This window comes from Pseudoalteromonas sp. NZS11_1, assembly GCF_015864275.1.
In the GTDB taxonomy this organism is placed as follows: Bacteria; Pseudomonadota; Gammaproteobacteria; order Enterobacterales; family Alteromonadaceae; genus Pseudoalteromonas; species Pseudoalteromonas arctica.
This window is the reverse complement of record NZ_JADYXK010000003.1, coordinates 173,014-216,138: the sequence shown is the minus strand read 5'-3', so window position 1 is coordinate 216,138 and position 43,125 is coordinate 173,014. Positions and strand designations below refer to the sequence as shown.

The 43,125-nt window shown below is 38.0% G+C and carries 42 protein-coding genes and 1 tRNA gene (1 of these 43 only partly in view); 24 read left to right on the top strand and 19 right to left on the bottom strand.

Annotated elements, in window-relative coordinates; genetic code table 11:
* Positions 1-252: 252 nt before the first annotated feature.
* Positions 253-555 (bottom strand): DUF6170 family protein, encoded by a 303-nt coding sequence (locus I6F44_RS04790; RefSeq protein ID WP_010553884.1) that lies wholly within the window; start codon positions 553-555, stop codon positions 253-255.
* A 1-nt stretch (position 556) separates the two neighbouring features.
* Positions 557-1,075, bottom strand: a complete 519-nt coding sequence (dsbB, locus tag I6F44_RS04785; protein ID WP_007584117.1) for a disulfide bond formation protein DsbB — start codon at positions 1,073-1,075, stop codon at positions 557-559.
* Between the two features lie 542 nt (positions 1,076-1,617).
* Between dsbB and fadR the strand changes: the two genes are divergently transcribed.
* Together fadR and I6F44_RS04775 are read left to right on the top strand one after the other, a co-directional pair.
* Positions 1,618-2,331 carry a fatty acid metabolism transcriptional regulator FadR gene (gene fadR, locus I6F44_RS04780; RefSeq protein ID WP_004335692.1) on the top strand — a complete coding sequence of 238 codons (714 nt, stop codon included), beginning with the start codon at positions 1,618-1,620 and terminating at the stop codon, positions 2,329-2,331.
* A gap of 364 nt (positions 2,332-2,695) precedes the next feature.
* On the top strand, positions 2,696-3,301 hold the full coding sequence (locus tag I6F44_RS04775) for a peroxiredoxin (protein ID WP_007378637.1): 606 nt from the start codon (positions 2,696-2,698) through the stop codon (positions 3,299-3,301).
* Positions 3,302-3,387: 86 nt separating this feature from the next.
* On the opposite strand, the gene I6F44_RS04770 is transcribed toward I6F44_RS04775, so the two are convergent.
* Positions 3,388-5,952, bottom strand: a complete 2,565-nt coding sequence (locus tag I6F44_RS04770) for a TonB-dependent receptor (RefSeq protein WP_197173361.1) — start codon at positions 5,950-5,952, stop codon at positions 3,388-3,390.
* 747 nt (positions 5,953-6,699) lie between these two features.
* Positions 6,700-7,179: an SsrA-binding protein SmpB gene (gene smpB, locus I6F44_RS04765; protein ID WP_010553883.1), complete on the bottom strand. Its 480-nt coding sequence runs from the start codon at positions 7,177-7,179 to the stop codon at positions 6,700-6,702.
* Positions 7,180-7,326: 147 nt separating this feature from the next.
* Here smpB and I6F44_RS04760 point away from each other — a divergent pair, with 147 nt between their 5' ends.
* Entirely contained in the window at positions 7,327-7,767 is a 441-nt protein-coding gene (locus tag I6F44_RS04760; RefSeq protein ID WP_007584120.1) for a type II toxin-antitoxin system RatA family toxin, read from the top strand.
* Positions 7,764-8,087, top strand: a complete 324-nt coding sequence (locus tag I6F44_RS04755) for an RnfH family protein (protein ID WP_007584122.1) — start codon at positions 7,764-7,766, stop codon at positions 8,085-8,087. The genes I6F44_RS04760 and I6F44_RS04755 overlap by 4 nt, the downstream gene beginning before the upstream one ends.
* 133 nt (positions 8,088-8,220) lie before the next feature.
* On the opposite strand, the gene I6F44_RS04750 is transcribed toward I6F44_RS04755, so the two are convergent.
* Positions 8,221-8,580, bottom strand: coding sequence for an outer membrane protein assembly factor BamE (locus I6F44_RS04750; RefSeq protein ID WP_004335706.1), 360 nt, complete (start codon positions 8,578-8,580; stop codon positions 8,221-8,223).
* A gap of 107 nt (positions 8,581-8,687) precedes the next feature.
* Between I6F44_RS04750 and I6F44_RS04745 the strand changes: the two genes are divergently transcribed.
* Positions 8,688-9,017: a GIY-YIG nuclease family protein gene (locus tag I6F44_RS04745; protein ID WP_165736189.1), complete on the top strand. Its 330-nt coding sequence runs from the start codon at positions 8,688-8,690 to the stop codon at positions 9,015-9,017.
* Positions 9,018-9,105: 88 nt separating this feature from the next.
* Here I6F44_RS04745 and I6F44_RS04740 read toward each other — a convergent pair whose 3' ends face one another.
* Positions 9,106-11,025: a methyl-accepting chemotaxis protein gene (locus I6F44_RS04740; protein WP_024589916.1), complete on the bottom strand. Its 1,920-nt coding sequence runs from the start codon at positions 11,023-11,025 to the stop codon at positions 9,106-9,108.
* 192 nt (positions 11,026-11,217) lie between these two features.
* Complete coding sequence (gene ilvC, locus I6F44_RS04735) at positions 11,218-12,690, bottom strand: ketol-acid reductoisomerase (protein ID WP_197173360.1); 1,473 nt, start codon at positions 12,688-12,690, stop codon at positions 11,218-11,220.
* A gap of 138 nt (positions 12,691-12,828) precedes the next feature.
* Here ilvC and ilvY point away from each other — a divergent pair, with 138 nt between their 5' ends.
* The 6 genes from ilvY (at position 12,829) to I6F44_RS04705 (ending at position 18,519) form a co-directional block, all read left to right on the top strand.
* Complete coding sequence (gene ilvY / locus I6F44_RS04730) at positions 12,829-13,734, top strand: HTH-type transcriptional activator IlvY (protein WP_007584128.1); 906 nt, start codon at positions 12,829-12,831, stop codon at positions 13,732-13,734.
* Positions 13,735-13,850: 116 nt separating this feature from the next.
* Positions 13,851-14,897: a GGDEF domain-containing protein gene (locus I6F44_RS04725; RefSeq protein ID WP_197173359.1), complete on the top strand. Its 1,047-nt coding sequence runs from the start codon at positions 13,851-13,853 to the stop codon at positions 14,895-14,897.
* 447 nt (positions 14,898-15,344) lie between these two features.
* Positions 15,345-16,157 carry a MipA/OmpV family protein gene (locus tag I6F44_RS04720; protein ID WP_024608151.1) on the top strand — a complete coding sequence of 271 codons (813 nt, stop codon included), beginning with the start codon at positions 15,345-15,347 and terminating at the stop codon, positions 16,155-16,157.
* A gap of 1 nt (position 16,158) precedes the next feature.
* Positions 16,159-16,539, top strand: coding sequence for a DUF3019 domain-containing protein (locus I6F44_RS04715; protein WP_180961420.1), 381 nt, complete (start codon positions 16,159-16,161; stop codon positions 16,537-16,539).
* Positions 16,540-16,553: 14 nt separating this feature from the next.
* Positions 16,554-17,246, top strand: coding sequence for a response regulator (locus tag I6F44_RS04710; protein WP_007584133.1), 693 nt, complete (start codon positions 16,554-16,556; stop codon positions 17,244-17,246).
* Between the two features lie 25 nt (positions 17,247-17,271).
* Positions 17,272-18,519, top strand: a complete 1,248-nt coding sequence (locus I6F44_RS04705; protein WP_121955328.1) for an ATP-binding protein — start codon at positions 17,272-17,274, stop codon at positions 18,517-18,519.
* A gap of 88 nt (positions 18,520-18,607) precedes the next feature.
* Here the strand turns inward: I6F44_RS04705 and I6F44_RS04700 are convergent, their stop codons facing one another.
* Together I6F44_RS04700 and I6F44_RS04695 are read right to left on the bottom strand one after the other, a co-directional pair.
* A complete protein-coding gene (locus I6F44_RS04700) occupies positions 18,608-18,832 on the bottom strand; it encodes a DUF3820 family protein (protein ID WP_101216204.1) in 225 nt (74 codons plus the stop codon).
* A 350-nt stretch (positions 18,833-19,182) separates the two neighbouring features.
* The gene (locus I6F44_RS04695) at positions 19,183-20,757 is read right to left on the bottom strand and encodes a cation:proton antiporter family protein (RefSeq protein WP_197173358.1); all 1,575 of its coding nucleotides are present in this window, start codon (positions 20,755-20,757) and stop codon (positions 19,183-19,185) included.
* A gap of 265 nt (positions 20,758-21,022) precedes the next feature.
* On the opposite strand from I6F44_RS04695, the gene I6F44_RS04690 reads away from it, so the two are divergent.
* Together I6F44_RS04690 and I6F44_RS04685 are read left to right on the top strand one after the other, a co-directional pair.
* On the top strand, positions 21,023-21,766 hold the full coding sequence (locus I6F44_RS04690) for a sporulation protein (RefSeq protein ID WP_007586609.1): 744 nt from the start codon (positions 21,023-21,025) through the stop codon (positions 21,764-21,766).
* Between the two features lie 74 nt (positions 21,767-21,840).
* Positions 21,841-22,290, top strand: coding sequence for a GNAT family N-acetyltransferase (locus I6F44_RS04685; RefSeq protein WP_197110989.1), 450 nt, complete (start codon positions 21,841-21,843; stop codon positions 22,288-22,290).
* Between the two features lie 79 nt (positions 22,291-22,369).
* Here I6F44_RS04685 and I6F44_RS04680 read toward each other — a convergent pair whose 3' ends face one another.
* The 6 genes from I6F44_RS04680 to I6F44_RS04655 form a co-directional block, all read right to left on the bottom strand.
* Entirely contained in the window at positions 22,370-23,725 is a 1,356-nt protein-coding gene (locus tag I6F44_RS04680; protein ID WP_197100934.1) for a sodium-dependent transporter, read from the bottom strand.
* 204 nt (positions 23,726-23,929) lie between these two features.
* A complete protein-coding gene (locus I6F44_RS04675) occupies positions 23,930-25,222 on the bottom strand; it encodes a sensor histidine kinase (protein WP_007586613.1) in 1,293 nt (430 codons plus the stop codon).
* A gap of 19 nt (positions 25,223-25,241) precedes the next feature.
* Positions 25,242-25,946: a response regulator transcription factor gene (locus tag I6F44_RS04670; protein ID WP_101216200.1), complete on the bottom strand. Its 705-nt coding sequence runs from the start codon at positions 25,944-25,946 to the stop codon at positions 25,242-25,244.
* A gap of 25 nt (positions 25,947-25,971) precedes the next feature.
* Complete coding sequence (locus tag I6F44_RS04665) at positions 25,972-26,355, bottom strand: DUF3019 domain-containing protein (protein ID WP_007586617.1); 384 nt, start codon at positions 26,353-26,355, stop codon at positions 25,972-25,974.
* Positions 26,345-27,127, bottom strand: coding sequence for a MipA/OmpV family protein (locus tag I6F44_RS04660; RefSeq protein WP_007586620.1), 783 nt, complete (start codon positions 27,125-27,127; stop codon positions 26,345-26,347). The genes I6F44_RS04665 and I6F44_RS04660 overlap by 11 nt, the downstream gene beginning before the upstream one ends.
* Positions 27,128-27,556: 429 nt before the next feature.
* Positions 27,557-28,360: a hypothetical protein gene (locus I6F44_RS04655; RefSeq protein ID WP_007586622.1), complete on the bottom strand. Its 804-nt coding sequence runs from the start codon at positions 28,358-28,360 to the stop codon at positions 27,557-27,559.
* Positions 28,361-28,473: 113 nt separating this feature from the next.
* On the opposite strand from I6F44_RS04655, the gene I6F44_RS04650 reads away from it, so the two are divergent.
* Both I6F44_RS04650 and I6F44_RS04645 read left to right on the top strand, forming a co-directional pair.
* Entirely contained in the window at positions 28,474-29,631 is a 1,158-nt protein-coding gene (locus I6F44_RS04650) for a serine hydrolase domain-containing protein (protein ID WP_197173357.1), read from the top strand.
* A complete protein-coding gene (locus I6F44_RS04645; protein ID WP_197173356.1) occupies positions 29,624-30,127 on the top strand; it encodes a SixA phosphatase family protein in 504 nt (167 codons plus the stop codon). Before I6F44_RS04650 ends, I6F44_RS04645 begins: the two co-directional genes overlap by 8 nt.
* Before the next feature lie 80 nt (positions 30,128-30,207).
* On the opposite strand, the gene yhbY is transcribed toward I6F44_RS04645, so the two are convergent.
* Positions 30,208-30,504 carry a ribosome assembly RNA-binding protein YhbY gene (gene yhbY, locus I6F44_RS04640; protein WP_002963153.1) on the bottom strand — a complete coding sequence of 99 codons (297 nt, stop codon included), beginning with the start codon at positions 30,502-30,504 and terminating at the stop codon, positions 30,208-30,210.
* Positions 30,505-30,592: 88 nt separating this feature from the next.
* Between yhbY and rlmE the strand changes: the two genes are divergently transcribed.
* The 8 genes from rlmE to I6F44_RS04600 all read left to right on the top strand — a co-directional run bounded on the left by rlmE (position 30,593) and on the right by I6F44_RS04600 (position 38,671).
* A complete protein-coding gene (gene rlmE, locus I6F44_RS04635; RefSeq protein WP_007586629.1) occupies positions 30,593-31,222 on the top strand; it encodes a 23S rRNA (uridine(2552)-2'-O)-methyltransferase RlmE in 630 nt (209 codons plus the stop codon).
* A 66-nt stretch (positions 31,223-31,288) separates the two neighbouring features.
* On the top strand, positions 31,289-33,232 hold the full coding sequence (gene ftsH, locus I6F44_RS04630; RefSeq protein ID WP_032827068.1) for an ATP-dependent zinc metalloprotease FtsH: 1,944 nt from the start codon (positions 31,289-31,291) through the stop codon (positions 33,230-33,232).
* 78 nt (positions 33,233-33,310) lie between these two features.
* Positions 33,311-34,159, top strand: a complete 849-nt coding sequence (folP, locus tag I6F44_RS04625; RefSeq protein WP_010553862.1) for a dihydropteroate synthase — start codon at positions 33,311-33,313, stop codon at positions 34,157-34,159.
* Positions 34,156-35,505 (top strand): phosphoglucosamine mutase, encoded by a 1,350-nt coding sequence (gene glmM / locus I6F44_RS04620; protein WP_007586638.1) that lies wholly within the window; start codon positions 34,156-34,158, stop codon positions 35,503-35,505. The genes folP and glmM overlap by 4 nt, the downstream gene beginning before the upstream one ends.
* A gap of 71 nt (positions 35,506-35,576) precedes the next feature.
* The gene (gene tpiA, locus I6F44_RS04615; protein ID WP_007586641.1) at positions 35,577-36,326 is read left to right on the top strand and encodes a triose-phosphate isomerase; all 750 of its coding nucleotides are present in this window, start codon (positions 35,577-35,579) and stop codon (positions 36,324-36,326) included.
* Between the two features lies 1 nt (position 36,327).
* Positions 36,328-36,681 (top strand): preprotein translocase subunit SecG, encoded by a 354-nt coding sequence (secG, locus tag I6F44_RS04610; protein ID WP_002962769.1) that lies wholly within the window; start codon positions 36,328-36,330, stop codon positions 36,679-36,681.
* A gap of 81 nt (positions 36,682-36,762) precedes the next feature.
* Positions 36,763-36,847 (top strand) — tRNA-Leu (locus tag I6F44_RS04605).
* A gap of 198 nt (positions 36,848-37,045) precedes the next feature.
* Entirely contained in the window at positions 37,046-38,671 is a 1,626-nt protein-coding gene (locus I6F44_RS04600) for a methyl-accepting chemotaxis protein (RefSeq protein WP_024590962.1), read from the top strand.
* Positions 38,672-39,113: 442 nt separating this feature from the next.
* Here I6F44_RS04600 and I6F44_RS04595 read toward each other — a convergent pair whose 3' ends face one another.
* From I6F44_RS04595 to I6F44_RS04585, 3 genes are all read right to left on the bottom strand, one after another.
* Positions 39,114-39,521 (bottom strand): phosphate ABC transporter substrate-binding protein, encoded by a 408-nt coding sequence (locus tag I6F44_RS04595; protein ID WP_165721602.1) that lies wholly within the window; start codon positions 39,519-39,521, stop codon positions 39,114-39,116.
* Between the two features lie 12 nt (positions 39,522-39,533).
* Positions 39,534-40,664: a porin gene (locus tag I6F44_RS04590; protein ID WP_076924484.1), complete on the bottom strand. Its 1,131-nt coding sequence runs from the start codon at positions 40,662-40,664 to the stop codon at positions 39,534-39,536.
* A gap of 1,020 nt (positions 40,665-41,684) precedes the next feature.
* Entirely contained in the window at positions 41,685-42,275 is a 591-nt protein-coding gene (locus I6F44_RS04585; RefSeq protein WP_165721603.1) for a LuxR C-terminal-related transcriptional regulator, read from the bottom strand.
* 408 nt (positions 42,276-42,683) lie between these two features.
* Between I6F44_RS04585 and I6F44_RS04580 the strand changes: the two genes are divergently transcribed.
* Positions 42,684-43,125: the 5' portion of a TonB-dependent receptor gene (locus I6F44_RS04580; RefSeq protein WP_197173355.1), read on the top strand. It continues 1,781 nt past the right edge of the window; 442 of the gene's 2,223 nt are visible here — the first part of the coding sequence; its start codon is at positions 42,684-42,686; its stop codon lies beyond the right edge, outside the window.

Sequence of the window (43,125 nt, the reverse complement as noted above, 5' to 3'; positions counted from 1 at the left end):
TGACGGCTAAGAATATGATATCAAATAGTTTATGAACCACTTTACCTTGTTGGCGAGGATCATCGATTGATTCGAAATATTTAAATAGCTGAGTATCAAGCATGAGAACGCTCCTTGAAAAAAGGAGTATAAGATCATACTTTTAAGTCAAGGTAAAGTTCGTGATCTTGCCCTGAAGGAATTGGTAAAAAACTATTAACCAAATTAGAAGGGAAAATATCCCTTTAATAGCAGTAGATAACAATCAGGGCGCTATGCGCCCTGATTAAATTGTTTTAATGCATCGCTTAAGTGTTTTTTAGCAAAGTTGATTTCAATAGGTGTTGTTAAAAGTGGGTAGCAAAGTCCGCCGAGTATCAAAAACGGGATTAATATCCAACCTTTAAATACCGTGAATATTAAAAATAGTGGACTTAGTAATATTAATTTAATAATACGCAGTAACACTTTATCAGTTGGCGATAACATACTTAACGAAAGTGCTATCACGTCTTGGCGCTTGCGTACTTTTAGATGTTTAAGCTCATCTAATTGGCTTGAAAAAAATGTAAACATATCAAATCGACTTTTTAATTAATAAACGGCCAATAACTATAATAAATAGTGTTAGTGAGAAAATCCCAAATATAATTTCCATCCAAGCAGGCATGCTCAAACCAACAAACTGCCAATCTATATTTCCACAATCCCCGGTCGCCTGAAAAAAGCTAGGTATCCATTCATGTAACGGCATAAACGACGGGAAGTTTGGTTCAAACTCACAGCTAAATGCAAAAGGGTCTGTGGTGGTTTGCATATCAATATGCTCGCGAGCAATTAAATATCCCCAAACACTCGATACACCCCAAATTACATACGCTAATATACGAACTGCTTTGCTCTGTGGTTTAGTCGAACCTACAATTCCTGCGCCTAATAGACCCAGTACGGCTGTACGTTGATATATGCACATTATGCAAGGCGCCAATCCCATTTGGTATTGAAAGAAAAGGGCGGTCACTTCAAGTAAAAAAACGATAGCTGTAAATAAAAGCCACGGGGTACGTTGGGTGGGTAATTGCGCAAGCCAGTTCATAAAAATTCCGCGTTTAAATAAGACGTTAGATTATGACCTAGGATAATGTATGCGGCAACAAAAAGGAAAAAAAAGCTACCGAAGTCGCTTTTTATAAGATGAAATTATTGACCACTCAATGCAGCCTCAGCAGAGGCTACATGACGCTCTACTTAGTTCCCATTGATACATAAGCTTAGTTATATCGCTTACTTATACAACATTGGTACATTGCCTAATCAATTCTTTAAAGTTGCGGTTAGAACACTCTGTTGCATAGGTGTTCCTTTTTAATGTACTTATGTGTTTTAAGTTGATTCAGTTAGGTATGGTGTAAATAAAATATCAATAATTACAATGTACCTACAATGAATATTGCTCTGTATATTTATACATTGTAGCGATATTAGAGAAACCTAAATTTTATTATTTATTAATCTTTAATTTCTACTCATTTGCTTATTAATATACCTGACTTTACTTGTTAGTTATGCTTCGTCTGGTACAATCAGTCAGTTATTCGTGTAAAACGATGAGTGTTGATTAATTCGAGTGGGAACTGGATGAGAATTTTTAAAGCGAAAAGCCCAGCAGGATTTGCTGAAGAATATATAGTTGAATCTATTTGGAACGGCGATTTCCCTCCAGGTTCAATTCTACCTGCCGAGCGAGAACTTTCAGAGTTAATTGGTGTAACAAGAACGACCTTGAGAGAAGTATTACAGCGTTTAGCACGTGATGGTTGGTTAACAATTCAGCATGGTAAACCAACAAAAGTAAATAACTTTTGGGAGACGTCTGGCTTAAATATTCTTGAAACACTAGCGCGCTTAGATGAAGACAAGATGCCAGAGCTGACAGATCAGCTTTTATCTGCACGTACTAATATTAGTGCTATTTATACACGTGCTGCAATTAAGTTAAATCCTGAACGTGTAATTGAAATTTTATCACAAAGTCATGAGCTAGAAGATACTGCGCAGGCATTTGCTGACTACGATTACAAAGTTCATCACGAATTAGCCGTTGCGGGTAATAACCGTATTTATGTATTAATACTCAACGGTTTTAGAGGTTTTTATTCAAAGATTGGTTGTCATTACTTCTCTGATGCCGGAACTCGTGAACTTGCTCGTCAGTTTTATAAAGATTTAACAATCTTGGCAGAAAATAAAGAGCACGATGGTGCTATTTCGATGATGCGTAAATACGGTCATCAAACAGGTGAGATTTGGCAAAAAATTCGAGGCGATATGCCCTCAGATATAATGGATTAAATTTAAACGAGAAACCTGCATTTGCAGGTTTTTTTGTAGCTGTAAAAATTAATACCGCATTATATGAATTTTTAAACAATTTAATGTATTAAGCTTTCTTCAGTAACGTCAAAAGTTCTATCTAATTACAACGCAATTTACACTTCAAAATAGACCTATTATTCAAGCAGATTAGTGCAAGTTGTAAGTGTTCGTTATTTTCGATTGCTCACATCGTTAAATGCGATTGTTCTTTTGTAGTGAATAACTTTAGAATGCCAATTAATTATATGTGTGCGCTATTGGTTTTTAATTTTTAGCGCCCATATAAGTACCAGCATTGCGAAAGCAATTGAAAACAAACTCAAAATATTTGGAGAATAAAATGGGTGTATTAGTAGGCCGCCAGGCACCAGACTTTACCGCTGCAGCTGTTCTTGGTAACGGTGAAATTGTAGATAGCTATAACCTTCATGAAACAATTAAAGGTAAAAAAGCAGTTATCTTCTTTTACCCACTAGATTTCACGTTTGTATGCCCTTCTGAACTTATTGCATTTGATAAGCGTTTTGAAGAGTTTCAAAAGCGTGGCGTAGAAGTAATTGGTGTTTCTATCGATTCACAATTCTCACATAACGCATGGCGTAACACTGCTGTTGCAGACGGCGGTATTGGTAAAGTTCAATACGCACTAGTTGCAGATGTTAAACACGAAATTTGTAAAGCGTATGACGTTGAGCATCCAGAAGCAGGTGTTGCATTTCGTGGTTCATTCTTAATCGACGAAGAAGGCAATGTACGTCACCAAGTAGTGAACGATTTACCACTAGGTCGTAACATCGACGAAATGCTTCGCATGGTTGACGCGCTAGCGTTCCACACTGAACACGGTGAAGTATGTCCTGCTGGTTGGACTGAAGGCAAAAAAGGTATGGACGCAAGCCCTGAAGGCGTTGCTAAGTTCTTATCTGAAAACGAAGGCGAGCTATAATTTAGCCCTTAGTTTTAAATAAAAAAACCGCCAATTGGCGGTTTTTTTGTGTCTTTTATTTAGAAAGAAAAGCTTACTTTAGTGTACTAGTAGCGGCCACGAGGATTATGCACAGCTGATGCATAACCGTATAAATCGCCATCGCCATCACCAATTGCAAATGGTGGCTCTTCATCAAATAAGTTATTAACACCTAAAGATATTTTAGCTGATTCAGTAATACGGTACGACGTTTGTAAATCAACAAGCGTTTGCGAGTCAATCATACGTGAAGTATTGCTATCAAAGTCTAAATTGCCATCAAAGTCGATATCAGGCGTATCTTCAAATTCACCTACATAACTGATATTTACATTGGTGTTAAACTCACCAATTTCCCAGTTGGTTGAGAAAATAAAGCGATGCTCTGGGTAGCCATATTCACCCGTGTAATCACGACCATCTTTTTCAAACTTATCTTGATATGCCCACTCTAAATTAAATTTAAGTAAACCTAAGTCATCAAGAGAGTGGTTATAGTTTGCTGAAACATCAACACCAGACACTTCTTGCGATGATAAATTTTTAAATGTGCTGTGTATTTTTTGTATTGTGCCTAAGCTTGCTCCGCCTGTAGGGGCTAAACGAACACATACGGTACTATTTTGGTTACCACATTCTGCAGCATAAATAGGACCAAATTCTTCTTCATCGATTTTGTTATCTTGAGTAATGCTCCATACATCAACACTTAAACCAAACTCAGCTGTAGGTGCCCAGATAACGCCCACGTTCCATGATTCTGACTCTTCTGCTTGTAAATCAGGGTTACCAGAGAACTCAATATTGTAATCAAGTGCTTGGCAATCTAATCCTGTTTGTTCACAGCGCTGTGTATCAACAAAAAATTGGCTTTTTTGTGATGGACCTAAGCCTATTTGCGCTAATGAAGGCGCTCTAAAGCCTTGCGCCCAAGAACCACGAACCGTTACTTCATCAGTCGGTGCCCAGCGCAGAGCTATTTTTGGATTTGTAGTTGTACCAAAGTCGCTATAATCATCGTAACGACCGGCTAATTGTAGTTCGAGGTTTTCAGCAAGTGGGATTGAGAACTCAACATATGCAGCGTATTGTTCACGATCAGCAGAAGCTGATACTGATTCAGTACCAAATATTAAGCCACGTTGAAATTGATCATCAGGGATATCATTTACATCTTCTTCACGGTGCTCAATACCGGCGGCCATCATTACAGCTTCGCCACCAAAACTAAACGCTTCACCTGTAATGTTAGCGTCAAAAGAGGTCATATGAGACTCACCGCGACGCACTAAGCTGGTTGTGATTCTGTCAATTACAGCTGGGTCGTTATATGTGCCACCGAATGGATTATAGTTACCGGCATCAATTTCTTGTTGTAAGAAATCGGTGCGTACCCAGCCTTGTGTACGATCGCCTGTTTGTAGTGATTTGCTGCGACCTTTTTGTACCGCTGTCTCCCAGCTCCAATCGTTTATTTCGCCTTTTAACCCTGCAACAAAGCGTAAGGTGTCTGACTCAATGTCCCATTGGCGAGCGCCTGCATCTACTGTACGGTAACGACCAATTTGAATGTCTTCACCAAATGGATTGTTTGGGTGATTAGCGGGTACCGTAAGGCCTGCATCTTCATCAAGTGGTGTTGGTGCACCTGCAGCGACAGAGCTGTTATGTTGAACAGCCATTTCTAAAAAGCCAGTAATGCCGTTATCAAAGCGGTATTCAAATTGTGAAATAGCGCCTACACGCTCAGATGCTGGGGCAACATATCCATATGGGCCGTAATCAAATAAACAGCTACCACTTGAAGTTGCATTTTCAGCAGGACAGGCAGGGTCGATTGTTTTAACGCCATCCACATAAAAGTAGCCTGGGAAACCACGAGATGAACGGAAATCTTCACCACCATAAGGTGCTTGGTTTGCAGTGCCAAGGCTGCCCATTTCATCAGAAGAAAGAGAGGTGTTTTTAAAGTAATCGATAATAACAGATGCACTACTTTTTTCGCTTGTTGTACCCCAAACTAGGCTTGCTGTTGTTTCTTCATAATTTGGACCATCTGTACCACCATAGCCTAGATTAATCTCAACACCATCAATATCTTTCTTTAAGATAACGTTAACTACACCCGCTACTGCATCTGAGCCATAGATAGCTGAAGCGCCATCTTTTAGTATGTCGATACGCTCAATAGCAGAAACAGGAATACTGTTAATATCTACAAATGAGTTGGTGATACCTTCAGCAAAGGCACTAATTGATACACGGCGACCATTAATTAATACCAGTGTTGCATCGGCTCCTAAGCCACGTAAGCTTACTGCAGCTGAACCGTTAGCGGTTGAATCTTGGTTGTTACCACGAGTAGAGAAAGTACCGCTACCTGCTACAGGCATTCTTTCTAGAAGTTGCTGTAAATTATCGTAACCCATGTTTTCGATTTCAGCTCTACCGATTGATTGTACCGGAGAAGGTCCTTCAATATCAGTTCGCTTAATACGAGAACCAGTAACCTGAATTCGCTCTACTTTTTTGGCTTCTTCTGCTGCGTAGGCTGTTGTTGTAAAACCTGCTGATAATGCGAGTGTTGCGCCCACAATAATGCTTGGTGTAAATGCAGTTGATTGCTTCATCCTTAAGTCCTTGTTGATATATTATAAAATTATTTGCTTAACAAGCGCAGGTATTAATATCATGTAACTTAAGTGTTATAAATTAGCTTAATTTGTGATTTAAGTATTAGTTTCAATGCCTTTTTGTGGGTTTTATGACCTTATTTATACTTTGTTTTCTAGGTGAAACTAAGCGTGAATAGGATATAGGGTTAATAATTGTTATATAGCTAGATGAAGCCATGTGTGGAATAGCTAATGATTAAAATAATTTGTAATAATTTATTTCTATAAATTAAAACTTATGTTTGTTTTTCTGCTTTTAATTTATTCAATTATGTAATACCAATTTGCGATAATACTTAATCAATTTGAGGGGGTTAAAGCTGATGCTAAAGGCATTGAAATTTTTTGATTTACGACTGCTAGATACAGGAGGTGGGGTAATGCAGGAGTAATTGCTGATAATGGCTAAGTAATACCAACCTGCATAAATCTTTGATCAATTTAACGAATTAAATTGCACTATAACGTCGTTAAAAATTTTTTATTTAGAACAACTAGATATAAAAATTTTTGCCTAGTTCTAGCGTAATTTTCTTAACGTTAAATAGACCCCATATATAAGCAGATTGGTATAACAAGTTTTGTCTTGTTATCGACACTATTTTCTTATCTCATAATAGATTACTTAGTTAAGAGAATTGGTATTATTTGAGCTTTTATATAGGTGAAATTAAAAACGCCTAATAAATTAGGCGTTTTTATTTATGCTTTATGCTTCATTAAGCGTTCTTTTTCACGCGACCAGTCTTTATCTTTACCGTCTTCGCGTTTGTCGTGTAATTTCTTACCTTTTGCCAAATGAAACTCAAGTTTTACCCAGCATTTTTTCCAGTACATCGCTGTAGCTATTAAAGAATAGCCATCGCGCTCTGTTGCACCGAATAAACGGTCAAGTTCGCGTCTGCTTAATAGCAATTTACGATAACGTAGCGGGTCGCAAATTACATGGGTCGATGCACTTATAAGTGGCTGAATTTGACTGCCAAGTAAAAATGCTTCGCCATTTTTAAGATGAATATAAGTTTCTGTGATATTTACTTTACCAGCTCGGATACTTTTAACTTCCCAGCCTTGTAGTTCAACACCCGCTTCAAACTTATCGTGTAAAAAATACTCATGTCGCGCTTTTTTGTTTAGCGCGATGGTATTACTTGTCGATTTTGATGAATTTTTCTTAGCCATAGTGCCCTATAATATACGTAATGTGAGATGTTTTACATCGATTTTTTTAATAATGCTTTTAAAAATTTAGCTTTAATTTAAGCAGCATGAAAATTTGGGGAAACGCGCAAAGCTTGCTAAAATTCGCCCACACAGTTGGGAGTGAGTATGCCACAAATAGAAAAAAGTGCGCTGGTTATGTACAGCACTAAAGAGATGTTTGATCTAGTTAATGATGTAGAAGCTTATTCACAGTTTTTACCAAATTGCTCAGACTCAAAAATTGTTTCACAGCACGATAATAACATGACCGCGAGTTTAGAAATATCTAAGGCGGGTATAAAAAAGTGGTTTACCACCGAAAACACCTTTGTTGATGAACAAACCGTGTTACTGCGCCTTGTTGATGGTCCGTTTAAGACGTTAAAAGGGCGCTGGCATTTTCAAGAGCTTGACGCTAAAGCATGTAAGGTTCATTTGCACCTAGAGTTTGAATTTTCAAGTAAGTTAATAGAGCTTGCCTTTGGAAAGATTTTTAACGATGTAGCAAAAAATATGGTGAGTGCATTTACTCAACGTGCAAAACAGGTTTATGGAGCGCGAGTATGATTAATGTTGAAGTGGTCTTTGCATTACCGACCACGGCCACGTGTTTATCAATTGAAGTGCCACAAGGGACTACAGTCGAGCAAGCTGTTATTCAGTCAGGTATTATAGAAAAGTGCCCAGAAATAGATGCCACATCGCTAACGTTAGGTGTGTGGAATCGAACTGTAAAAGCTAACTATGAATTAAAAGACGGTGACCGTATAGAAATATACCGTCCATTAATTGCAGATCCTAAAGATGCCCGCAGAAAACGTGCAGAAAAAGCAAAAGAAGAGGGGCGTGCAAATAAAATAACGGGTGGTCGCCCACTCGAAAAGTAATACCAATCGGCATAAACTTCGAACAATTTAACAGATTAAATCACACGTTAACGTCGTTTAAAATGGTAAAAGCTTTTTAAGTAAACCAATAAAAAAGGTGAGCCATGCTCACCTTTTTTACTACCTGAGACGTTTATTGCTCTAGCGGTGTAGTAAAGTTTTCAGGTTGGTCATAATCACCTGAGATTGAAACTAACTTTTCATTTTCAAAGTTAATTACTAACTCTTTATTTTGTTCGTTTTTACGGCCTTTATTAAAGCTGTAAATATAGCGCCAAGTATTGTTATCAAAGGCGTCCTCGGCAATAGGTCTACCTAATACATAAACAACTTGCTCTCGGGTCATATTTACACGAAGTTTTTCAACATCCGATTGCTCTAAAAAGTTGCCTTGTGGGATGTTAATTCGGTATACCCAGCTAGAGCAACCTGCTGCTGAGCTAAGTGTTAAAGCGACGATAAGCCAAAGAGAAAAAGTTTTTAACGACTGCATTGTTAGTTGTGATCCTTATTTTTTATAATCTGCATGATACCGATTAGTCACTGAAGGTAAAACCCTTTTAAGCAATTGTTTTATGTTAAGGGCGTTAAGGTAATGTTTTGACCACTGATAATGGAAAAAGTTTACAGCATATTGAAACGAATATTTTAAAAACTGAGTCTACTTGGTTTTTATATATAGTTGAAACACGATTTGGTCATTGGTACACAGGGATCACGACTAATGTTGAAAAACGCTTTGCAACTCATCAAGCTGGTAAAGGGGCTAAAAACCTTAGAGGAAAAGGGCCTCTTTTACTTATCCATCAACAACAAGTAGGTAATAAAAGTGAAGCAAGTAAGCTTGAGTATCAATTAAAAAAGCTCCCTAGAGCTAAAAAGGAAGCGTACGTTTCAGCGTTTAATAGCGGCGATAGTGAAAACACTTAGCTTGTTCAAATTAAGTATATTAGTTGTGAGCAAAAACTATCTTCGAATATAGTTTTTGCTCATAGCTGGCGTGTAATATTAGAGTCGCTTAGCGATGCTTTTCAAAGGTAGCTACAAGCGCATCAAGTGTTTGTGCACTGTTGGCTAAGTCGCGAATCGCTTGCTCTGTATTGATTTGTTCGCTCATTGCTTTATCGCTAATTTCGCTAATTTGCTCAATATTACGACTTACATCGGCAACCACATTACTTTGCTGCTCAGTTGCAGTCGCTATAAGCGTAGCCATATCGTTTATTTGATTTGCTGTTTCGGTTATCGTATCAAGTAATTCAACAGAGCTTTGCATTGCACCAACGCTTTGCTGAGCTTTATCTTTCGATTGGCTAATATCATTAACTACATCATCAGATATTTTTGTAAGCTCTTCAATCATAGATTGAATTTCGGTGGTTGATTGCGATGTACGGTTTGCCAGTGCACGTACTTCATCAGCAACAACAGCAAAGCCGCGTCCGTGTTCACCTGCGCGTGCAGATTCAATTGCAGCATTTAAAGCGAGTAGATTAGTTTGATCCGATATGCCTCTAATTGAGTCAACAATACTTGCAATATCAACCGTTTTTTTAGAAAGCAAAGTAACTTGCTCTGTTATGCCATCAATATCGCTGGCAAGGGCTGATATAGTTGCTTGACTTTGTAATACTTGTTTGTGACTTTGAATGGTGTTTTCGCGGCTGTTATCGGTTAACTTAGCTGTATTTGCTGCGCTTTGCGCTATTTCTTGTACTGTAGCGCCCATTTCGTTGATTGCTGCTGCGACAGATATTGTTTGCTCTTTTTGGTTGTCTATTGCTTGGGAGTTCCGTTTTGCTTGTTCAAATACATGATCAGAGCTTTTCCTAATATCGTGACTTTCGCTGGCAACTTGAGTAATCGCTGTTTCTATTTTATTTATAAACTGGTTAAAGCCGTTACTTAGATTGTTAAGCTCTGGTTGGCTCGATTCTGGTAAGCGGTACGCTAAATTTGCATCGCCTGAGCCTAGGCGTGAAAATAACTCAGCCATTTTAGAAAGTGGAGATGAAAGTGAGCGAGCAAGCAAATAACTGATTAAACTCGCAACCAATGCTGTAATTACCGTAAAAGTAAATATTTGCCATTGCAGGGTGTTTACGCTTGCGAAAACTTCACTTTTTGGCACTTGGGCTACAACATATAAATCGGTGTTTTTAATAGGCATAGCAGCTACAAGTGTCGGTTCGCCATTTAAATTAATTTCTTCTAGTGCAAAGCCATTACTATTAAATAGTTGGCTGTGAATATTTGCAGTATATAAATCATCAATGTTTGCTTTAGCTACTTTACTTGCATCTTTATGAAGCTGAATCAATCCACTTTTATCTGCAATGAATACAAAGCCTGTTTGCTCAATTTTAAATTGCTGTAATAGCTTTTGCATATCAGTGATGCTTTTTGCAAGACCTGCTAAACCAGTCCCATTAGCCTGCTGATGATTTACAAACATTTTCACATCATTGGCTGACTCTTGATAAATACTGATAGAGTAAGGTTGTTTTGATTGCTTAAAAGCAAAGAACCAGCCATCGGCTGCATCGTTTTTTAACACACGCAAAAACCCATTCTGGTTCCAGTACTGTGCAGTGTCTCTATTTGCCCAAGATGCTGTGGCTAAATCGTATTGCTGGGCAACGCGATTTAATTCTTTTAATAGTAATGTATCGTCTTGGTTGTTTGATTGAGCCCATTGTAAAATAAATTCGTTTGATGATAGTTGCTGAGCAGCACCGAGTAACTCGTTGATTTCACCGCCTATGTGATTGCTGATTGTTTGCAGTTTACTAGGGAGCTCTGACTCAATCATACGTCGCTCAATAATATCCTCTGAGCTGTGTAGGGAAGTCAAACCAATCAGTGCGGCTACGCATATAGCAATAACACTGCCTAAAGCTGTGATTTTTTGAGTTATCGAAAGATTTTGTATCGTCATGATATTAATTAATTTTACAACTAAATAGAAAAACATATTAGCACATTATTTATTTGGAACTAAATATTGGCTAAGCAGAATAGGCAAAGATACACCAGATTGATTAAAGTTTTATTAACAGGCATAAAAAAGCCCACATGCAAAAAGCATACGGGCTTGGTTTCTAACAAGCGAAACATTTATTGTTTAGGGTTAAACAATCTTTTTCATTGCTGACATGTAGCCACGTAATTTAGCACCAACTTTCTCAACTGGGTGTTCGCGCAATGCAGCGTTAATTTGAATTAATGTTTGGTTATCAACTTGGTTACTGTGCTCGCCAAGACCTTTACCGATAATGTCTGTATCAACGTTTTTCATAAAATCAGCAAGTAATGGTAAACATGCATGGTTATATAAATAACAGCCGTATTCTGCAGTATCAGAGATAGTACGGTTCATTTCAAAAAGCTTTTTACGCGCAATAGTATTGGCGATTAATGGCGTTTCGTGTAATGACTCGTAGTAAGCTGACTCTTCGATAATGCCTGCTGCTGTCATGGTTTCAAATGCAAGTTCAACACCTGCCTTAACCATTGCTACCATTAAAATACCGTTATCAAAAAATTCTTGTTCAGAGATTTCTACATCGCCAGCAGGGGTCTTTTCAAAGTTAGTTTCTGCTGTTTCTGCGCGCCATTTAAGTAAGTTTACGTCATCGTTATTCCAGTCTTCCATCATAGTGCGTGAGAAAGTGCCGTCGATGATGTCATCTTGATGCTTATTATAAAGCGGGCGCATAATTAGTTTTAGCTCTTCACTTAGTTCAAACGCTTTTACTTTTGCTGGGTTTGAAAGGCGGTCAAGCATGTTAGTAACGCCGCCGTACTTAAGTGCTTCGGTAATTACTTCCCAGCCGTATTGAATTAGTTTTGATGCATAACCCGCATCAACGCCTTTTTCTATCATTTTATCAAAACATAAAATAGAGCCAGTTTGTAACATGCCACATAAAATGGTTTGCTCGCCCATTAGGTCAGACTTAACCTCAGCAATAAATGATGATTTAAGTACACCTGCGCGATGTCCGCCAGTACCCGCTGCATACGCTTTAGCTTCTGCTAAACCAAGACCTTGAGGGTCATTTTCTGGGTGAACTGCGATCAGAGTTGGTACACCAAAACCGCGTTTGTATTCTTCACGTACTTCAGAACCAGGACACTTAGGCGCAACCATGATTACAGTAATGTCTTCACGTACTTGCATGCCTTCTTCAACAATATTAAAGCCATGAGAGTAAGCAAGGGTAGAGTCTTTTTTCATAAGTGGCATAATTGCACTTACTACAGCGGTATGTTGTTTATCTGGCGTTAAGTTAAGTACTACGTCAGCTGTAGGAATTAATTCTTCATAAGTACCAACAGTAAAACCGTTTTCAGATGCATTTAAAAATGATTGGCGACGCTCAGAAATAGCTGAAGCACGTAATGTGTAAGAAACATCTAAACCAGAGTCACGTAAGTTTAAGCCTTGGTTTAAACCTTGTGCGCCACAGCCTACAATAACTAGTTTTTTACCTTTAAGTGCGTCAACGCCATCGGCAAATTCGCCTGCGTCCATAAATTCACATTGCGCTAATTGCGCTAATTGCTCGCGTAAAGGTAAGGTATTGAAATAATTCGCCATTGTTAGTGTCCTATAAAGTCATGTTTGTTAGATGCGCAAGGTTTGTTGCGCTTACAAACACCATATGTAAAATCGTTGCTTGCGTAAAATGATATATTTGAATTAAAGTGTTTCATAATATGAAATACTGGGTTTGGCATGGATCATAAACATTTAAACTACTTTTTAGCACTGGCTAAAACACTTCATTTTGGACGCGCAAGCGAGCTTTGTCATATAAGCGCACCCACTTTGAGCCGCAATATAAAACACTTAGAAGAAGAGGTAGGTGTTGCATTATTTGTACGCGATAACCGCAGTGTTAAATTAACGCGTGAGGGTGAGTCGTTTATTGATTACGCCACAGCAACGCTTGCTAATTGGCAGCGTTTTAAAACGAATGTGAAAGACCCACAACAACATATTTACGGCAAAGTAAGTATCTATTGCTCGGTTACTGCATCTTATAGTTTTTTACATCAAATATTAGAGCAACTTCGTGCGCAGCATCAGTATATAGAAATAACATTAAATACAGGCGACCCTGCACTTGCTATAAACCGTGTGTTAGATGGGCATGAATTAATGGCTATTGCAGCTAAGCCAAATAAGTTACCGGCGCAAATTGCTTTTGTAGATATAGGGCATTCTCCACTTTTATTAATTGGACCAAAAATTCAATGCCCGATCACACAAAAACTAACGCAGAATGGTGATGACATTAATTGGTCTGATTTAGAATTTATTGTGCCAGAACAAGGTTTTTCTCGCCAAAGGTTAGAACACTGGTGGCGCAAAAATAATATTCACGGGAAAATTTACGCACAAGTTGCTGGGCACGAAGCAATGGTATCCATGGTGAGCTTAGGATTAGGTGTCGCAATGGTCCCTAAAATAGTGCTAGATAACAGCCCGCTGCAAGATAAAGTACAAATACTAACACCAAAAATGCAAGCGCCTGATGGGTTTGATATTGGTTTGGCAGTATTAAGGAAAGAGTTAAATGACCCTGCAATCAGTGCTTTGTGGAATATTGCGCAAACTTTAGATGCAAAAGCGATTTAATGCGCGCAGAGAATAAGCAAGTTAGTTAAATAGTATGAATATAGGTTGCGTATAAGTTTACTATTACTTAACATTGAGCGCTAATAACAAAAACAATGACGCTTGAGAGTTTATTTATGAACCACGCCGTATCACTTGCTCATTCTGCTCAATGCCTAAAAAAGGCGATTCCTTTGATGGTAAAATACCGAATGCCGGTTACACCCATCAACTATGCAATTTGGTACTGTTATATTCAAGGAAACAAACCTTCATTAAATGCTGAGTTAGACCATGTTATTGCTCTGCAACAAACATGTTCACAAGACAAAGCAAAAGAAATTTTTGATAAACATTTAACGCAAGACGATCTCGTTTTTTTTCAAGAAGTGACTGAAAAATTTCATACAACTATGGAGCAAGTTCAGCAAGATATAAGCACAACGCTTGATCACTCTAAAAGCTTTACGACGAGTTTAGTCGACTCACAAAATGAATTAAATATGCTTGTTGATGTAAACTCTTATAATGAGATACTAGGTTGTGTTGAGCGTTTAACTGACGATTCTATTGCAATGCAAGATTATGCTCGGGAGTTTCAGACTAAATTAGCCGTTGCCTACAATGAAATAAAAGATTTAAAAGAAGCACTCAATATTTCAAAGGAAGCAGCCGATACCGACACGCTTACGGGTTTTTATAATCGAGGTAAGTTTGATTCTGATATTGTAAACTTTTGCCTCGAATACTCAGAGCAAGCGCAAGAAGACTCTCTTGCCGTACTCATTATGTTTGATATTGATCATTTTAAGCGCTTTAACGATGATTTTGGCCATCAAAAGGGTGATGAAGTGCTTAGGCTAGTTGCTAAAAAAGTGAGAGAAAATACAACTGAAGCTGCAAATGTGTATAGATATGGTGGCGAGGAGTTTTGCATAACAGCCTACTTTGACACTATTAACGATATAATAGCATTTGCAGATTGTATTCGTTTAGCAATAGCAAAATTGGCGATTCGTAAAAAGCATGATGTAACTGCAAAACGTGCTATTTCAGCAAGTTTTGGCTTAGCAATTTTACGGCCATTTACAAATAGTTCTGTTTTAGTTGAGCGTGCAGATAGAGCCTTATACATTGCCAAAACACATGGACGAAATCGTATAGAAATAGCCCCTGATATTTAATAAGTGCCAGAGGTTTCTGATTTATTTGGGTTAAAGCCGCTCAATTTAGGGCGATTTAATCCAACTTCAGTTTTGGTAAACAAGCAGGTAAAACCCAATAGAGCTGTAGCGAGTTAGCTCTTAGTAATTTTTTATTTGAATAATTGCATTTGCTACGTAGTGCCTCATTTTCAAAGTATCTTAAAGTACTATTAGTCAAAAATTACACAAGCAACTCAAAATATAGTCCTTAGACACAACTACCTTGAAAGATAAATAGTCCGAAAAGCATAAAGTTAACATTTTTGTATACAAATTGTGAATAATTGTAACCAGCTAGAGCTAGTTTAAAAAGACCTTGCTAGTATGGGGAACTCACTTATTTTGATACTTTGATTTACGCTGATGCGGTATGCCTTCTCATTATTAACAGCTCTATGTTTTAGCACTTTGTTTGTTTGCCTTTCGGTGCAAGCAACACAGGCAAGCAAGCATGCTGACGATTATACAGAGCAAGATATAACAACCGATCGTCTGCATTTGAGTTTAAGCGTGGGGGCTGGAGTTATAACCAACCCTTTGCATGGTGGAGATAATATTCCGCTCGTGCTTATTCCTCAAGTTGCGTTTTATGCAGAGCAATGGTTTTTTGATAATGGCCGTCTTGGTTATTCATTTTTGCAAACCCCTAAACATCACTTTAATCTAGTTGGTGAACTCAACTCTGAGTCTCGCTTTTTTATAGACTGGCACCCTAAAAATGTATTTACACTACAAAGTAGTGCCCTCAACAATCAGTTCGTAATGCAAGATGAAGCCTCGTCATCTCGCTATGTTGATATTGATAATTTACATAAACGGCAAATTGCACTTGATGCGGGTATTGCATATCACTATGTAAATGAAGACCATGTTTTTTCGGTTCAGGCTCTGCATGATATAACCGATGTTTATCGAGGTGTACGCGCAGCATTACAGTGGCAGTATCATACTGTGATAGGAAAGCTCAAAATAAAGCCAACACTTGGAATAAACTATAAATCTGCGGAACTAAATAGCTATTTTTATGGACTTAATGAGGGTGAAACTCAATTTGGCAAAATAGACGTTGGTAGTAGTTGGCAACCTTATGCTAAAATCGACGCCCGTTGGCCTCTGAGTAAGGCTGACTCTCTTCGTTTTCATGTAGCATATTACGACTATTCGGCTATGGATGGCAGTCCGCTCTTCGAACGTACTTATTCAATGACTGCATTTATAGGATTCGATCGTACTTTTTAATATGAAGTATTCAATATTAGTTGTCTTTATTACCGCTTTTTTTAGTGGTTTTAGTGTGGCACAACCCCCTTTTTTTAGTGTTTCTCCAAAAGTCTGCGTTGTCTCTGAACAGCAGGGTTTTTGCGATCTTGATTTACAATTTAAATGGCAATTAAACGCCTACAGTGATGTCTGTTTGTATCAGCAAGAGCAACGGCTTCAATGCTGGGAGCAACAACTTTCTGGGCAATTTAATTATAAAGCGCGTGTTCAGGTGGAGACCATATACTCCTTAATCAATCCTCATACGGGTGTGTTAATAGCAAAAACACAGGTTGAAGTACAAAGCGCCCATGCTAAAAAAAATAGGCGTAGGCTTCGCTCTCCGTGGAGCTTTTTTTAATTTAGGAGCAACTAATGCCAAAAATTTTACTTGTTGAAGATGATCTAGGTTTACAACAACTAACAAAAGATTACCTTGAACATAATGGCCTTGAAGTCGAAGTATTAGACCGTGGTGACGAAGTGTTTAATTACTTAGAAAACAATACACCCGATTTAATGATTTTAGACGTTATGCTGCCAGGTAAAGATGGCTTTAGCGTTTGCCGCCAAGTAAGAGATAAATTTACTCTACCAATTTTAATGTTGACTGCTAAAGGTGAAGATTTCGACCAAGTACTTGGCTTAGAGCTTGGCGCTGATGATTATGTAATAAAACCAGCAGAGCCACGTGTATTACTAGCGCGAATTAATGCATTACTGCGTCGTGGACAACCCATGGTAAAATCAAGCGAAGAGCTCCAGTTTGGTGATTTAGTCATTGATAAAACAAGTCGTATTGTAAAACTAAGTGATTCGGAGATTGTATTAACTTCGCACGAGTTTGAGTTACTATGGCTATTAGCGTCAAATGCGGGTGAAGTACTAAGTCGAGAACATGTGCACCAACATATGATTGGTCGCCAATACGATGGACTTGATAGAACGGTGGATGTACGCGTATCACGAATTCGTAAAAAATTAGGCGACAACAGCGATAAGCCATATCGTATAAAAACTGTATGGGGACAAGGCTACTTATTTGTTTCTGATGCATGGGATCTTTAGAACTATTTAAGGTTAGTCGGCTTTAATGGGAAAACTGTTTACCAGCTTATATTTATATATCATCGTTTCTTTGTTTGTAGTGAGCGGTGTTATAGAGCAATTGTGGCCTTACGAAGAGTCGCAACAACAGGTCTTCTTAGATGATGAGTTTGGGCAATCACTCTGGTTGCTCTCACAAACTTCAAATGGTCTTAAAAAGTTAAAGCACAACTTTGAAAGTAAAGTGATTGAACGACGTGATTTAATACTCCCTCAAAAACAACAATCGCAGCTCAACCAAAACCACTACTTATACTTATACGATAAGCAACAACGCATTGTTTGGTATGTAGATCTCGGTAATGATTCATTACTTCAAGTAGGACCGGTAGGTGTATTAACGCAGGAATCATCTTCTGTTTGGCCGTATTTATTACTACTTATTATTGTAGGTATACCTGTTGGGCTGTGGAGCTTTTTACTATGGCGCGACTTTGCAAAGCTACGTAAAGCGTGTGAAGCGGTAGAGGGTTTGCAAGACTTTCAACTAAACGACTCTTCTAAGTCTTTCTTTTTACCTATTACTGATACATTAAAGGTAATGCAGCAACGTATTGAGTTTTTACTTAGTGCGCAGCAAGAACTTACCTCATCGGTGTCGCATGAGTTTAGAACACCACTAGCACGTTTAAAGTTTGCAATAGTAATGCTGCAAGAACAAATGCTTGACGTAAAAGGTGAGAAATACCTAACAAATATGCAAACAGACATTAGCGAGCTTGAGTCACTAGTTTCTGAAATGCTTGAATACGCGCGATTAGACTCTCAACAACCTAGTTTACAGCCAATAAACTGTGACTTAGCTGGGCTGGTAAAAACAACTGTTGAAAAGCTAAACTTTGAAGCCCGAACAACGCTCTCTGTAAACCTCCCTGAGCATTTAAATTATTACTGTGATAGTCACTTTATGGCGCGAGTATTTCAAAATTTAATTGGCAATGCGCTCAAATATACCCATAAAAAAGTCAAAATTTCATTGTTACAAGAAACAAAACACATCGTATTGATTGTTGAAGATGATGGGGAGGGGATAGCTCCCGCTGAGCGAGAAAATGTATTTAAACCTTTTACTCGACTAGATAAAAGTAGAGGCAAGGATACCGGTGGTTTTGGTTTAGGGCTCGCTATAGTTGCTAAAATTGTGTCGTGGCACCAAGGAGAGTGTAAAGCAGAAAGCTCAAGTTTAGGTGGTGCTAAATTTATTGTATATTTACCCCTCAAATTTAAGACATAAAAAAAGCGCCTAAAGGCGCTTTTTTTGCGGTTAAAAACCAAAATCAACAAGTAGCAATATAATAGACCGCAGGTGCTTAAAAAAGTTCTCAACTATTTTTATTTTTTTCAAGTAATGGCATTAACATTTGCTCAAGGCCATTTAGTTTTACCTCATACATCATCGCAAGTTGACTACCTAGTTTTGAGTCAGGAAACCCTTGCTGATTAAACCAGACTAAATAAGGCTCTGGGAGTAACAACAATGGCCGTCCTGCATATTTTCCAAACGGCATTGTAGTATTTATCGCTATTTTTAGTTGTTTTGGATCCATAAAAACTACTTATGTATTTAAAGTATGCGTAAGTGTAAGGGATTTTAGAGATATAAAATAGGCTGTGACGGGCAAGAAACAGCCTATTTTGCGAGGGAGTAGGCCCTCTGATTTAATAATTTTATGTTGATTGATATAAACCTAGTTGAACTTTAATTAGCTGGGATCTAATTAAGTTATTATTAGAACATGGGTTCTTATTTAACCAACACAGTTAGTCTACCTGTTTTTCATTGTTGTGGTGAATTGGCTTGTAAAGGAATGTAAATAGAATTGCTTTTTATTTAAAAACTAATAACAAAGCCTTAATGGATTAAGGCCTTGTTATTTATAGACGTTATAAAAAGTAATTATTCGTTAAATAGCTCTTGTTTAACGTGCTCTGCAAAACCACTACCGGCTTCTAGGTAAAAGTTATAAGTAGAATGAACACCCATTTCTTCTAGTTCTTTTTGTTGATCAGGGTAGTTTGCAATAGCTGTTACTTGGCCTTTATAACCGGAGGCTTGTAGTTGCTCTAAGGCAAAAATATTTTGCATGTGTTTTGGCATCGCAAGCATAACCATTTCTACTTGCGAGTGATTTACTCGTTGCCAAAAGTCAGGGTCGGTTGCATCAGCAATTAAGACGTTGCGGCCTCTGTTTACGTGCTTATCTACCACCTCAGGTTTTATATCTATACCTGCAACAACATTTGGGTGAGTCGCGTTAATAGTCTCATAAGCACCAGTACCAATCCGTCCCATACCAAAAATGACTATTCTAGTATCGTTAAGGTTAACAGGTAGCTCTTCAGCTAAACGAGTTTTGCTTTCGAACTTTAATAACCAGTGCTCAATTTTGACGTACAACTCGTTTGAACGTTTATTTAATGGGGAGGCAATTATAAAGGTAATAGAAACAGCAATTGCCATTACAGCTAGCCATTCAGAGGTGATCATGCCTGTAGTTGCAGCCACTGCACATACAATTAAACCAAACTCACTGTAGTTAGATAAGCTAAAAGCAGTAAGTAATGATGTACGCGCGCGTAGTTTAAATATATTAGTGAACACATAATAAAGCGCTATTTTAACGGGTAATACTAAAATAAGTATAATAGCAACAATCAAGGAGTTAGTGGTTAGCTCTGCGCTCAAACCAATACTTAAGAAGAAGCCAACTAGCAATATGTCCTTTAAATTAAGCAGGGATTTTGATAGCTCGCCTGCCTTTTTGTGAGGGGCAAACATCATTCCTATTACTAATGCACCTAAATCGCCTTTTAGGCCTGCAAATTCAAATGCATGATAACCAGCAACTAGAGCAAAGAAAAAACCAAACAATGGTAATAGTTCACCATGTTTAGATCGGTTCAACACGCCATACATTACAGGTCGTAATAAAGGCAAAGCAATTATTAGTGCAATTGCCCATAAATTTGGGACTTTACCGGTACTAATAGCTAAAAAGATAACAGCAAAGATATCTTGCATTACTAATATACCAATGGCTATTTTGCCGTGTAGGCTTGCCATTTCTCCGCGCTCTTCAAGTACTTTTACTGCAAATACAGTGCTCGAAAAACTCAGTGCAAATCCAACCAATAAAGCACTTTGCCAACTTAAATCAACAAATAGTGGAATAGCGAATACGCCAAGTAACAGCATAAAACCACTAAATAACGCACTGCTAAAAATGATATGCAATGTTGCAGGTGCCCAAACTTGAGGTTTAATTAAACTGTTAACTTTAAGTTTCAAGCCAATACTAAAAAGAAGAAGGGTTACGCCAAGTGCTGCAATTGTATCGAGCAACTCTGTACTTTTATATCCCGATAAATTTAAAGCAAAGCCTGCTAATAAAAATCCAATAAGAGGAGGTAGTTTTAATTGATAAACGGCAAAACCACAAACAAACGCGGCAGCAAAATAGATTAGTTCCATAATTCTTAATATCACTTCATTTGGTGTTGCAGTGTAACGAAAAATTTATGCCATTGAAAATATAATAGACCTAAAAATGAACGCGTCTAATCAATTACTTGCCTTGCTGCGTATGAAAAATGCGCATTAAACACTTATTTAATCGTAAATAGTATGTAAATAACATTTTTTCACTGACATTAGCTTTTAAATATGGTTAAGATGCGATAACGAAGAAGTTTAAGCCAGAGCAAATAATAGAGCAGCTCAGCTTAAGGAGAGAGATATGTTTAAAAAGATTTTAGCGTCGGTAGGTATTGGTGCTGCAAAAGTAGACACTATTTTAGAAACTGAACACCTACAACCAGGTCAACTTTTTAACGCACAAATAGTTATCACAGCAGGTGATGTTAGCCAAGATATCGCAGGCTTAGATTTATTATTAATGACTCGTGTTAAAGTTGCGGGTGATGATGGTGATTATTTTACTAATCATGTAATTGAGCAATGGCGAATTACAGATATTGGTACAATTGAGCCAGGCGAAGTTAAAAACATCCCTTTTGAAGCACGTCTTCATTCTGAAACACCTATTACAGAAATTAATGCAGGTTATAATCAATCACATGTATGGCTAGAAACAGGCCTAGATATAGACTTAGCACTTGACCCAACAGATAAAGATCATTTACACATTTACCCTAATGAAGCGGTTAAAACGTGTATGCAAGCGATGGAAAAGTTAGGTTTTAGTTTAATGAAAGCTGACGTAGAAAAAGGCCACTTACGGGCTTCAACTTTTCAGTCATTATCTGGGTGTTACCAAGAACTTGAGTATAAACCTAATAGCCGCAGCTTATTTGGCATTCAGGAGATTGAATTATCGTTTGTACCAGAGGCACATAAAACACATGTGCTTATAGAGCTAGACAGAGCCTTTAAAGGCGATGGTTATGTAGATTTGACCATAGAGCACGATCATGTGAATTTATCGCAGTTGTGTGATCAGCTAGAGCGCTTATTTACTTAGTATAAGCTAACTAAGCTAGCGAGTGATTTTAATAAACCCAGCCTAAGCTGGGTTTTTTGCTTATAGGATTTAATATGCAGTTTAAATGTGAGCAGTTTGACGCTCTTGATACACAGACTCTTTTTACTATTATGCGTGGGCGGGTTGATGTGTTTGTTGTAGAGCAAAAATGTCCTTACCCTGAACTTGATGATGTAGATATTGATTTAAATACACAGCATTTATATACATTAGACAATGGGCGGCTACACACTTATGCGCGATGCTATGAAAAAAATGAGCAATACAGCGCAATAGGACGCGTGCTGGTAAGTAAAAGCGCGCGTGGCAAAGGCGACGCCACTTTACTTGTAAGTAAAGCTATAGACTGCTGTAAAGAGCGGTGGCCTGAGCGAGATATTTATATAGGTGCACAAACTTACTTGCTTGATTTTTACCGCTCTTTTGGCTTTGAGGATTATAAAAGTGAATATTTAGAAGACGGTATACCTCATCAAGATATGATTTTAAAACTCGCTAAATAAATCCAATTTAAGCAGCTATAAAAAAGCCCACTAATGTGGGCTATTTTAATTTAAGACTATTTTAAGGTTAAGGTATTATTTAGCTCAAGAGTGAGTGTAAAAACACCATACCAATAGCAAGTGGACACACAAACTTGGTATACCAAGGCCATATTTTCCAAAACAATGTGTTATGGACCTCAGGATTACCTTCTTTAATTGCTTTAAGTAATGAGCCTCTGTACCAAATCCAGCCTACAAATATACAACACATCAGGCCAAGCAAAGGTTGAGCTACTTTTGTAGTTAAAGTAATCACTAAGCCAAATAAGCTGCTAAGGTTACACACAATTATAATGCTAACGATAGCAATTAAAGCTCCAATCAACCAGGTTGCCTGAACGCGTTTCATCCCAAAGCGTTCTACAGTGTATGATACTGGCGCCTCTAACATTGAAATAGATGACGTTAAAGCGGCAATACTCATTAACGCAAAAAATGAAAAGCCCACAAATAAGCCAACTTCGCCCATTCCATCAAATAAAGCAGGGAGTACTTGAAACACTAACGTATCTTCAGAGAGTAATTTACCTGTTGAGGCCGAGAATATTTCAACGCCTTGAGCTTGCGCTACATACATAGCCGGAATAATCAGTAAACCCGCTACAAAGGCTATAAATACATCAATAAGGGTTACATAGGCACCTAAAGAAACAAGATTTTCTTTTTTGCTAATGTACGAGCCGTAAATAATCATTACGCTCGTACCTAGCGATAAAGAGAAAAAAGCTTGTCCTAGTGCGCTAACTAATAGTTTTGCGTCAAAAATAGACGAAAAATCAGGAACTAAGTAAGCCTTTAAACCCTCCATTGCGCCATCTTGGGTCATTACATAAGCAATAAGTGCAAATAAAATCCCCAAAAGAGCGGGCATTAAACGTTTTGACCATTTTTCAATACCGTTCTCAACGCCTCTACTGATAATAGCGACAGTTAGTACGATAAAGACGAGAGTGAATATAATGTTTCGGGTAAGTGATTGCTCACTTAGCCATGTCGATGCTGTGTCGGCACCGACAAGAGTAGCTATGGGTTCAGCTGTAGCGCTGAGCATCCAACCAGCAACAATGGCGTAAAAACTTAATATAAAGCCAGCACATAAAATACCGCCAAAACCAACAATAAAGGCAAAGTGTTTTTGCCATGGCTTATTAGATATTTTTTGAAGTGATGAAACCGCATTTGCTTGGCCATGACGACCAATCATCAGTTCAGCCATTAAAGCGGGGTAGGCTAAAAAGAACGCAAGCACTAAATATGCGACTAAAAATGCAGCACCGCCATTACTTGCTGTTTGTGTAGGGAATCCCCAAATATTGCCCAAACCAACGGCAGAACCCGCGGCGGCCATAATAAAACCAAAGCGAGAGCTGAACTCGCCTCTAACTGCGCTCATATTATTGTACTTCTCTATTGTGTGACGGCGGTGACAATCTACTGGAAATGTTAAAAAATAAAAAGTGCTTATTTGCTGATCTAGCACAATTTAATAAGTAAAGTGTGTGTTATAACCATCGATTTTAAATGTTGTTATCGAGTCGTTTAAAATAACGAGTTGATTTTGTTTAATAATTGTTAATTACAGTCTGTAACTATTGCTTTACGAATTATGATGCTGTGCAATAGTGAGAGTAAAACACGCACCACCTAGCTGGGTACTTTTACTTACTTTAACACTGCCATGATGCCAATCGGCTACTTTTTCAACAATAGCTAGACCAAGGCCGTAACTTTTATCAGCTCTGTTACGGTGATCTTCTTCCCTAAAAAATGGGCTAAATACATTACTAAAATTTTCTCGAGCGATACCCGGGCCGTCATCTTCTACTGTTATTATAAGCTGTTGCTCGTGTAACTTTGCGCTTAAGTAAATATGTTGGCTTGCAAAATCACATGCGTTAGTTAATAAATTAGTAATTGCGCGAGCAAGCCAGTGAAGATCTGCATTTATTATTTTATCGGTACTATTGAGTTGTACGTTGAGCATTTGCATTTCAAGTTTTGGTGCAAGTTGCACTAAAATATCTTCAAGGTAGGACTTAATGTTTGTTGATGAATAGGTCAGCTTATTAGCATTTTGCTCTAAAGTAGCAAATGCTAAATAGCTACTAAGCATCGATTCCATATGGTCTAAATCATTTTCCATACGGGTTAAATACTGTTTTACTTTTTGCTCATCATGGCTATCTAATGCCGCATCTAAACCAAATCGCAGGCACGCGATAGGGGTGCGTATATCATGAGATAAACTTGAGGCCATTAGCTTGTTTTCGGCGACAAGTTTCTCTATTTGGCTGGCCATGCGGTTAAAGGTAAGCTCTACGTCTTTTATGTAAGTAAAATGCGATACTTTTATTCGGGCTTGAACATTACCAGAGGCAAACTTTTTAGCGGCTTCATTTAACACGGTTAATCGTTTAGCTAAGGGCGCAATAATAAACCCCATAAATACACATAGGCCTGCGTAAAAGAGCAAGGTTAATATAATGTCATTATGTTGCTCGCTATCAAAAATTTTATCTAAACGCATTGATAAGTGAAAAGGATTTAAAACAGCGCTGCTATAAAGCATATAAAAGCCTTGCTGATCTTCTAAAATCAGCCCACCCGGCGTGTGCATTTGTAATAATAAAGAAGGCGGTAAAGCAAGTGATTCATTAGGTTTGTAATCAATTAAAACATCAAACTCTAGCGCCAGTTGTTTTACATAATCGCTGCGCTCAGATGTGGGTATGTTAGCTAACTGCTTGCTAAAACCCATGATCATTTTACTTTGCTGACTAAATTCATCCTGTGGGGTATGCGCTTGTTGACTAAAAGCATCAATAAGCCAGCCCAATACCACAATAGATAAAAGTGCACTGCCTAAAAGCGATATATAAAACTTTTTCATTTATTTATTCATCACTTTATTACCACGCAGTAGAAACAAGTAAATATCCACGGCCCCAAATAGTTTTAATTTTTTCAGGGTTTTGTGGATCATCATTAAACTTTTTACGAAGTGCAGAAATAAGTACATCAACACTTCTATCAAGCCCATCGTATTCTCTGCCTTTGGTTGCTTTAAATACAGCGTCACGCGAGACCACTTGGCCTGCATTGCTCGCAAGGTAATGAAGCAGTAAATACTCAGCACTTGATATGTTTACGTCTTGCTTGTTGAGTTTTACATTTCTAGATTCGGTATCAATACTAAGCGCACCAACATTAATAACACTCTCGTTAACGTGTGGGGTATTTGGCTCATTATTTTGGCGAAGGGCTGCTTTTATACGCGCTAGCAATGCACGAGGGCGTACAGGTTTCATTATGTAGTCACTTGCACCTACTTCTAGACCAATGACCTCATCCATTTCTTCATCGCGTGCGGTGAGCATTATAATGGGCGAATTATAAAAACTACGAAGTTCTCTACACACGCTTATACCATCTTGCCCTGGAAGCATAATATCAAGGAGCACGATATTTGGATTTAACGTTTTGACTTGGCTAATTACTTCGTCACCTCTGTGACAAACATGCGTTGTGTAGCCTTGCTCTGTTAAGTATTCAGCAACCCATTGAGCAAGTGATACATCGTCTTCAACGAGTAAAATAGTGCCATAGTTATCCATGAAAATATCCTTAATGCGATTGGTATTAAAATAGTCGCCAGCGGCGCTTTTTTTGCCTGTTTTGATATACCCATTGAAGCTTTACTTCGGCAATACTAATTATTTTAGAGGTATTGCTGTCAAATAGTTCAAATGAAATACTTTGCTGTGAATCAAATGCATAATTAAAGGTACCGCTCTGTTGCTTGAGCCAACATTGCATTATGTACTTTGAGGTGGCGTCACGTAGGCAGTAATTACCAATGATAGGTTGCTCCCACGTTAGCGTTACGTCAGCATAGCAATTTCGCCCTTCGCGCAATGCAACGCAGGTGTCGGGAACTGCTATAAGTGCTTCAGGAGGTTCCTGAGCTTTAACAGTAAAAGTACTGGGGAAGATCAGTAATACACAGATCCATCTAAAATACATAACGTAGGCCTACCTTGGCTTTGTGTTGATATCCTTGGGAAATAATTGGACTGTCGTCAATCTCTTTTGAAAACCATGTGGTAAGCCAGCCGGATAAAAACACCCAATCTTGGCTTATTGGGTACTCAGCATGGAACTCAAAAATAATACTAGTACTGGCATTGCTGCTATAAACCGGGCGAAGGCTGGTGGCTTCATCGCTATCAATACCAAAGTAATAATTGGTAAAGTCAGCAGAGTAGGCGCTTAAACCAACACCAGATCTAAACTCCCAGTTTCGCCATGGTAAAATGTGACTAAAAAAGCTGTTTATAACCCAGCCATTGTGCGCGCCAGATACATCATGAAGGTATTCAAAAGAGAATTGAGAATTTTCAAATCGACGAGAAAGTCGAAGGCCGACGTCAAAGTCGTAATTACGTTTTTTTATACCTTGGAGTTCTTTTATAACACCATGGTTATAGAATCCGAGGCCTTTTTCGTCAAATCCAGCTTGAGTATTTGTGCCTAATATATCTAGGCCCCAATCAAATTTATCTATAAGACTGTAGCCTATTACAAGGCCGCCACTGAGTTGATTGTGATCGAAATCAAGGTAAAATTTATCGTAGGAAACAGCAAGACTTAAGTCGAGCTCAACGCCTTTATCGTAAGACTCAATGCCGACAAGGTAAGAATCTTCAATATAAAAGCCCGCACCAGCACTCCAATCCCACGCAAAGCCTTGGGTTGGCTCTAACGTATTATCTGCATAATAGCGGTTACTTGCCATACTCGACGTGCTAAAAATGCAGCAAAAAAGCAGTGTTATGCTCAGTAAAGTATGGTTAAGCAAAGCGTTTCTCATCCCTTAGGGCCTAATTATTATTTGTTATTAAGCGTAGTATATTGTTAATTCGTTCCTTTAATCTGTAAAAAAATGTAGTAAGTGTTAGGTCTGTTGATCTTTCAAGGTTAAATTTGCAGCAGTCTGTTTGGTATTTAGGTAAGGCAGAGCCTATGCAGTGTGGCTATTCCCCATAAATGGGCGATAACGTAGCATTAATGCCAAACAGGCGCTGCCCAAAGGGTTCTTCCTAGGGGCTATTTACTCTTTGTTGCTCGGTTTTGACTTAGCCCACTAGGTTACAAATCTCGCGCCGCGATTAAATAGCCCCTAGTTTGAACAAATTTTAATCCGTAAAGATCAACAGACCCTAATTTACTGAACTTTAATTTTATCGATTAATATACTACTCAAGTAAAACTGCATCATAGGTGTTAATGCACTTACTTCTGTTCTATTACATGGACCGCTAAGTTTAGTAAGGCTAGATAGTTTTGACAACGTTTTGTACTGAGGGATTTGAATATCTTTGCCAAGTCTTTCAATACGGGCCTCGTCAGTGTTTTGCTGATGAATAAAAGCGACAACCTCAAGCTCATTTGTTATTTTTTGCTCTTCGGTGAAATTGTAAATTAGTGGTTCACGATGAAAACTTGCACTGTCGATTGAAGATTTAGCAAACCAAACAACATCACCCGATGACTTGTGCGTGAGACGCATACTAACTTGTGCAAATATTGCAGCGCACTGTTGTGTTGGGTATTGCTGGGCAACATTTGAATATAAAGTAAATGGCTTCTCTGGTTGCTTTATTGCGTACTTAGTATCGTCTGTGAAAGTTAAATCGAGTTGCTGAATAGTCAGTGTGTAGTCACTGTTATTTTTAGTTGTTACTTTTAGTTGTTTATCGTTCAGTGCTTGGCTAATTTGCGATAGAAGTTTATCGGTTACGCTTGCCTTATCGGTAATGATTTTTACTGTTTGGTTTCTAACTACTTTATGTGCAGGAAGTTGAACCGATTTAACTTTTGGAGATGAGTGCTCTGTAGTGTACTCAAGTTGATAGGTCTGACTTTTTAATGTTGGCTTTAATGGCATAGCCAGTGGTTCGGCCGGTTGCTTTGTAATAGCACAACCAGTTGATAATAAAATAAAAAGTGACACAACTAAAAAACGCATAAGTACTAAACACTCGCTTAAAACCAAATAATCGTCGTATTGTACGTTAGTACAAACAAAACTTCATGATATTATCTGCGCAGATGTAGTTAAAAAGATAAATTTTATAAAAAATGAAGTATCTCAACTCTTTATCGTATTGCCTATCTGCTTTGTGTTTGCTGTTTAGTTCTGTGGGTTTTGCAGCAAAAGCGGATCCTGATTGGGATGCATTTGTAAAAAAGTACGGCCGTTACGCACAAAAAAAATTAAAAAGTAAAGGTATACCCGGTGCAGCGCTTTCGATTGTAAATATAAACAATTCAGACTACATCCACACCATGGGCGTAACTAAATCACGAAATGGACAAAAAGTTAATAAGCATACTCGGTTTAGACTCGCGTCTGTTTCGAAGACATTTGCAGGCTCGTTATCAGCTAAATTGGCTGCTAACGGCCTACTGGAATTAGATAAGCCTGTTAGCGAATACATAACTGATTTTAAAGGGACTGTTTATCAAGATGATTTAAAGGTGTTTCATCTTTTGAGCCATTCAAGTGGATTAGTTCCTAATGCATACGACAATTTAATTGAATCTCGTATGGATTACCCAGGTATTGTTGAAAAGCTGCTTAGCGTCAAACCAATTTGCAAACCCGGCGAATGTTATGGCTATCAAAACGTTATGTTTAGTCTTATAGGTGATGTGATATTACAAAGCACCGATAAAAGTTACGGACAGTGGTTACGAGAAGCTATTTTTGAGCCATTAAAAATGAGTGATGCGAGCTTAGGTTTTGAACAAATGGTGCATGACAATAATTATGCTCTACCTCATGTGCGGGGTAAAAAGCGCTGGTATAGCGCTAAGCTTAAAAAAAATTATTATAAAGTGGGACCTGCAGCTGGTGTGAACGCTAGCGCAAGTGATATGGCTATTTGGTTAAGAGCGCAGCTGGGCCAATATCCTGATGTTTTATCATTGGATACTCTAGCAAAACAAACACGCCCTTATACACATACAAAAAAAGAAATGCATCGCAGGGTGTGGAAAAAACACCTTAATGAAGCTTATTACGGGTTAGGTTGGCGCGTTTATAACTATGCTGATGAAACACTTTACTATCATAGTGGCTGGGTGCAAGGATATAGAAGTGATGTGGTTGTATTTCCTCACTTAAATATTGGTTTTAGCTTAATAGTTAATGCTGAAACCGGCGTAATCAATGAGCTAACGACTGAATTTATCGATAGGCTATTTGAATACAAACGAGGTAAAAAATATGAATAATAAAATAATATTAGCAATCACTTTTTTAGTCATGTTATTTAATTGTAGTTTAGTGTTTGCAGCACCTGATGCGATATATTTGTTTCGTCATAGCGAAAAGTTAACGGGTAAAAATCCAGCGCTCTCAGAGGTGGGAAAGGCACGTGCAAATAATTTAGTTACTTTTTTCAAAGAGTATCAAAATATACATATTTTCAGCAGCAACTATAAACGCACGTTACAAACAGCGGCCCCTTTGCAGGCATATTTTAATACCGACGTAAATGTGTATAACGCAGGTGAGCTAAGTGATTTAAAAAATGAGTTACTAAAACTAAAAGGTGTAGTTGTTGTTATTGGGCACAGTAATACAACACCGCAACTAGCCGAGCTACTTTCGAATGAAAAAGTGCCAGCAATGAGTGAAACACAATTTACTCAGTACTTTATATTGAATAAGAAGCCCAGTAGTAATGGTAGTGAATATGATGTAACCCATCATAAAATGAGTTTTTGATTTAAAGCGTTAAATAATAAAAAACCAGCATTAAGCTGGTTTTTTCAATTTAAACGCACTAAATCCTTTAACAGGAATAATTAGTTACGCGGTAAATGTATTTTTTTCTCAACGCTTTGACGATAAAGCACAATAGTGTGACCTATCGTTTGTAGCTTAGTCGCACCAGTTTCACGTACGATTGCTTCAAAAATTAATGCTTTTGTTTCACGATCGTCAGTTGGAACTTTAACTTTGATTAATTCGTGAATTTCTAATGCACTTTGAATTTCTACTACTACGCCTTCGGTTAAACCGTTAGAACCTAGTAAAACTACAGGCTTAAGGCTATGTGCCTGACCTTTTAAAAACTGCTTTTGTTTGTTTGATAATGTCATGTTTATACAAATTTTGCTGAATATGGCTTGAATTAAGGGTATTCTAACGCCATCTAGAGAATATTACTAATTAGTTGCGTGTTAATTTATGACAAATAAAAAACAGTCAGCCAGTTCACAACGATGGCTGAAAGAACATTTTGATGATAAATATGTTCAAGAAGCGCAAAAAAAAGGCTGGCGTTCCCGAGCGGTTTTTAAATTAGATGAAGTACAAAATAGAGATAAAATACTTCGTCCAGGTATGACAGTTGTTGATTTAGGGGCGGCTCCAGGAAGTTGGTCTCAATATTTGGCTGAAAAAGTAGGTGACAAAGGCCAAGTGATCGCGTGTGATATATTACCGATGGATTCACTTGCGGGTGTTGACTTCTTACAAGGTGACTTTCGTGAGGAGGCTGTATTAAATGCGTTGTTAAAACGTATTGATGGTAAAAATGTTGATGTGGTACTCTCTGACATGGCACCAAATATGAGTGGTAATAACTCAGTAGATCAAGCGGGTAGTATGTATTTGGTAGAACTTGCGCTGGATATGTGTAGTCAAGTACTAAAGAAAAATGGCGCATTTATTGTTAAAGTTTTCCAAGGAGAAGGCTTTGATCAATACTTGCAAGATGTACGTAATAGTTTTAAAGCAGTGAAAATACGCAAACCTGATGCCTCACGTGCCCGTTCTCGGGAAGTATATATAGTAGCGACTGGATACAAACTGTAGTACAGTTGCTTGGCGTTTAGTTGAATTTAAATTAATTGGATACAAGAGGTTAACCCCTTGAGCGATATGGCGAAAAATTTAATACTATGGCTGGTGATTGCAGTTGTGCTGATGTCAGTCTTTCAGAGCTTTAATGGCGGCGAGCAAGTTGATCGTCAAACAAGTTACACTCAATTTGTAAAAGATGTCCGCAGTGGCTCTTTACAAGAAGTTATTATCGACCGCGGTACAGGAAATATTACTGGTACTAAGAGCAGTGGTGAGCGTTTTCAAACAACGATGCCAATGTACGATGAAGATTTAATAAATGATTTACTTAAAAATGATGTAAATGTGAAGGGTGTACAACCTGAAGAACAATCATTCTTAGCAAGTATATTTATTTCTTGGTTCCCGATGATACTGCTTATAGGTGTATGGATATTCTTCATGCGTCAAATGCAAGGCGGCGGCGGTAAAGGCGCTATGTCATTTGGTAAGAGTAAAGCTCGCTTAATGAGTGAAGATCAAATTAAAACAACGTTTGCTGATGTTGCAGGTTGTGATGAAGCGAAAGAAGATGTTACTGAGCTGGTAGACTTTTTACGAGATCCTTCTAAGTTTCAAAAACTTGGCGGTAGTATTCCTAAAGGTGTACTAATGGTTGGTCCTCCAGGTACCGGTAAAACGTTACTTGCAAAGGCTGTTGCTGGTGAAGCTAAAGTGCCATTCTTTACAATTTCTGGTTCAGATTTTGTTGAAATGTTTGTGGGTGTTGGTGCGTCACGTGTACGTGACATGTTTGAGCAAGCTAAAAAAGCGGCGCCTTGTATTATCTTTATAGATGAGATTGACGCTGTTGGTCGTAAACGTGGTGCTGGTATGGGCGGCGGTAACGATGAACGTGAGCAAACACTTAACCAAATGCTAGTAGAAATGGATGGCTTTGGTGGTAACGAAGGTATTATCGTTATCGCAGCAACTAACCGACCAGATGTATTAGACCCTGCATTACTTCGTCCAGGTCGTTTTGACCGTCAAGTTGAAGTAGGTTTACCTGATATTCGTGGTCGTGAGCAAATACTTAAAGTACACATGCGTAAAGTGCCATTAGGCGATAACGTAGAAGCGGCTCTTATAGCACGTGGTACTCCAGGTTTCTCTGGCGCGGATTTAGCAAACTTAGTAAACGAAGCTGCACTTTATGCAGCGCGTGGTAATAAACGTGTTGTAAGTATGGCTGAATTTGACGCTGCTAAAGATAAAATCATGATGGGCGCAGAGCGCAAGACCATGGTGATGAGCGAGCAAGAAAAAGCAATGACAGCGTACCATGAAGCTGGCCATGCAATTGTTGGTCGTATGGTGCCAGAACATGATCCAGTTTATAAAGTATCTATTATTCCACGTGGCCGTGCGCTGGGTGTAACAATGTACTTGCCTGAACAAGATCGTGTTAGCCATTCAAAAGAGCTTTTAGAATCAATGATTTCTAGCCTTTATGGTGGCCGTATTGCTGAAGCGCTTATTTACGGCGCAGATAAAGTAACAACGGGTGCAAGTAATGACATTGAACGAGCTACAGATATAGCGCGTAAAATGGTTACACATTGGGGTTTAAGTGAAAAACTAGGTCCGTTACTTTATGCTGAAGATCAGAACGAAATGTATATGGGTGGTGGCGGTAGTCGTTCATCTAGCATGTCGGACGACACGGCAAAAGTAATTGATGCAGAGGTTCGATTACTTTCAGATCGTAACTATCAAAGAGCAGAAGAAATATTAAAAGAAAATATTGATATTCTTCACTCAATGAAAGATGCGTTAATGAAATACGAAACTATTGATGCTAAGCAAATTGATGATTTAATGGCACGCCAACCAGTACGTGAACCGCGTGATGCACATGACCGTCATGAAGCTAAACCGGTAAAAGCGGAAGAACCTCAAGAACCAGTTGCTGATGAAAGTCAAAAGACTGATGATTCATCAAAAAAAGATGAAACAAACCTTGATGATAAAGCTGAATAATCGTTAAAATAGTAATGAAAGCCCCGAACTTCGGGGCTTTTTTGTATCAGCTATTTAGAAAAAGAATAAAGGTTGGCAATGACTAACATATTAAAGCTTCCGAGAGGGCGTACGCTTAATCTTGAAAAGCCCGTTATTATGGGAATATTAAATGTAACGCCGGATTCATTTTCTGATGGTGGGCAGTTTTTAGATCCCAAAATAGCGCTAAAACGCGCAATGCAATTATTAGATGACGGTGCGACAATTTTAGATATAGGGGGAGAATCTACTCGCCCAGGCGCGCCAGATGTTAGCTTAGAAGATGAACTTGCTCGAGTAATCCCCGCTATTAAAGCGATACGTCAGCACAGTGATTGCGTTATTTCAATTGATACTAGTAAAGCGCAAGTAATGGAACAAGCAATACTTGCAGGGGCAGATATAGTCAATGATGTTAGAGCTTTGCAAGAAATAGACGCCTTAGAAACGGTTGCGCAGTATGAAGATGTAGCAATTTGTTTAATGCATATGCAAGGGCAGCCCCGGAGCATGCAATCGTCACCTCATTACGATAATTTGTTTGCAGATATAAGTATGTTTTTTAGTGAACGTATTAAAGCATGTGAAACAGCTGGGATTAAGTTTGAACGACTTATTCTAGACCCAGGTTTTGGATTTGGAAAAACGCTTAGTCATAACTATCAAATATTGGCTAAGTTTGATGATTTTAATAAATTAGGTTTGCCATTATTGGCCGGATTATCTCGTAAATCGATGATAGGTAATTTATTAAACAGAAATACAAATGAACGGTTAGCGGGCAGCTTAGCGGGTGCGTTAATCGCAGCGCAAAATGGCGCAAAAATTATTCGTGTACATGACGTAAAAGAAACCGCAGATGTACTTGGTGTATATCAAGCCTGCGAACAAGGAATTTCACAATGAAAGAAAGAAAATATTTTGGCACCGATGGCGTGCGTGGACTTGTAGGCGCTGCTCCAATAAACCCTGAATTTGCAATGAAGCTAGGCTGGGCTGCTGGGCGTGTATTATCGCAAAGTGGTACTAAAAAAGTAATTATTGGTAAAGATACGCGTATTTCGGGCTATATGCTTGAAACCGCACTTGAGGCTGGTTTAATTGCTGCTGGTATTGATGTTGTACTATTGGGTCCTATGCCTACACCGGCCGTTGCTTATTTAGCGCAAACATTTCGTGCTGAGGCAGGTATTGTAATTAGTGCCTCACATAATCCGTATTACGATAACGGTATTAAGTTTTTCAATGGTCAAGGCTTAAAGCTTGATGATGCAGTAGAACTTGAAATTGAAGCGATGCTTGATGAGCAAATGACATGTGTTGCTTCAGATAAATTGGGCAAAGCATCGCGTTTAGTCAGTGCGGATGGCCGCTATATAGAGTTTTGTAAGAGCCAGTTCCCGCAAGGCCTGTCTTTAGAAGGTCTTAAAATTGTTGTCGATTGCGCAAATGGCGCAACTTATCACATTGCACCTTCTGTTATGCGTGAACTTGGCGCAGAAGTAATAACACATGCGTGTGAGCCTAACGGCGTTAATATCAACCATGAATGTGGCGCTACTCACGTAGATACCCTTAAACGTAAAGTGCTTGAACTTAAAGCCGACGTAGGTATTGCATACGATGGTGATGGTGACCGCGTGATGATGGTTGATCATAATGGCCGTGTTTTTGATGGTGATGATCTGGTTTATATTATTGCTTGCCAAGCAGCCCAAGATGATAATTTGGGTGGTGGTGTAGTTGGTACTGTTATGTCTAACATGGGCCTTGAAAACGCTTTAAAAGCAAAAGGTATCGAGTTTGCTCGCAGTAAAGTAGGGGACCGCTATGTTATGGAATTACTACAGCAAAAAGGCTGGAAAATTGGCGGTGAAAGCTCAGGGCATGTACTAAACCTAGATTTAATTAGTACGGGTGATGGTATTATTTCAAGCTTACAAGTACTTGCTGCTATGGTTGCACAAAATCGCACATTGCAAGACTTAGGTGCTGGTTTTACCAAGTATCCAATGAAGATGATTAACGTGCGTTATACAGCTGGAACTGACCCGACAAAAGCACCAGAAGTGCTTTCAGCTGTAGCAGAAGTAGAGCTTGCTTTAGGCGATAAAGGCCGTGTTTTACTGCGCAAATCAGGCACTGAACCTGTGGTTCGTGTTATGGTTGAAGCCGAGCAAGAAAAGATTGTAATAGACAGCGCTCAAAAAATTGCAGCTGTTGTAGAATCTATGAGCAAACAAACTGATTAATAACAATAATCTCTTGTAAATTTGGGCGAGAAAAGTTAATATCTCGCCCGCTTTCTAATGTGGAGTGGATAATGGCAATACGCAAGGCGATGGTCGCAGGCAACTGGAAAATGAATGGCTCTTTAGAGTTAGTTAAACAAATGTCTGACGCTATTAACGATGTAAAATCACAAGAGATGGACATTGTTTTATTTCCTCCATTCCCACTTGTACCAGCAATGGTAGCTAGCGGTGTTTCTACAGGAGCTCAAACTGTTTCTGAAAATACACCTGGCGCATTTACTGGTGAAGTTGATGCGCAGCTTATAAAAGATTTAGGTGCAACTTACGTACTCGTTGGTCATTCTGAACGCCGCAGTATTTATAACGAAAGTAATGCAACAGTCGCTGAAAAGTTTGCTAGAGCACAGCAAGTTGGGTTAACACCAATATTATGTGTAGGCGAGAGCGAAAGTGAGCAAGAAAACGGCCAAACCGAACAAGTAGTTGCTGCACAAATTGATGCAGTAATAGAGAAATTAGGTGTAGCAGCACTGAAAGATTCTGTGATAGCATACGAGCCCGTTTGGGCCATAGGCACAGGTAAGACTGCATCGCCAGAGCAGGCACAAACTGTTCATAAATTTATCCGTGACAAAATTGCATCACTTGATAGCAATTTAGCACAAGGGCTTACCATCTTATATGGTGGTAGCGTTAATGAAAAAAATAGCGAATTATTATTTGCACAAACAGATATAGATGGCGGCTTAATTGGCGGCGCAAGTCTAAAAGCAGAATCTTTTACTGCAATCTGTAACAGTGCAAAAGGGACTGTATAAGATGTACGAAATTTTATTAGTAGTTTATTTAGTTGTGGCTTTGGCTCTAGTTGGAATGGTTTTAATTCAACAAGGTAAAGGCGCAGATATGGGTTCTTCATTTGGCGCTGGTGCATCAGGCACAGTTTTTGGTTCGTCAGGTGCAGGTAACTTTATGACAAAAACAACCACAAGCTTAGCAACGGTATTTTTTGTATTAAGCATTGTGTTAGGAAACCTAACTGCTGGTCAAATTAAAAAGACTGACGAATGGGAAAACCTAGAAGCAGCTCCAGCAGTAGAAACAGTAGTTCCTGTTGAAGAAGATGTTCCAGTAACATCTACTAAAGAGCAAAGCTCTGACGTACCAAACTAATTTAGCGTAAAGCTATCTTTAAACGATTTATAGTCCTCAAATAAATCACATGTTTAACAATTAAGCGAAAGCTTAAAAAATGCGGATGTGGTGGAATTGGTAGACACGCCACCTTGAGGGGGTGGTGCTTTAGGGCATGGGGGTTCAAGTCCCCCCATCCGCACCAAATTTAGAAACCAGTAGCAGTGATGTTACTGGTTTTTTTGTATCTGTAATTTATTGTGATTGTTTTATGAGCGATGTGTGTTTATTGTTAAATAATTCTTCTATTTGTTAGAAAAAACTAGAAATATTACAAATTTAGCTCACACTTATAGATATCAAGCCGATAATAGATATAGACAATAAAATAAGGTAGCACAGTATGGCTTCAGGCTTCTCTTTTCAAAACCTAAGCATAACAAAAAAAATACATGCAATAACATGCATTGCGGTAGTGGCTTTCATAGTGATCGTATTGATAAACTATTTAGCTATGAATGATAATAAGGTTTCTCTCGATGAAATGAGTAACTCATCGTATAAGGTTGTAAAAATAACGTCGCAAAACGTAGGGCTTTTAGAAAAACTTGATGAACTTTATACCCAAGCGGTTACGTTTGGTGAGCAAGATCTTATAGTTAAAGCAGACGAGGTATATCAAACTTTAGAGTCTAATATTACCTTAATAACGCAACTTAATAACTCCTACATTAATAACGATATTATTAATGAGTTGTCAGATTATGAAAAAATATCCTCAAGTATTGCTACAGGTATGGTTAACGGTACTGCTGATTTTAGTAAGATTCAGCAACAAGCGCAGCTTAAAACAAGTTTATATGGATCTGTCTTAGAAAGTTTTAAAGGCGCTCAACAAAAAGCGGATAATCGTTTTTTTGAACTGGTTGCCAACACTAAAGCGCGCTCTGATGAAGCATTAACTCTAATGTTAGCTGTATCCATTATTTCATTAATTTTATTATTGTTTATGGCTATTTGGATTGCTAAGAATATAGGTTCATCTGCGAGTGATGCAGCTAACAACCTTAGTTTATTAGCAAGCGGCAATGGTTCTTTAAGCACACAGCTATCTGTTAACTCAGAAGACGAAATTGGCCAAGTCTCTATTAATTTTAACGCATTTATTTCCTTACTAAGAGAAACAGTTCTTGAAGTTATTGCTGTATGTGAGCCTTTAATGGAAAACTCAACACGATTAGTTCAAGGTATGGAACAAGCTGAGCGTGCTACAACAAAGCAAACCACTGATGCTGAAATTGTTAAGCAATCTATGGAAGAAATGAAACAGAGTGTTGGTGATATATCAGAATCTGCAGCTAACGCTTCTCACGCTGCTGAAACGGCCGAGAAAGAAGTTGAACAAAGTCGTACACAAGTACAGATGTCAGTTACCGCTTCTCGTACGCTCAGTGATGAAATTAATCGAGCTGCAGGGACTATTAATAAGCTTGCGGACGATACAAAAAATGTATCGCAGATTTTGAATGTAATTACGTCTATTGCAGATCAGACAAACTTACTTGCTCTTAATGCTGCTATTGAAGCTGCACGAGCAGGTGAACATGGAAGAGGCTTTGCTGTAGTGGCAGATGAGGTTCGTGAACTGGCTTCTCGCACTGCACATTCTACTAATGAAATACGTGAACTATTGGGATCATTAACGACTGCCGCAAATGAATCTGTAGCTGCTATGACTTCAGCACGTGATATGGCAACAGATAATGCTACAGCCGCAGAAAAAACAGGTATTTCAATAGAGAAAATCGCAGAGCAAATGTTAGAAATTAATGGTATGAATTCGCAAATAGCAGCAGCGACTGAGGAACAAACATCCGTTGCAGCTATGGTAGTAGATAATGTGTCAAATATGCATGTATCGTTCGAAGATACTATGGACTCACTACTTGCTGTACGCGACGTAGCCAAAAACCTACATTACCTATCTGATAACCTATTAGATGCAACCGCTAAGTTTAGAATCGAGTAAAGCTTAGTACTGAGTCAGTATAAAAATCTACCCTAGGGTTGATGCCAGTTAGTTAACCGCTGACTGGCTTTTTTGTTTGGATATCTGGTTTGACATACCTAGTATATGTCCACTCCCGCTTTATTAGTAATATGTGATGCTCTACTTTAGCTTACTATTGCTCTATTTATTTAGGGATACTCCCTGAGTTCACAATAAACATAGTCTGAATTAAGTTAATAATATTAATTGCACACGTCGTAACACTCAGTTGACAGAAGTCTTCTGAATTGGGTGCGTAGCTATTGGCTAGAGAAAGTGTTGTAGTGGGTTGCAAAAAAAAGGCCTCTGAATAAATTCAGAAGCCTTCATAAACGAACCAGAAGGCCGGTTTATCGATTGGTTAAATATTTCTCAACCTATCTGTATTAACCTCTGGGTGGTTTTTATATCAATTTCACTGCTAAAAGGTCGCAATTACTTTTACTTTATCGGTCACTTTAGCACTATCAACATAGCCAATTGCATTTCCATTAGCTGCAACAAAATCAATAACAGCTTGGTCAGTTGTTAGTTTTTCAGGCGGGGTACCTTTACCTGTAAATACAAGCTTTGACCAATATGCATTTAACTGACTGCTAGACTTACCCACTACTTTGTCGTTAAATTCATCAGCTACAGATGTACCGTCTTGATTTATAGGATTAACTTTATCGCCATTACTAAATGACTTACTTTTTCCCAGATAAATCTTTTTTATTGTGTCAGCATCTACAGAGCTAGCATTGCTTGGATTAATAATCACAGCAACTTCTGCAAATACATTAATTGAGCACAATGAAAGTGCACTTACTAAAATTAATTTTTTCATCATAAGCTCCAATTAAAAGACAAGATCTACACCGACAGCTACAACATCCGTCTCTGTATCAGTTATGTCATCTTCAAAACGACTAAAGTCGATCTTGAAAGCAGCGGAAGGATGAAAATCATAACGTGCACCAATTGTGTATACGTTACTTTGTGCACGAAGACCTTCAAGAGCACCATTTACAGCTGAATTTAAGGTTGGTATTGACTCAATGGTATTAAAACGTGATGAGTCATGTTTGTCATCATTGTCTTCATAAGTAAAATGAACAATTACACTGTCAATACGGTAACCAACTGATGCGTAATACTGTGACTGTTCTGGTAGTATACTGTCTTCAACCTCAAATTGCGTATATTCGGCATCAAACAAAAAGTTTTCATAATCAATAGAAAAACCAACGCCAACGAAGCTCGTTTTATCTTCTTCAGTGATTAGGTCATTCGCAGTATTAGTTAAGCCACTATCAGACAATACACTTACGAGACCAATTAGGCCGCTATCCTCTGATGAAATGCTAGTGTCGGCCACAATGTATGCAGCTCGCGCACTGAACCAGTCGTATGATAGACTCCAGTTTATACCGCCTAAATTATTTAATTCAGCAGGTAATTCTGTTCCAAATACGTCAATATCACCATCGAATGCACCATAAAAGCCTTGAAGCGTAGAATCCCAATCACCCAATTGAGAGCTGTAAACTACACTAACGCCTTCATAAGTTGAAAATGGGATACCGTATACTGATTTTGGCGGACGTACCCAGCGATAAGCATAACCTACATCCAAGAAATCAGAATACTTGTAAAAAGGAACACGCATTTTACCAGCGCTAAATTGCAGTTCATCGCTGTATTCATAAGTAACGTATGCCCATTCGAATGTAGCGTCAAAGTCATCCTCTCCACGCGCAATAATTTGAGCCGTAGCTGTTAGCTTTTCATGTAGGTCTGCAGATAATTGTAAAGCGAATTTACTCTCATTTTTAAAAGAGATATCGTCATCATAGCCGTACAAAGTACTGTCACTATCCAGACTTTTACCACCGACAATTGATGCAAAACCATTAATTCTTACCTCAGCACTAGCATAGCTAGATGCTAAAACTGCACATACAGCCACTGCTACAGATAGCTTTTTCATATGTTGTTCCTATTTGTTATTTAAATGTTGATTTCTTTATTAGTATAAGTGCATAACGAGTATTTATCTAATAAACAGAATGGTTTAAGGTTTTTATTTAATTTTTAGTCAATATTATTTTGTTTTTTAAATTAATCAGGTGCGAATGTTTGTGTTTAAAAATGTTTAGCCCTGTCTTCGGGTACAAAAATATGCCTCCTGTAACTTATTTTTATAATTTTATCTGTAAGCCATCAGAGCTGTATTTACTGCTACATAAAGTTGCTATTACTTAACTCTATGTATTTCACATAAGTTACTTGGTTTAAATGTTTATATTTTATGTAAATATATAGTCGAAATTATTAATAAGTAAAGTTAGCTATAAGCAAATAGCAACTTTCTAAACGGAAGTTTTATTATAGGATTAAATTTTTTTTAGCGAGATTGTCCAAAGGAAATAGCGCTCATGAAGAAGCTAACTTGTTTTTTATTATGCTGCTTTGCAATGAATGCATACGGTTACGATGAAGTAAGTCTTTTGATAGATTATATCTCGCTATTTAGCGTCTCCATTACACAAAATAATACTTTGCAGTACTTTCAGATGACCTCGTGAGTATAAAACTAGTGATTAATTGTAATTCACCTATGGAGAGTCAAGCATTCTGAAAGTGGTGGCCTTCGTTATCAGTAATTACTACTCTAGGGCCTGGTCCATTATTTGCTGGAGATCTGAAAGTTTGTGGTGCCGGGCCACTGCTTTATACAATAAGTAATATCAATACCTTGTAATTATTTCAGGTATTAATAAATAGTAAGGAGAAAAGTATAATTTTTATTTGCAGTATTAAGTTCGAAATAGTGGATTTTTGATATTGACTCGACATGAAAGGCACTTCCAGAGTGCTGTTTAAGAAAAGAAAGTTGCTGGTTGTATAGGGTATTTAAGTGGGCCCAACTTTGACTTTATGCTTTCAGTTGAAATAATAATTCAGAGTCAAAGTCGAGTAGATACAATAAGGTTTCAAATAAGCTCGCTTAACTATTGATCTTATTTAAGTTTTTTTGACACCAAAGTAATGCTTGTTGCTTATTTTTTACAGCAATTTTTTGGTAAACCTTGTGTAGGTGGACGCGAACAGTAGCTTCACTTATAAATAAAGTGTCGGCAATTGCACTTGAATGTAAGCCAGAAAATAATAAGTTTAATACTTTCATTTCCTTGCAGGTTAAGTTGTTTGATTGCAGAGTAGTTTGTTGTTCACTCGCTAGCATTTGCCTCATCCAATCATCGGTTACTGCACGAGGGAACCATAACTTTCCTTGTTCAATGGCTTCTAATCCTTGTTGAAGTAGTACTTCGTCAGTACCTTCGTAAAACAATCCTTTTAAATTTGGCCACTCTTTTAATGCTAGTACATCGCAGTCTTTTGGGACATCAAAAATTACCAGTCCTTGGTGACCATTTTTTAGCATGAATTGATTAATAAGTTCATAATTGGTAATGACGTTTAAAGCTTGATAATTAACAAGTAAAACGTTGAAGTCAGCTGCAACACAAAAAAGTGAAGTGTAATTTGGATTTGTGAAGCATTTGAGGCTTTTATCAGCTGTGTTTTCAATATTCATAATATTCTATCCATAGACTACATTTTAGTACTATATTCTTATTTTTAGTTAATTTCAATGATAGGGGAATGTGTTGTAGCTCTTTTTTTATACACTAAAGTACATGTGTAAAGTACGTTTTATGTGCTTTTTAAAATTGTATTTATGCGGTTTTTTGTTTTAAAACAGCTTTTTAGTGAGGTTGATATTAATGTTCTTTATTTATGATAATCCATCTAAAGCTAACAATGCTTAAGTCGCTTTTATTCTTTATACATTTATTTAAATAATTTATACATTTCTTCACAATTCTGTCATATAATGCCCATCCAGAGGAAAGATGCATTACGCATCTTTTTTTATGCCTGAAATTTATACTCTTAAGTATAAATGCATAACTAAATCACACGGTATCCTTTGGAGAATATTTTGAAATTACGTAACCTCTCACAATTAAGTCTAGCAATTTTTGCTGCACTCACTACCTCTGTAAACGCCGAAGAAACTAAAACAACAGCTAAACAAGATGCTTTTGAAAAGATAGAAGTAACAGCTCGTAAACGTACAGAGAGCCTGTTTGAATCTCCAACCGCTATCACTTCAATTGGCGCTAACCTAATTGATAAAGCCAATATGAGTAACCTAGAAGATATTGGTAAATATGTTCCAAATTTAAATATTACCCGCTATGGCGTAGGCAATTCTGCGCATGCGTCTGTATTTATCCGTGGTATAGGTTTGCAAGATCACATAATAACTACCGATCCGGGTGTGGGTGTGTATCTTGATGGTGTGTACTTAGGTCGTCAAATGGGTTCTAACTTATCATTACCTAATGTTGAGCGTGTTGAAGTGCTTCGTGGCCCACAAG

Coding starts and splice junctions, on each gene's coding strand:
- I6F44_RS04760 (WP_007584120.1), top strand. CDS start 7,327: ATGCCACAAATAGAAAAAAGTGCGCTGGTTATGTACAGCACTAAAGAG.
- I6F44_RS04585 (WP_165721603.1), bottom strand. CDS start 42,275: ATGAATATTGAAAACACAGCTGATAAAAGCCTCAAATGCTTCACAAAT.
- I6F44_RS04655 (WP_007586622.1), bottom strand. CDS start 28,360: ATGCGTTTTTTAGTTGTGTCACTTTTTATTTTATTATCAACTGGTTGT.
- I6F44_RS04700 (WP_101216204.1), bottom strand. CDS start 18,832: ATGGATCCAAAACAACTAAAAATAGCGATAAATACTACAATGCCGTTT.
- I6F44_RS04770 (WP_197173361.1), bottom strand. CDS start 5,952: ATGAAGCAATCAACTGCATTTACACCAAGCATTATTGTGGGCGCAACA.
- I6F44_RS04715 (WP_180961420.1), top strand. CDS start 16,159: ATGAAGTATTCAATATTAGTTGTCTTTATTACCGCTTTTTTTAGTGGT.
- I6F44_RS04650 (WP_197173357.1), top strand. CDS start 28,474: ATGAAGTATCTCAACTCTTTATCGTATTGCCTATCTGCTTTGTGTTTG.
- yhbY (WP_002963153.1), bottom strand. CDS start 30,504: ATGACATTATCAAACAAACAAAAGCAGTTTTTAAAAGGTCAGGCACAT.
- I6F44_RS04680 (WP_197100934.1), bottom strand. CDS start 23,725: ATGAGCGCAGTTAGAGGCGAGTTCAGCTCTCGCTTTGGTTTTATTATG.
- I6F44_RS04755 (WP_007584122.1), top strand. CDS start 7,764: ATGATTAATGTTGAAGTGGTCTTTGCATTACCGACCACGGCCACGTGT.
- folP (WP_010553862.1), top strand. CDS start 33,311: ATGACTAACATATTAAAGCTTCCGAGAGGGCGTACGCTTAATCTTGAA.
- glmM (WP_007586638.1), top strand. CDS start 34,156: ATGAAAGAAAGAAAATATTTTGGCACCGATGGCGTGCGTGGACTTGTA.
- I6F44_RS04590 (WP_076924484.1), bottom strand. CDS start 40,664: ATGAAAAAGCTATCTGTAGCAGTGGCTGTATGTGCAGTTTTAGCATCT.
- I6F44_RS04685 (WP_197110989.1), top strand. CDS start 21,841: ATGCAGTTTAAATGTGAGCAGTTTGACGCTCTTGATACACAGACTCTT.
- I6F44_RS04775 (WP_007378637.1), top strand. CDS start 2,696: ATGGGTGTATTAGTAGGCCGCCAGGCACCAGACTTTACCGCTGCAGCT.
- fadR (WP_004335692.1), top strand. CDS start 1,618: ATGAGAATTTTTAAAGCGAAAAGCCCAGCAGGATTTGCTGAAGAATAT.
- I6F44_RS04710 (WP_007584133.1), top strand. CDS start 16,554: ATGCCAAAAATTTTACTTGTTGAAGATGATCTAGGTTTACAACAACTA.
- I6F44_RS04790 (WP_010553884.1), bottom strand. CDS start 555: ATGTTTACATTTTTTTCAAGCCAATTAGATGAGCTTAAACATCTAAAA.
- tpiA (WP_007586641.1), top strand. CDS start 35,577: ATGGCAATACGCAAGGCGATGGTCGCAGGCAACTGGAAAATGAATGGC.
- I6F44_RS04665 (WP_007586617.1), bottom strand. CDS start 26,355: ATGTATTTTAGATGGATCTGTGTATTACTGATCTTCCCCAGTACTTTT.
- I6F44_RS04660 (WP_007586620.1), bottom strand. CDS start 27,127: ATGGCAAGTAACCGCTATTATGCAGATAATACGTTAGAGCCAACCCAA.
- I6F44_RS04690 (WP_007586609.1), top strand. CDS start 21,023: ATGTTTAAAAAGATTTTAGCGTCGGTAGGTATTGGTGCTGCAAAAGTA.
- smpB (WP_010553883.1), bottom strand. CDS start 7,179: ATGGCTAAGAAAAATTCATCAAAATCGACAAGTAATACCATCGCGCTA.
- I6F44_RS04740 (WP_024589916.1), bottom strand. CDS start 11,025: ATGACGATACAAAATCTTTCGATAACTCAAAAAATCACAGCTTTAGGC.
- ilvY (WP_007584128.1), top strand. CDS start 12,829: ATGGATCATAAACATTTAAACTACTTTTTAGCACTGGCTAAAACACTT.
- I6F44_RS04725 (WP_197173359.1), top strand. CDS start 13,851: ATGAACCACGCCGTATCACTTGCTCATTCTGCTCAATGCCTAAAAAAG.
- dsbB (WP_007584117.1), bottom strand. CDS start 1,075: ATGAACTGGCTTGCGCAATTACCCACCCAACGTACCCCGTGGCTTTTA.
- I6F44_RS04675 (WP_007586613.1), bottom strand. CDS start 25,222: ATGAAAAAGTTTTATATATCGCTTTTAGGCAGTGCACTTTTATCTATT.
- rlmE (WP_007586629.1), top strand. CDS start 30,593: ATGACAAATAAAAAACAGTCAGCCAGTTCACAACGATGGCTGAAAGAA.
- I6F44_RS04750 (WP_004335706.1), bottom strand. CDS start 8,580: ATGCAGTCGTTAAAAACTTTTTCTCTTTGGCTTATCGTCGCTTTAACA.
- I6F44_RS04595 (WP_165721602.1), bottom strand. CDS start 39,521: ATGAAAAAATTAATTTTAGTAAGTGCACTTTCATTGTGCTCAATTAAT.
- I6F44_RS04600 (WP_024590962.1), top strand. CDS start 37,046: ATGGCTTCAGGCTTCTCTTTTCAAAACCTAAGCATAACAAAAAAAATA.
- I6F44_RS04645 (WP_197173356.1), top strand. CDS start 29,624: ATGAATAATAAAATAATATTAGCAATCACTTTTTTAGTCATGTTATTT.
- I6F44_RS04705 (WP_121955328.1), top strand. CDS start 17,272: ATGGGAAAACTGTTTACCAGCTTATATTTATATATCATCGTTTCTTTG.
- secG (WP_002962769.1), top strand. CDS start 36,328: ATGTACGAAATTTTATTAGTAGTTTATTTAGTTGTGGCTTTGGCTCTA.
- I6F44_RS04670 (WP_101216200.1), bottom strand. CDS start 25,946: ATGGATAACTATGGCACTATTTTACTCGTTGAAGACGATGTATCACTT.
- ftsH (WP_032827068.1), top strand. CDS start 31,289: ATGGCGAAAAATTTAATACTATGGCTGGTGATTGCAGTTGTGCTGATG.
- ilvC (WP_197173360.1), bottom strand. CDS start 12,690: ATGGCGAATTATTTCAATACCTTACCTTTACGCGAGCAATTAGCGCAA.
- I6F44_RS04695 (WP_197173358.1), bottom strand. CDS start 20,757: ATGGAACTAATCTATTTTGCTGCCGCGTTTGTTTGTGGTTTTGCCGTT.